Raw genomic sequence first — 49,682 nt, 5'->3', positions numbered from 1 at the left:
GCCGCTGCCGATGTTGCCGCTGCCGGTGTTGGTATCACCCTGGTTGCCGCTGCCGGAGTTTCCGGTCCCCTGGTTGCCCGAACCGGTATTGCTGCCCTGGTTGCCGGAGCCCGGTGTCAGCGTGCTGGCGAGGCTGTTCGCGGCCGTGCTGGCCGGCGCTGACCCGCCGGCGGGCGGCGCGGCGGTGAGGGCGCTGACCGCGCTGGCGTCCGGTGGCCCGCCGACGGCGAGCGTTGTGGCGGCGCCGCCGGTGGTTGTGGTGGAGGCGGTCGTGGACCCGGTGGTCGTGGTGGAGGCGGTCGTGGTCGTGGTGGAGGCGGTCGTGGTCGTGGTGCTCGTGCCGCCGGCGGCTGGGGCGGCCGCCAGCGGGGTGCCCGCGGCCAGGCTGCTCACCGCCGGAGTGATGCTGCCCGAGTTCGCCGTCGTCGCCGTCGTCACGGTGGTGGCCGCGCTGTTACTGACCAGGCTCGCCGCGCCCGCATTGGCGTTCGTCGCCGTCGTGGTCGTCGTCGTCGTGGTCGACGGAGACGTGGTGGTCGTCGAAGGCGTCGTGGTCGGCGTGGCCGTCGTGCCGGGGGTGCCGTCCGACACGCTCGCCGCCGCGGCGCTGCCACTCGTCCCGCCGCCACCGCCGACCAGCGCGCTGGTCACCCGACTGGTCAACCCCTGCAACGAGCTCTGCCACGGCGTCAACAACGACGCCACCGCAGACACCCCCACGTGATACCCCGACATCGCGGACACATCCTGCGCCCACATCGCCTCATACTCCGACTCAGCATCAAAAATCGCCGGCGTGTTCTGCCCAAACACATTGCACACCGCCAACGCCACCAACCGAGCCCGATTCGCCGCCAACACCACCGGATGCACCGTCGCCGACAACGCCGCCTCAAACGCCCCCGCCGCCACCCGCGCCTGCGACGCCACCCCCTCCGCCTTCACCGCCGCCGCACTCAACCACCCCACATACGGCACCGCCACCGCCGCCATCGCCACCGACGACGGACCCTCCCACCCCCCACCCACCAAACCCGACGCCACCGACCCAAACGACGACGCCGCCGCCCCCAACTCCTCCGCCAACCCATCCCACGCCGCCGCCGCCACCAACAACGGCCCCGACCCCGCACCAGCAAACAACCGCGCCGAATTCACCTCCGGCGGCAACACCGCAAAATTCACCACCCCGGCCACCCCCGGACCGGGGAATGTGCCTGGTGGCCGCAGTGGTCACGCGGGGCGGCATGTCGTCGGCGCCAACCAAGGCGGCCATGGGTCAACTCAGTGACCACACTCGACATGTATGCCTCCCAGCAACGACGACACGCGTAGCAACCCCTCGACCGGTCGTCGTTTACGCAGCCCGACAGCGTGGACGCTACCGATCTTTGTCCAAATACTTGGCGTTTTGCGGGAAAGTCATCGAAGCTGCACCAAACACCCGGGCAGCAAAGCGCGCGCGCACCGCCTTTCCACCGGTGCGCGGGTGCGTGCCCGCGGCCGGTCGGGCACGCCCCGGACCGGCGGGACTCGGCGATGCTTTTCGCGTTGTCCGCCAACGATATTTGGGGATTTGCGCCATCGGGTGGCAGCGCCGTCACGGCCGCCCGGTGCGGCGCCATCGGCGGGCCGTCGTCGCCGTGGCTTTCCGCCGCGCCGAGCAAATCCGCCGAGAACGAATTTCGCGGGCGAATTCGAGACCGTCGAGCGACGCGTTATGAATTGATAATGGCCCGGCGCCAGCGAGGGGAAATCGATGCGCCGGATGTGCGGCGGCGAGTTGCGGCAAATGCCATGCGCCGCTGAGCGCCCAGCGTGACCCGACGATCGCGGCCGCGGGTCGCTTGGGTGAACCGACTGCTGCGCAAGGGATTCGGGGCGCGGGGAGCCGCCGGCGCGACCCGGGGCTCCGGTCCGCCGGGCCTGCCGACGACGGCGACGGCGTCGACGTCCCCGCGTCGCACCGGCGGGGGTGGGCGCTGGACGCGGATGGGGCGTCGGCAGATGAATCCACATCGAAGCGTGGCCCCTGCCCCGCGAGCCCACCCCGGCGAGCAGACGCAAAAGCCCCCATTTTCGGCCGGAAATGGGGGCTTTTGCGACTGCTCGCGGGGAAAGGTTACGGCAAGGTGAGGATCTCGACACCCGTTTCGGTCACCAGCAGCGTGTGCTCGAACTGTGCGGTCCACTTGCGGTCTTTGGTGACCACCGTCCAGCCGTCGGGCCAGATCTCGTAGTCCAGGCTGCCGAGGTTGATCATCGGCTCGATGGTGAACGTCATCCCCGGCTGCATGATCGTGGCGACCGTGGGCTGGTCGTAGTGCAGGACCACCAGCCCGTTGTGGAAGGTGGTGCCGATGCCGTGGCCCGTGAAGTCACGAACCACGTTGTACCCGAACCGATTTGCATACGACTCGATGACACGGCCGACGACCGACAACGCCCGCCCGGGCTTGACGGCGTTGATCGCGCGCATCGTGGCCTCCCGGGTCCGCTCGACCAGCAGCCGGTGCTCTTCCGCGACGTCACCGGCCAGGAAGGTCGCGTTGGTGTCGCCGTGCACGCCGTCGATGTAGGCGGTGACATCGATGTTGACGATGTCCCCGTCGGCGATCACCGTCGAGTCGGGGATGCCGTGGCAGATGACCTCGTTCAGCGAGGTACAGCACGACTTCGGGAAGCCCTTGTAGCCCAGGGTTGAGGGGTAGGCGCCGTGGTCGACCATGTAGTCGTGCGCGATGCGGTCCAGCTCGTCGGTGGTGACGCCGGGCGCGACGGCCTTGCCCGCCTCCTGCAGCGCCCGGGCGGCGATACCGCCGGCGACGCGCATCTTCTCGATCACCTCGGGCGTCTGCACCCACGGCTCGGTGCCCTCCTGCGCCGTCCGCTTCCCGACATACTCCGGACGCTCGATCGACCTGGGCACCGGCAGTGTCGGAGACAGCTCGCCGGGAGAAAGCGCGGTGCGACTGGGCATCCCGCTAGCTTACGGGTTGCGACCTGCAGTGGGCGGCCGGTCAGGGTAGCTGGCGGCGCAGGATCGAGCGGCGCGGTCCCCGGATAATCACCGAACCGAACGTCACGCGGCCGGTCAGCACGACGTGCGGCGTGCCATCCGCCGGCGGATCCTTGCGGCGGTCGCTGGCGCTGCCCACATACACCTCGACGTTGTCGATCGAGGCGCTGGCGCCGTCCGGCAGCCGCAGGTCCAGCGAACCGAACTTCATGTCGAGCTCGATCACCACCACCGGCCCGGCGAAACGCGCCTTGGTCAGGTCCAGGTCGATCGAGCCGACGCGGCGCACCAGCGCCAAATGCGTAGGCACGGTCCATTCGCCCTGGCGCTTGAGCGAGCCGACCCAACCGCGCAACTCCATGCGGTCGGCGGCGGACGTGACGATGGTGCCGGGGCCGGGCAGGTCGTCGACCAGCCCATCCAGCTCGTTTCGGGTGCGGGCGTAGGAGACCCGCGAGGAGCGTTGTTCGAACTCGTCGATATCGATCAGCCCGAGCGCAACCGCGTTGTGCAGCCGCCGCATCGTGCCGTTGCGGTCCGCGTCGGAGACCCGCAGCGACGTCGGAGACACCATGTCCCCACCGCTGTCCGTCATGACCGCAAATTTACCCGCTGATGTGCGCCGGGCCCGCGCCGAACCGAATCAGGCCAGGTAGCCCGGCGGCAGCGACTCGAACATCACCTTCGTCAGCCGCACGGCGTATTCCGAACTGCCACCCCCGACGATCAGCGCCGCGAACGCCAGGTCGCCACGGTACCCGGCGAACCAGGAATGCGAGCCGCCCGCGAACTCGGCTTCCCCGGTCTTGCCGTAGACCTCGCCGCAGCAGTTCGCGATCTCCTTGGCGGTGCCGTTGGTCACCACCAGCCGCATCATCGGGCGCAGCGCTTCGACCATCTTCGGCGAGATCGGCGTGTTCTCGCCGTCGACGGTCGTCGGGTGACCGGCAATCAGTTGCGGTACCGGGGTCTTCCCGGCCGCCACCGTGGCCGCCACGAGGGCCATGCCGAACGGGCTGGCCAGCACCCTGCCCTGGCCGAAGCCGTCCTCGGTGAGCTCGGCCAGGTCCACCGTCGGCGGCACCGAACCGGTCACCGTGGTGAGGCCGTCCACCTGGTAGTCGAGGCCGATCCCGTAGCTGCGTGCCGCCTGCGACAGGCCGCGGGGCGGCAGCTTGCTGCTCAGTTCGGCGAACGTGGTGTTGCACGAGCTCGCGAACGCCCGGGCCAGCGGGACCACGCCCAGGTCGAAACCGCCGTAGTTGGGGATGGTGCGGTGTCCGATGTCGATCTTGCCGGGGCAACCCAGCATCGTGTTGGGCGTGGCCATGTCGCGCTCGACGGCGGCGCCGGCCGTGACCATCTTGAACGTCGACCCCGGTGGGTACAGGCCCATGGTGGCGGGCAGGCCCTGGGTGTTGGCCCCCGCGTTCTGGGCGATCGCGAGGATCTCCCCGGTCGACGGCTTGATCACGACGAGCATCGCCTTGCCGCCGCGGGTGTCCACCGCGTGCTGGGCGGCGTTCTGCACGATCCGGTCCAGGGTGATCGAGACCGACGGCGCCGGGGATCCTTCGACCTCGTTGAGCACCTCGACGTCGACGCCGTTCTGGTTGACGCTGACCACCCGCCAGCCCGCCTGGCCGTCGAGGTGGTCGATCACGGACTTCTTGACCTCCGCCATGACCGCGGGCGCGAAATTCGGGTCGGTGGGCAGCATGTCCGCCTGGGGCGTGACGACGACGCCGGGCAGGTGTCCGATCGCCGGCGCCACCCGGTCATTGTCGTTGGGATGCAGCGTGACGCCCAGGTCCAGCGGCTCGGTCGCCGAGCTTGCCCGCTCGGCCAGCAGCTGCGGGTCGTTGAGCACGTCCAGGGCCGGGTTGAAGGGGCGCAGCACGTCCACCACCGCGTGCGCGGTGGCGCTCAGCGCGGGCCCGGCCTTGGTGGCGTCCAGCGTGTAGTGATACAGGTAGCCCGGCGCCAGCACGTCGCTGCCGCCGAGCTCGTTGACCGAGGCGCGCCGCGGCTGGTCGGCGCGCAGCGCGAACGTCTGGTGCTCGCCGAGCTTGGGGTGCACGTTGGTTGCGGTCCAGCGCACCTGCCAACGCCCCTCGTCGCGGGCCATCTTCAGCCGGCCGTCATAGCTCCAGGTCCGGTTCTTGGGCAGGTGCCAGGTGAACCGGTAGTTGACCGTCCCGGTGTCCTCGGCGTACTTCGAGCTGAGCAACTGCGTGTCCAGGTGGGTCGTCTGCAGGCCCGCCCACGCGGCGTTGAGCGCCTGGCGGGCTTCGTTGGGATTGTCGCTGAGCTCGGCGGCGGTGACGGTGTCGCCGACGGACAGCGCGCGGAAGAACTTCTCGGCGGTCGGGCCCGGGCCCTCTGGCCGCTGGGTGCACCCCGACACGGCCAGGCCTGCGACGAGCAGGACCGAAACAGCTGAGGCCAGAGTTATTCGAGTTGCCATCGGTACAGATGTTAAGAAATCCGACCGGGACACCGGCGCAGACACACCGAGACCGAACCGTGATATGAAACGCCCGTTGCTCGGGCGACCAGACGCAAAGGCTCCCAAAAACCGGCGTTATAGGGGGCTTCTGCGTCTGCTCGCGCTCAGTCCAGCAGGACCGTGGCGAAGGTGCCGACTTCCTCGAAGCCGATGCGGGCGTAGGCGGCGCGGGCCACCGTGTTGAAGTCGTTCACGTAGAGGCTGGCCGTGCGCCCGCCGGCGACGATCACCGCGGCCAGCATGGCGGTGCCGCGGGTGCCCAGGCCCAGGCCGCGCCACTGGGGATGCACCCAGACGCCCTGGATCTGCCCGACGGCCGGCGACTGCGACCCGACCTCGGCCTTGAAGATCACCTCGCCGTGCTCGAAACGGGCCCAGGCACGCCCGGCGGCGATCAGGCTGGCGACCCGGCGCCGGTAACCCCGCCCGCCGTCACCGATCCGCGGGTCCACGCCCACCTCGCCGATGAACATGTCGACCGCCGCCACCAGGTAGGCGTCCAACTCGTCGGGCCGCACCTGGCGCACCTCGGGGTCGATCTCGCAGCTGGGATGGGTGCTCAGCGCCATCAACGGCTGGTTGTCGCGCACGTCGCGCGCGGGACCCCAGCCCGACTGCAGGCGCTCCCACATCGGCAGCACCAGGTCGGCCCGGCCGACCAGCGAGGAGCAGCGGCGCGCCCCGGAAAGCGCCTCGTCGGCGAACGCGTTCAGGTCGGCCGGCGCGCCGCGCAGCGGGATCAGGTTGGCGCCGGCGAAGCACAGCGACTCGTCCGCGCCGCGGCGCGTCCACAGTTCTCCGCCAATCGAATTGGGGTCAACGCCGTGGTCGGCGACCCGGGCCGCGACCATGCACGACCCGACCGGGTCGTCGTCGAGCACCCGCCAGACCGCGGCGGCGTCACGCACCACGACCACCCGTCGCTCGCCGACCAGGCGGAAGAGGGGCGGAGCCGACATTGGTGTCTCTCTGGGGTGTGGGGGCTAACGCTCAGCTTACGGTGACAATCGGCGAACCGCTTGCTGTCGTGTCAGGTCCATCGGCGGCCAGCCGCATGGCCTCCTCGATCAGCGTCTCGACGATCTGGGCCTCCGGCACGGTCTTGATGACTTCGCCCTTTACGAAGATCTGGCCCTTGCCGTTTCCGGACGCCACGCCCAGGTCAGCCTCGCGGGCCTCCCCCGGTCCGTTGACCACACAGCCCATCACCGCCACCCGCAGCGGTACCTCGAGGCCGTCCAGCCCGGCGCTGACCTCGTTGGCCAGCGTGTAGACGTCGACCTGGGCGCGACCGCAGGACGGGCAGGACACGATCTCCAGGCCGCGGGGGCGCAGGTTCAGCGACTCGAGGATCTGGTTGCCCACCTTGACTTCCTCGACCGGCGGCGCCGACAGGGACACCCGGATGGTGTCGCCGATTCCGCGGCTCAACAGCGCGCCGAACGCGACGGCGGACTTGATGGTGCCCTGAAACGCCGGACCCGCCTCGGTGACGCCGAGGTGCAGCGGGTAGTCGCACTGGGCGGCCAGCTGCTCGTAGGCGGCGACCATCACCACCGGATCGTTGTGCTTGACGCTGATCTTGATGTCGCCGAAGCCGTGCTCCTCGAACAGCGAGGCCTCCCACAGCGCCGACTCGACCAGCGCCTCGGGTGTGGCCTTGCCGTACTTCTCCATGAACCGCTTGTCCAGCGAGCCGGCGTTGACGCCGATGCGGATCGGGATGCCGGCGGCACCGGCGGCCTTGGCGACCTCGGCGACCCGGCCGTCGAATTCCTTGATGTTGCCGGGGTTCACCCGCACCGCGGCACACCCGGCGTCGATGGCGGCGAAGATGTACTTCGGCTGGAAGTGGATGTCGGCGATGACGGGGATCCCGCTGTGCCGGGCGATCTCGGCAAGCGCGTCGGCGTCCTCCTGACGCGGGCAGGCCACCCGCACGATGTCACAACCGGCGGCGGTCAGTTCCGCGATCTGCTGCAACGTCGAGTTCACGTCGTGGGTCTTGGTGGTGCACATGGACTGCACCGCGATCGGGTGGTCGCTGCCGACGCCGACGTCGCGAACCATCAGCTGGCGGGTCTTGCGGCGCGGCGCCAGCGTGGGCGGCGGCGCCGCGGGCATGCCCAGACCGACATTCGTCATCGGCGCCACTCCTCCCCATCGCTGCGCTGTGCATCGTCGACGGCGCGGGTCACTGGAACAGCCTGATCGGGTTGACCAGATCGGCGGTCACGGTCAACAGCATGTAGCCGACGACGAAGACCAGCACCACGTACGTCGCCGGCATGAGTTTGAGGTAGTTCACCGGCGCCGCGGCGACCATGCCGCGCGCGCGGCGGATGGTGTTGCGGATCTTCTCGAACACCGCGATGGCGATGTGGCCGCCGTCGAAGGGCAGCAGCGGCGCCAGGTTGATCGCGCCGAGAATCAGGTTCAGCTGGGCCAGGAAGAACCAGAAAGCCACCCACAGCCCGTGGTCGACGGTGTCGCCGCCGATGATGCTGGCGCCGACGACGCTCATCGGGGTCTGCGGGTCTCGCTCGCCGCCGCCGATGGCGTGCAGCAACGCACCGACCTTCGACGGGATCGCGACCAGCGCCTTGCCCACCTGAGCGGTCAGATCAGCGCCGAACGCCAGGGTGGCCGGAGCGGCGGACAGCGGGTTGTAGTGCGTGAACCCGGCGCGGGTGGCGCCGACGCCGATGGCGCCCACGGTCTCGGGGACGAGGCGGTCGTCCTGCTTCTTGCCGAGGTAACGCTCGGTGGGCGTGACCTTGACCTGGTAGGTGATCGTGTTGCCGCCGCGCTGGACGACGACCGGGACGACGCCGTGCATCTTGCGTACCGCGGCGGCCATTTCGTCGAACGTGGACACCGGGGTGTCGCCGACTTTGACGACGACGTCGCCGGCGCGGATGCCGGCGTCCGCCGCCGGACCGGCGCCGTCACACTTGCCCATTTCCTTGGGGCTGGTTTGCGGCGCCACACAGGCGGTTTCGCCGATCACCGCGCGGGTGTCCGGATGCAGATTGGGCAGTCCCCAGATCAGCGCGATGACGTAGACGAGCACCAGGCAGATGACGAAGTTCATGCCGGGGCCGGCGAACAGCACCGCGACCCGCTTCCAGGGCGCCTGCTTGTACATCGCGCGGTCGCGCTCGTCGGGCTCGAGTTCCTCGACCGAGGTCATGCCGGCGATGTCGCAGAATCCGCCCAGCGGAATCGCCTTGACGCCGTACTCGGTTTCGCCGCGCCGGGTGGACCACAGCGTGGGGCCGAAGCCGACGAAGTAGCGCCGCACCTTCATGCCGGTGGCCCGCGCCGCCCACATGTGGCCGCACTCGTGCAGCGCCACCGAGATCAGGATGGCGAGGGCGAACAGCACAATGCCGATAACGAACATCATCTCCGCTGTCAGGACCTTTCTAAAACCATATTGGCGGCTGTTGGCGAATCCGAGGCCGAGGTGGCTGCCGCGATCGCCCGCTGAGCTTGCTCTCGAGCCCAGCGCTGCGCGTCGAGTACGTCATCCACGGTAGCGGGTTCGGCGGCCCATCGGTCGGCGATCTGCAACACGTCGGCGATGGTGGCGACGATGGCGGGGAAACTGATGCGGCCCTCGAGGAACGCCGCCGCCGCCTCCTCGTTGACCGCGTTGTAGACGGCAGTCATGCAGCCGCCCACCTCACCGGCGTGTCGGGCCAGTTCCACCGCGGGGAAGACCGCGGCGTCCAGCGGCTCGAACTCCCAGCTCGACGCGGTGCTGAAATCGCAGGCGGGGGCCGCGCCGGGCACCCGTCGCGGCCAGCCCAGCGCCAGCGAGATGGGCAGTTTCATGTCCGGCGGGCTGGCCTGTGCGATCGTCGAGCCGTCGACGAACGTGACCATCGAATGAACGATCGACTGCGGATGCACGACGACCTCGATGCGGTCATAGGGGATGCCGAAGAGCAGGTGGGTCTCGATGAGCTCCAGGCCCTTGTTGACCAGCGACGCCGAGTTCAGCGTGTTCATCGGGCCCATCGACCACGTCGGGTGGGCACCGGCCTGCTCGGGCGTGACGCCTTCCAGGTCGGCGGCCGACCAGCCGCGGAACGGTCCGCCGGAGGCGGTCAGCACCAGCCTGGCGACTTCGCCGGGGGTGCCGCCGCGCAGACACTGGGCCAGCGCGGAGTGCTCGGAGTCGACGGGCACGATCTGACCGGGCTGCGCCGCCTCCAGCACCAGCGGACCGCCGGCGATCAGCGACTCCTTATTGGCCAGGGCCAGCCGGGCGCCGGACCGCAGCGCGGCCAGCGTCGGCCGCAGGCCGAGCGCGCCGACCAGGGCGTTGAGCACGACGTCGGCCTCGGTCTCTTCGACCAGTCGGGTCGCCGCGTTGGGTCCGTGGAATCGGACGTCGCCGGCTTGGCGGGCGGCCTGCTCGTCGGCGATCGCGATGTTGGTCACCCCGATCTCGGCGCGCTGGGCCAGCAATGTGTCCAGGTGCCCTCCCCCGGCGGCCAGCCCGACCACCTCGAAACGGTCCGGGTTGGCGGCGATGACCTCCAGCGCCTGAGTGCCGATCGAGCCGGTGCTGCCCAGCACCAGCACCCGCAGGCGGCCGGGGTGGCCGGGTTCGTTCATCAGCGCACCCTTCGTCACCCACCCATTGTGCCGTGCCGGGCCCCAAGTCCCCAGTAATGCCAATCCGCGCCGGCCTCGGCCGCGAATACCGGTCATGTTGGCGCTCGCGCTCATCGGCCTGCTCGGCGGCCTGATCACCGGCATCTCCCCCTGCATCCTGCCGGTGCTACCGGTGCTGTTCTTCTCGGGCGCACGCAGCGGCAGGCGAACCGCCGATCCGGCCGCGCCGACGGACGCCGGGCGCCCCTACCTGGTGATCGCCGGGCTGGTGCTGAGTTTCAGCGTGGTGACCCTGCTGGGATCGGCCTTGCTGTCGCTGCTGCATCTGCGGCAGGACGCAATGCGCTGGCTGGCGCTGGTCGCGCTGGTGGCGATCGGCGTCGGGCTGATCGTTCCCCGCTTCGAACGGCTGCTGCAGCGGCCGTTCTCCCGCATACCGCAGCGGCAGATCGGCACCGGCGGAAACGGATTCGGCCTGGGCCTGGCGTTGGGCGTCCTCTACGTCCCGTGCGCGGGGCCGGTGCTCGCGGCGATCGTGGTGGCCGGGGCCACCGCGAGGATCGGCGTCGACACCGTCGTGCTGACGGCCGCGTTCGCCGTCGGAGCCGCCCTGCCGTTGCTGGCCTTCGCGCTGGCCGGCCGGCGGGTGGCCGAGCGCGTGGGCGCGTTCCGGCGGCGTCAGCGCGAGATCCGCATCGCGGCCGGGGTGGTGACGATCCTGCTGGCGGTGGCGCTGGTGTTCGACCTGCCCGCGGCGCTGCAGCGGGCCATTCCCGACTACACCGGCGCGCTGCAGCGCAAGGCCGGCGGAAACAACATCAACCTCGGTGGCATCGTCAACGAGCAGAACGCCCAGCTGTCCAACTGCACCGATGGGGCCGATGTGCTGCAAAACTGCGGCCCCGCACCGGATCTCAAAGGCATCTCCGCGTGGCTGAACACCCCCGGCGGCAAGCCGCTCGACCTGCGCTCGCTGCGCGGCAAGGTGGTGCTCGTCGACTTCTGGGCGTACTCCTGCATCAACTGCCAGCGCGCCGTCCCACACGTCGTCGGCTGGTATCAGGCCTACCGGGACGCCGGCTTCGAGGTGATCGGCGTGCACACCCCGGAGTACGCGTTCGAGCGAGTCCCCGACAACGTGGCGGCCGGGGCCGACGCGCTGGGCATCCACTATCCGGTGGCGCTGGACAACGGCTACGCGACCTGGACGAACTACCGCAACCGGTACTGGCCGGCCGAGTACCTGATCGACGCCACGGGCACGGTGCGGCACCTCAAGTTCGGCGAGGGCGGCTACGACGGCACCGAGCGGCTGATCCGCCGGCTGCTGCACGACGCCAACCCGGGCGCGCAGCTGCCGCCGGCGGCGGGAACGCCCGACCGCACGCCCACCGGCGGCCTGACGCCGGAGACGTATCTCGGCGTGGGCCGGGCGGCGGGCTTCGCCGGCGGCGGGGTGTACGACAGCGGCTCGGCGCGGTTCTCCTACCCACCCGCGCAACCCGTCGACACGTTCGCGCTCAGCGGCCCGTGGACGCTGGATCGCCAGTCCGCCACGGCCGGCGACGACTCCGCCATCAGGCTCAACTACCGCGCCAAGAGCGTGTACCTCGTCGTCGGCGGCACCGGAACCCTCGCGGTGACGCGCGGGGGAAAGTCGACGACGATGCCGATCGACGGCCCACCCATGGCGCGCCAGATCGCGGCGGGCGACCGGCTGGAGCTCGACACGCTCGAGGTGCGTCCCAGCGCCGGGCTGCAGGTGTATTCGTTCACCTACGGCTAGACCAATCCAGATTTGCTGCGGCTCCGAATCATTGGAGTAAGCAAACACTTCCTACTTCAGGAGCACGCAATGAGGACACCGAAGAAGACTTGTGCAGCAACCGGCTTCGCGGCGGCCGCGGCGGTAGGCCTGGCGGTGGTCGCGGCGCCGACGGCCGCGGCCGCCCCCGCCTCCAACCTGGTGGGCTCCGGCTGCGCCGCGTACGCACAGCAGGTGCCTTCCGGCCCGGGATCGGTGGCCGGCATGGCGGGCGACCCGGTGGCGGTGGCGGCGTCCAACAACCCGATGCTGACCACGCTGACCTCGGCGCTGTCCGGCAAGCTGAACCCGCAGGTGAACCTGGTGGACACCCTCAACAACGGGCAATACACCGTCTTCGCCCCCACCGACCAGGCGTTCAGCAAGCTCGACCCGGCGACCCTGGAGTCGCTGAAAACCGATGCGCCGCTGCTGAATAAGATCCTCACCTACCACGTGGTGCAGGGCCAGCTGAGTCCCGCGCAGGTCGGCGGCACGCACAACACGCTGCAGGGTGCGCCGGTGACGGTGACCGGTGCGGGCAATGGCCTGAAGGTGAACAACGCGGCGCTGGTGTGCGGTGGAGTGCAGACCTTGAACGCGCAGGTCTACATGATCGACACCGTGCTGATGCCGCCTATGTAGGCACTTCGCAAGTCCCCGTAGCTGCGGGCGGCCGGTATGCCAGAATGTTGGCGAACATCTCCCAGGATCCGACCGGAGGAGGAATCGCCGTGGCCAGTACCGAGGTGGATCTCTACAACGGCGTCGATGTCGCCGAGGTGCCGTCCGCAGCGTGGGGATGGAGCCGGATCAACTACCGCACCTGGTACATCACCGGGGCGGTCATCGCCGGCCTGCTGCTGGCGATGTTGCACGGCAACCACGTCGGCCATGTCGAGGACATCTTCGTGGTGGTGTTCGCCACGCTGGTAGTGATCGTGCTGGTCCGCGACATCTGGGGCCGGCGCCGCGGCTGGATCAGGTAGCCGCCGTTTCGTGAACCGGTTCGGCCGCCTCGGCTGCCCGATGGATCCGGACGTCGCCGGAGCCGCTGCGCACCTGTACGGCCAGGGTTTCGTCGCCCTGCTCGGGGCCGTCCGCCGACCGTAGCGTGCTGCTGACGTCGCCGGAGCCGGTGACGATGTCCAGCCGGGCGGCGGTGCCGTGCGCGACGCCGATCACGACGTCACCGCTGCTGGTGTGCGCGGACACCGCGCCCAATGCCGCCGCGCCGACGTCCACCGACCCCGACGCCGTCCGCGCCTTCACACTGCCTTGCAGCCGCTCGACGGACAGTGAGCCGCTGGCGGTCTTGAGCCGCAGGCTGCCATCGAGGTCCCCGATCGTCACGTTGCCCGACGCGGTGGCCACCGAGGCGTTGCCGGCCACGGCGCGCACGCCGACCGAGCCAGATCCGCTGCTGGCCTTCAGCTTTCCCGCGACGGTGCCGATCTCGACCTCGCCGCTGGCACCGGTGAAGCGCACGTCGGCGAATTCGCCCTCGGCGCGCATGCTGGCCGACGCCACCGACGCGTGCAGCCGCGACCCGGTCGGCAGGGCGATCTCGATGTCGGTGTCCCCGCCGCGCAGCAGTGGCATGCCGCGTTTGGGGCCGGTGATCGAGAGCCTGCCGTCGCGGAAGTCGACGCGGGTGTGCTCGGCCGCCCACGCGTCGGAACCGCGCGATTCGTCGCACGGCCGCACGGCGACGACGGTGTCGGCGCGGTCGGTCGCGACGAGGCGCACCGAACCACCGCCGGTCTCTATCCGCACGTCGATGGGGCCGGGGGTCTCAAATGTCGGCATCGTTGCTCTCCTCGATGTTCTGGATGTTCTGGGGGCGGCCTAGCGAACCCAGCCGGTGACGCGTCGCCCGCCGCCGCGGCTGTAGTGGCCGGACCCGGGTGGGCCGGCCGCCTGGCCGGCCGCTTGGCTGGCCAGCGCGGCGGCACGGACCAGCCAGGCGTTGATCGAGGCGCCCTCGCTGCGCGCGGCGCCCTCGACCACGGTCCGCAACCCCTCGGGCAGCCGCAGCGTGACGCGCCAGGTGCCGCCGTCGTCCTCGTACTTGGCGCCGAACAGCGGGTTGGCACCGTCGGCAGCGTCGGCTTCGCCGCTCGGCTCGTCGTCCGGCGGGCCGGTCACGATGAACTGGGGGTCACGGCCACGCAGCCGGACCTCCACGGAGCGCGGTGCCAGCTCGCCGGTGATCTCCTCGGCGGCGGCCGACAACGCTTCCAGCAGCGCCAGCCGGACCGCCGAGTCCAATGGGGCACTCAGCCTGTCGGCCAGCTCCCGCGCGGCGTCACCTCCGGCGGTCGCGGCCACACTCAGCTCGTGGCGGACCGCGTCGACATAGGGTTGCAGTTCCATGGTGTCATGGTGACATCATTTTGATGTCATTTCAAGTGTCGCGATGGTGCGCCCGTCGGTACCAGGCGCCGGCGCCGATGCCCGCCACGAACACGAGCAGCGCCACCGCCCACGGCCACGCGCCGTGCTGGTGAACCCAGGCGGCCAGGGTGCCCTGCAGGCGTCCCGCGGCGGTGATCACCGCATCCTGCGGATCGGCGTGGGCTTTCGGGTCGAACAGGCGCAGCTCGTAGAGGCCGTAATAGCCGACATAAAGTCCGACCAGCACCGGCAGCAACCCGCTGATCCGGTTGACGAACGGCAGGAGGGCGCGCAGGCGGTCCGCCAGCGCCGAACTCGCGGTCGCGGCGGCCACGGCGAGGACGCCGACAACCAGGGTCAGGCCGCCGATGTAGGCGAGGTAGATCAGCACGCCGCCCAGCACCGACCCTCCCCGCAGGCCGGCCGCGGTGACCGCCACGAACGGCCCGACGGTGCACGACAGCGATGCAATGGCGTAGCTGACGCCGTACCCGTACATGGAACCCAGCCTGACGGTCGGCGCCCAGCGCGGGCCGACCGGTCGCAGCGCCGCCAGTTCTCGGCCCGCCAGCAGCCAGATGCCGAGGATCACCAGCAGCGCACCGATCGCCAGCGTGCCGTAGGGCAGGTACCGCTGCACCGTCGTCGCCGCGGAGATGGTCAGCGCCCCGAACAACCCGAACACCGTCAGAAAGCCCAGCGCCATCCCCACGGTGGCCGCCAGCGCCCGGCCCAGCGCCGCGGCCGGGTGATCCGGCCGTTCGCCGGCGCGCTGCCCGCGCACCACCAGCAGCAGGTACGCGGGCAGCATGGCAAACCCACACGGGTTCAGCGCGGCGACCAGGCCGGCGGCGAACGCCAGGCCGACGAGGCCCTGGTTCACTTCAGCGCGGCAACGCGTCCGGACAGCTCCTGCTGTGACATCGCGGAGGTGGGGTTGTTGACGAAGGTCGAGCTGCCGTCGGCCCGGTAGAACACGTACGCCGGCTGCCACGGCACTCCGTAGCGGGCCCAGATCGCGGCGTCGGCGTCGTTGAGGTTGGTGAAGTTCAGGTTGTACTTGGCGACGAAGGCCTGCATCGCAGCGACGTCCGAGTGCGCCGCGATACCGACGAACGTGACGCCCGGGTTGGCGGCGGCCACCTGGCTGACGCTGGGCGCCTCGGAGTTGCAGAAGGGGCACCACGGGGTCCAAAACCACAGCACCGCCGGCTTGCCCTGCAGGACGGCGCCGTTGAACGGCGCGCCGCTCAGGGTGGTGCCGGTGAACTGCAGACGGTCGTCGGCCGCGGCCGCGCGCGGACCGCTGGCCAGCCCGCCGAAGATCAGGCCCAGCGCGAACACCCCCGCAGCCAGCAGTTTGAGCGGCGAGATCAAGCGGAAAGTCATGACATACCTCGTTTGTGCTCGGTCGTATGTCCTAGCTGACGTACCCGCTGGCCGTCTGGTTCACCCGTTCTCGAAGGCCAGCTGTCCGCAGGCGGCGCTGATTTCGCGGCCGCGGGTGTCGCGCACCGTGCAGGACACCCCCTTGGCCCGGACCCGACGGACGAATTCCCGCTCCGCCGCCTTGGGGCTCGCGTCCCAGTCACTGCCCGGGGTCGGGTTGAGCGGGATCAGGTTCACGTGCACCAGCGGGCCCAGCACGCGATGCAGCAGCTTGCCCAGCAGGTCGGCCCGCCAGGGTTGGTCGTTGACGTCGCGGATCAGCGCGTATTCCACGGAGACCCGTCGGCCGGTCACGTCGGCGTAGTAGCGGGCGGCGTCCAGTGCCTCGCTGACCTTCCACCGGTTGTTCACCGGAACCAACGTGTCGCGCAGCTCGTCGTCGGGCGCGTGCAGCGACAACGCCAGCGTCACCCCCAGCCGCTCGTCGGCCAGCTTGCGGATCGCGGGGGCCAGGCCCACCGTCGACACCGTCACCGCCCGCGCCGAGATCCCGAAGCCCGTCGGCTCGGTGATGCGCCGGACCGCGGCCAGCACCCGGGCGTAGTTCGCCAGAGGCTCCCCCATGCCCATGAACACAACATTCGACAGCCGGTCGGAGAACTCGTCGCGCACCGCCGCGGCGGCGGCCCGCACCTGCTCGAGGATCTCCGCGGTGGACAGGTTGCGGGTCAGCCCGCCCTGCCCGGTCGCGCAGAACGGGCAGGCCATCCCGCAGCCCGCCTGCGAGGAGATGCACACCGTGTTGCGCTGCGGGTAGCGCATCAACACCGATTCGAAGGTGGTGCCGTCCAGCGCCCGCCACAGCGTCTTGCGGGTCTGCCCCGCGTCGCAGGTGATCTCGGTGACCGCGGTGAGCAGCGTCGGGAACATCGTCTCGGCGACGCGGTCGCGGACCCCGGCGGGCAGGTCGGTCATCTGATGCGGGTCGGCGGTGAGCCGGCCGTAGTAGTGGTGCGCGAGCTGCTTGGCCCGAAACGCCGGCAGGCCCAGCTCCGCGACGGCGGACGCGCGGCCCTGCTCGTCGAGGTCGGCGAGATGCCGCGGCGGCTTACCCCGGCGCGGCGCGTCGAACACCAATTCTGGAACCATGATCTGTCCAGTATCGGTCAAGGAAGCAGCGTGAACACCGTCCAGGCCGCCACCGCGGACGGCAGCACCCCGTCCAGGCGATCCATCAGACCGCCGTGGCCAGGTAGCAGCCGGCCCATGTCCTTGATCCCAAGATCGCGTTTGACCTGCGACTCCACCAGGTCGCCGAGCGTGCAGGTGAGCACCAGCAACAGGCCCAGCAGCGCACCCACCCACCAGGGCCGGTGAGCGAGGAACGTCACGGTCAGGATCGTCGCAGTGATGCCGCAGACCAGCGAACCGGCGAAGCCCTCCCAGGACTTCTTCGGGCTGATCGCCGGAACCATCGGGTGCTTGCCGGCCAGCACCCCGACGGCGTAGCCGCCGACGTCGGAGCACACCACCGCGATCATCATGCAGAACACCGGCGCGGGATTGAACTTCGGATAGATGAGCATCGCGGCGAACGAGCCGAACAGCGGCACCCAGGCGGCCAGGAAGACGGTCGCCGACGCGTCACGCAGGTAGCTCGGCTGCGGCGGCGAGCCGTCGGGCCCGGGCTTGTTGGCCTCGGGCATGAACAGCCGCCAGAACAGGCAGACCACCACCATCCCGCCGAAGCCCGCCAGCGCGCCGGCCCCGTGGAACCACCAGGTCAGCCAGACGGTGGCCTGGCCGCCGACGAGCAACGGGATGACCGGGATGACCAGGCCGCCTTCCCGGAACCGCCGGACCACCTCGTGAGTGGCGACCAGGACGGCGCCGGAGCATAGCCCCACCCAGCCGCGCGGAAACAGCAGCAGCGTCGCGATGACGAGCCCACCGGCGCCCACGCCGACGGCGATCGCGGCGGGCAGGTTGCGACCCGCGCGGGACGTCTTCTTGGCCGGCTCGGGCGCGGTAGCCGCTGGCTCGTCGGGGGGGCTGCCGTGACCGGCATCGGTGGTTGCCACGGGCGGAGTGGACTGCTGGGCGGCCGCTAGACCTCCAGCAGCTCGCCTTCTTTGTGCTTGACCAACTCGTCGATCTGGTTGACGTAGTTGTGGGTGGTCTTGTCCAGGTCCTTCTCCGCGCGGGTGACGTCGTCCTCGCCCGCGTCGCCGTCCTTTTTGATGCGATGCAGTTCCTCCATCGCCTTGCGGCGGATGTTGCGCACCGAGACCCGCGCCTCCTCGCCCTTGTGTTTGGCCTGTTTGACCAGCTCCCGGCGCCGTTCCTCGGTCAACTGAGGCACCGCCACCCGGATCAGGGTGCCGTCGTTGGTGGGGTTCACCCCCAGGTCGGAGTTGCGGATCGCGGTCTCGATGGCGTGCAGCTGGCTGGCCTCGTAGGGCTTGATCACAACCAGCCGCGCCTCGGGGACGTTGATGCTGGCCAGCTGGGTGATTGGGGTGTTGGTGCCGTAGTAGTCGATGACGATCCGCGAAAACATGCCTGGATTGGCGCGACCGGTCCGGATCGTGGACAGGTCGTCGCGGGCCACCGAAACGGCCTTCTCCATCTTCTCCTCGGCATCGAAGAGAGCCTCGTCAATCATGTGCGCCACTCCTCCTCAGGTGGTGACCAGCGTTCCGATCTTCTCACCGGCGACCGCACGGGCGATATTCCCATTGGTCAGCAGGTTGAACACCAGAATCGGCATGCCATTGTCCATACAAAGACTGAATGCGGTGGCGTCGGCCACCCGCAGGCCGCGGTCGATGACCTCGCGGTGGCTGATCGCGGTCAGTAACTCCGCGTGCGGGTTCTCCCGCGGGTCCTCGTCGAATACGCCGTCGACCGCCTTGGCCATCAGCACGACGTCCGCGCCGATCTCCAAGGCGCGCTGCGCCGCCGTCGTATCCGTCGAGAAGTACGGCAGACCCATGCCGGCACCGAAAATCACCACGCGCCCCTTCTCCAGGTGGCGGACGGCCCGCAACGGCAGGTACGGCTCGGCCACCTGACCCATGGTGATGGCCGTTTGGACCCGGGTGGCGATGCCTTCCTTCTCCAGGAAGTCCTGCAGCGCGAGGCTGTTCATGACGGTGCCGAGCATTCCCATGTAGTCCGACCGGGTGCGTTCCATTCCACGTTGCTGAAGCTGCGCGCCGCGGAAGAAGTTACCGCCGCCGATCACGACCGCGACCTGCACGCCGTCGCGGACGACCTCGGCGATCTGGCGGGCGACCTGCGCCACCACGTCGGGATCCAACCCCACCTGGCCGCCGCCGAACATCTCGCCACCAAGCTTGAGCAACACACGCGCGTACTTGGAACGCACGCCGTTGGGGCTCGTCGGCTGGGCCTCGGTCATCAGACTCCTCGCATGAGAGTGCCATCCCGGCCACCCACCCGGACGGCACCTGACATCCTGCCTCATCGCCACGCCGCGGCACGTGCCGGGTGCGCGATCCGCACCGCTGACCGGCGGATTGTCGCCGGAACCGGCGTCGGGCCGGCGCAGCAAACATCGATGTTTGGGCGCCCGGCGACTTGGGAACTAAGACCAACGCGGGGGAAATCCACAGTCTTGAGAATCCAGGGCTTGTCGGCACCGCAATTATCGGACCCGATCGCTTGTCGATCGGTGTTGGGCGCGAGCCGCCCGAAACCACACGCCAACGAAGGGAAATCCAATGGCGGACGAGAACTCGGGACCAGCCGAAGCGGTGAAGGGCATCGTCGAGGACGTCAAGGGCAAGGCGAAGGAATTCGTCGGCACCGTCACCGGTAGTGGTGACCTCATCAGCGAGGGTGAGGCCCAGCAGGACAAGGCCGAGGCTCAACGCGACGCGGCCAAGCGGGAGGCCGAAGCGGAGGCCGCCCGCGCCAGCGCGAAAGCGGCTGAAGAGCGCGAAAAGTCCCACCAATAGCTTGTTTCAGGATGGATCCGGCCCGGAAAACCGGGCCGGATCCGTCGACTTTCCAGCTCATGGCGCCCATTTCGGGCGGCCACCGCGGTGCGCAACGCGACGGTTGCATATTTCTGCCGCTACCCGGGTAATCACAGCGCTGCGCTGGCAGACATCTCCGCAACGAGGTGGCTACGCACGGGGGCAGCGCACCGCCATGAGGTCTGGAGATGTCTTTTGGATGTTCTACTTCTCACCGACGCGGACGATTTCGAGTCGGCACTGCCCACGCTGAACTCGTTGGCGCAGAGCACGCGACGCGCGCCGCTCAGTGACCAGCTTGACGGAGAACACCGCGGCGCCGATGTGGCTATCGTCGACGCGCGCAACGATCCGGCCGCGGCCCGCCGGGTATGTCGGCGGCTGACGGCCCACGCTCCGGCGGTCGCGGTAGTGGGAGTGGTGGCGCCCGCGGAACTCGTGGCGGTGGACGTGGATTGGCATTTCGACGACGTGCTGCTGCCGGGGGCCGGCGCGGTCGAGTTGCAGGCGCGGTTGCGACTGGCGGTCACCCGTCGCCGCAACGCCTTGGAGGGCACGCTGAAGTTCGGCGAGCTCGTCCTGCATCCCGCCAGCTACACCGCGACGCTGGCCGGCACGGACCTGGGCCTGACACTCACCGAGTTCAAGTTGCTGAATTTCCTTGTGCAGCATGCCGGCCGGGCGTTCACCCGGACGCGGCTCATGCACGAGGTGTGGGGCTATGACTGCAACGGCCGGGTGCGCACCGTCGACGTGCACGTGCGACGGCTGCGGGCCAAACTGGGGGCCGAGCACGAATCCATGGTCGACACCGTCCGCGGCGTGGGCTACATGGCGGTGACACCGCCGCAGCCGGAATGGGTCGTCGGCGAGCGGCTGGTCAGCCGGGCCTGGTCCGCGCCGTCGGATTCCATCGCCCAGTAGCGGCGGATTCCCTCACGCGAACAACGGCAGCGCGCGCTTGCGCGCCAACGCGTCCATCCCCTGCTGGATGCTGTCCTGCACCTCGCGGTACTTGCGGTCGACGTAGTCGTCGTCCTCGGCGCGAGCCGGGTCGTGGTCCACCTCGACGGGGGGCATGAAGCGGGTCCTGATCTTGGCCGGCAGCGGCAGCTGTGGCAGCGCCGCCGGGGCGATACCCCAGGGCAGCGAGATGGCCAGCGGGAACACCTTCAGCCGGGCCACGCGGTCGAGCTGCAGGATTCGCGACAGCCGGTCGCCGCGGATCAGCACCGGCATGGCGTCGGCGCCGCCGACGGTCGCGATCGGCACAATCGGCACCCCCGCCTTGATCGCCATCTTCACGAATCCCTTGCGCCCCGCCAGGTTCGCGCGATCACGCTCGGACCACGGCCGCAGCGAATCCACCTCTCCCCCGGGCCACAGCGCCACGTCGTGCCCCTCCGCCAGCGCCGTGGCGATCGCGTCCGGGGCGGCCGGCAACACGCCCATGGATCGGAAGTAGCGCCCGATCAGCGGGATCGCCATCAGCGCGTCGTGCGCGGTGCCGTGTAACGGGCGGTCCTGGCCGAACCGGCGCCACCACTGCAGGCCCACGGTCCACGCGTCCCAGACGAACGGCGCGCCGGAATGGATGCCCACCAGCAGGGCCGGCGGCGTGGCCACGTTCTCCCAGCCGTCGATCTCCATCCGGAACCAGTAGTCGACCAGCACGTTCCAGAAGAACTTCTGTCGCTGCAGGGTGGTCTCGTCCTGGCCGCTGAGATCCCACTCGCCGGCCCGCCCGGCTACCCAGCCGCTGACTCCGCCGTCCTGCCCGCTGCGGCGCTCGCGCATGGCCGCCCGCGCATCCTCGGCGTGTTCCTGTGCTTGCTGACGTACTTCCGCGGAGCGATGGTCCTCCGCCTGATCGATGTCGGTCATTTCCGTGGGGTACCCAATTGCGACGCATCCGACAGGCCGATAACGCAGACTCCCCGCGCCACCGTCAAGTGGCGCGGGGAGTCCCGTTAGCGACGAACCAGAGACGAACTAGGACTGCATCGTCGGCACGTTGGGGGCCGCGTTAGGGGCCGGGCTCGGGGACATGCCCGGAGGCACGCCCGGTCCGGGAACGCCGTTCGGCGCCTGGCCCGGTACGGCGTTGGGCGCCTGGCCCGGTACGGCGTTGGGCGCCTGGCCGGGTGCGGCGTTGGGGGCCGCGCTGCTCGTCCACACCAGGACATCCTGGACGCCGTCGTTGTAGACGACGTTGGTCGGCGGCGCGCCCGTCACGTCGAAGTAGATCTTGCCGGCGGACTGGCCGCCCTGGTTGATCGGAGCGGGGCTCAACGCATCCGGCGTCGGCGACGTGCTGATCACGCGGTAGGTCGCGTTGTCACCGGTGCGCGCGTTGAAGTTGGACACCACGGGGGTGACGATCCCGCTGGTCGCCCGCACGTTGACGTCGGCCTGCCAGAGCTGACCGCTCGGCGTGTAGCCGGGGATCGTCACGGTCGCCGGCTGCAGGTTGCTGACGGTGTAGGCCGTCACGAGCGGGCCGTCGACCAGCGTCGCGCTGGTGCCCAGCCCCTGAACAATGGGACTTGCCGACGCAGTCGCCGCGGTGAAAGTGGCCACAGCAGCAATCCCAGCCGCTGCAAGCAGCGATCTCATCCCGGTTGAAGTGAACTTCATCGGTAATACCTCTCAGTCGAATCGTTCGAATTCCTTGCACACGGCGATTCCCCCCAAAAGCATGAAGTGATCGCCGCACCCCAAGTCGCATAACCATCGGCTATATTCCTCAAACATCGAGGCTCCTGATCTGCGATAACACGTCCACAATTAGGAAACTCGAACATATTTCGCACCGCTGCAGATTCGCCGTAATTAAACACGTTGCGCCACAACGCCCTCGCGAGTCGGCATTGACCTCAATAGCCAAATCGCGCCTCACACGTCTCAGTTGTACAAACATTCGCGTCAATTCGCCTGATATATGTCAATATGGTTGACATGAGTCAGACCGAGGACGCACCGCTGGGCTATCTGCTCTACCGGGTGGGTGCCGCGCTGCGGCCGGAGGTCTCGTCGGCGCTGCGCCCGCTCGGCCTCACGCTGCCCGAATTCGTTTGCCTGCGCATCCTTTCGATGACTCCCGGTCGGTCCAGCGCCGAGTTGGCCCGGCACGCCAATGTCACCCCGCAGGCGATGAACACGGTGCTGCGCAAGCTGGAAAGCGTTGGCGCAGTGGCACGTCCGGAATCGGTGTCGTCCGGGCGCTCGCTGCCCGCGTCGCTCACCGGCCCGGGCCGCACGCTGCTCAAGCGCGCGGAAGCCGTCGTCTCGCTCGCCGACGCCCGCATCCTGGCAAAGCTGACCGCGGGTCAGCAGCGCGAGTTCAAGCGCATGCTGGGCAAGCTGGGAGCGGACTGACCCGGCGTCAGGCCTGAATCCGCGCCCAGGGGCGGGCTTCCTCGAGTTCGTAGGCCAGTTCGAGCAGCCGCGCCTCGCAGCCGATGTCGGCCGTCAGCATCATGCCGATCGGCAGCCCGTCCGCGGATTGCGCCAACGGTAGCGAAATCGCCGGCTCGCCGGTGACATTCTGCAGCGGCGTGAAGCTGACCCACTCGAGGATGCGGTCCAGCAGTTGCCGGTAGTCGGTGGGCGCGAGGTAGCCGACGCGCGGCGGCGCGTCGGCGAGCGTCGGCGTGAGCAGCGCGTCATAGGTGCCGAAGAACTGAGCGCTGCGCCGTCGCACGCGGCGCAGCCGCGCGATGGCCGCCGGGAGCCGGGCAGCGTTGCGGCCGGTGTGGCCGCGCAGGCCCAGGGTGAAGGCGTCCAGCCGGTCGCGGTCGAAGCTCTTGCCGAAGGCGCGGCGGCCCATCCCCACCTGCGCCAGCGCCAGAAATCCCCAGTAAAGGATGAAGTCGTCGACGAAACTGAGCGGCACCCAGGTGTCGTCGACGTATTCGACGCGATGGCCGAGTTCCTCGAGCAGCCCGGCTGTCTTCAGCGTCAGCTCGCGCGTTTCGGGGGTGCAGTCGCGCTCGGCCACCAGCCGGGTCATCACGGCGATCCGCAGCCGCTGCTTCCCGGGCCGCATGACGTCGCCGACCGACGGCAGCTTGGGGTTGGGCCACAGGCGCTCGGCTTCCCGGTAGAAGGCCGCGGTGTCGCGCACCGATCGGGTGACCACGCCGTTGGCGACGATGCCCACCGGCATCCGGCGATACTGCGGATCCAGCGGCAGTCGGCCCCGCGAAGGCTTGAGCCCCACCAGCCCGTTGCAGGAGGCCGGAATACGGATCGAGCCGCCGCCGTCGTTGGCGTGCGCGATCGGCACCACCCCGGCGGCGACGAACGCGCCCGACCCCGACGACGAGGCGCCGGCGCTGTGGTCGGGGTTCCATGGGTTGCGGACCGGCCCGAGTCGCAGATGTTCCGCGGCCGGGCTGAACCCGAACTCCGACAGCTGCGTCTTGCCCAGGCAGATCGGTCCGGTGGCCAGGAACAGCTGGGTAAACACGCTGTCCGCGCCCGCGTCGTGGGGTGTCCACGCGTCGGTGCCATACCTGGTGGGCAGGCCGGCGACGTCTAGGTTGTCCTTGATGAACGTCGGGACGCCGTGAAAAAACCCGTGAGAAGAGCCGGCTTTGGGGCTGGACGCCTGGGCCCGGGCACGCTCGAACGCCGCGTGCGCCAGGCCGTTGAGGGCGGGGTTGACGGCTTCGGCGCGCGCGATAGCCGCCTCGACCGCGTCGGCCGGGCGGACCCACTCGGCCCGGATGGCGTCGGCGAGGCCGACGGCGTCCAGGTCGCCCAGCGCGTCGTCGCCGAAAGCGTGCACGCGTGGCATGCCGGCGAACCCGCTCAGGCCTGGCCCACCTCGAACCGGACGAACCGGGTCACGGTCACGCCGGCCTCGTCGAGCAGCGCCTTCACGGTCTTCTTGTTGTCGGACACCGACGGCTGCTCGAGCAGCACGGTGTCCTTGAAGAAGCCGTTGACGCGGCCCTCGACGATCTTGGGCAGCGCCTGCTCCGGCTTGCCCTCGGCCTTGGCGGTCTCCTCGGCGATGCGGCGCTCGCTGGCCACGACGTCCTCGGGCACGTCATCGCGGGACAGATAGCGCGCCTTGAGCGCGGCGATCTGCAGGGCGACGGCGTGGGCGGCGTCTGCGCCGTCGCCTTCGTACTCGACCAGTACCCCGACCGCGGGCGGCAGGTCGGCCGACCGCTTGTGCAGGTAGGTCTCGACGGTGCCGTCGAACGCCGCTACGCGGCGCAGTTCCAGCTTTTCGCCGATCTTGGCCGACAGGGCCGCGATGGCCTCCTCGACCGTCTTGTCCCCCGCTTTGGCCGACTTGAGCGAGTCGACGTCGGCGGCCTTCGATTGCGCTGCCGCGGAGACGATTTCGTTGGCCAGCTGCTGGAACTCCGCGTTCTTGGCGACGAAGTCCGTCTCGCAGTTCAGCTCGATGAGCACGCCGTCCTTCGCGGCGACCAGACCCTCCGCCGTCGCGCGCTCAGCGCGCTTGCCGACGTCCTTGGCGCCCTTGATGCGCAGCGCCTCGACGGCCTTGTCGAAGTCACCGTCGGTCTCCACCAACGCGTTCTTGCAGTCGAGCATGCCGGCACCGGTCAGCTCCCGAAGTCGTTTGACGTCGGCAGCGGTGTAGTTCGCCAATGCTCAGCCTTTCCTAGGTTGCATCTGTGGTCGGTTCGGGTGTGGCGGCGGCCGCGGCAGCCTCCGCCGGGGCGCCCGTGGTGGCCGAAGCCAGCAGCTCCTGCTCCCATTCGGCCAGCGGCTCGGCGGCGTCAGCCTCAGGCTTGCCGTCGCCGCGGCCCGCTCCCGCGCGGGCCTGCAGGCCTTCGGCGACCGCCTTGGCGATCACCGTGGTCAGCAGCTCGGCCGAGCGAATCGCGTCGTCGTTGCCCGGGATCGGGTAGTCGACCTCGTCCGGGTCGCAGTTGGTGTCCAGGATCGCGATGACCGGGATACCCAGCTTGCGGGCCTCGCCGACGGCGATGTGCTCCTTGTTGGTGTCGACGACCCAGACCGCCGAGGGCACCTTGGCCATGTCCCTGATCCCGCCTAGGGACCGCTCCAATTTGTTCTTCTCGCGGGTCAGCATCAGGATTTCCTTCTTGGTGCGACCCTCGAAGCCACCGGTCTGCTCCATCGCCTCGAGTTCCTTGAGGCGCTGCAGCCGCTTGTGCACGGTGGAGAAGTTGGTCAGCATCCCGCCCAGCCAGCGCTGGTTCACGTACGGCATGCCGACGCGCGTCGCCTCCCGGGCGACCGAGTCCTGCGCCTGCTTCTTGGTGCCGACGAACAGCACCGTTCCACCGTGGGCGACGGTTTCCTTGACGAACTCGTACGCCTGGTCGATGAAGGTGAGGGTCTGCTGCAGATCGATGATGTAGATGCCGTTGCGGTCGGTGAAGATGAACCGCTTCATCTTGGGGTTCCAGCGCCGGGTCTGATGCCCGAAATGAGCGCCGCTGTCGAGCAACTGCTTCATGGTTACTACGGCCATGCGTGTGCCTTACATGTGTCGGCGGCGGTGACCGCAAGCGCGGCCCGGTTAGTTGGGGCCGGGCGCAGCGGGTCACCACCATTCGGTTGTCGCCCGGCTTCGGGTGAAGCCGGGCCCTGGTGTCTGCTGCGATGCCGAACCCAGCCGGAAAACCCGGGTGGGACCGCCTGGCATGCGATGCGAACTCCTAGTGGAACGGGAGACGCGGTACAGACACGCGAAGTCAGCCCGCTTGCACGAGCTGCGTCGAGTAGTTTACACACCTTTGCTGCACAGCATCCGCGGGCGGTGACTGGCCCGGTCGTCACCGACGCGCTGCACTGACCGGGTGCGATGGGTGGCGGTGGTGCTGTCGTCGATTCTGGTCGCTGCCCCGGCGGGTGCGGACGGGGTACGGCTCGAGTGGCCGCTGCGACCGCCTCCGGGCGTCGCGCGGGGCTTCGACGCGCCGTCGCCGGACTGGAATCGCGGCCACCGCGGCGTGGATCTGGCCGGCCGGCCGGGTCAGGCCGTGTACGCGGCGGGCGCGGCGGTGGTGGTGTTCGCGGGCCCGCTGGCCGGGCGGCCCGTGGTGTCGCTGGCGCATCCGGGCGGCCTGCACACCAGCTACGAGCCGATCCGGGCGGCAGTGCGGGTGGGTCAGCGGGTGACGGCGGGCACGGTGATCGGCGACCTGGTCGCCGGGCATCCGGGGTGCCGGGCCGCGGCGTGTCTGCACTGGGGCGCGATGTGGGGCCCGGCGGCCGGGGCGGACTATGTCGATCCGCTGGGCCTCTTGAGGTCGACGCCGATCCGGCTCAAGCCGCTGTTGCCGCGGGCTTAGGCGCGCGGGTGGGCCTGGTCGTGCACCGCCCGCAGCCGCGACACCGCGACGTGGGTGTACAGCTGCGTGGTGGCCAGGCTCGAATGGCCGAGCAACTCCTGGACGACGCGCAGGTCGGCGCCGCCCTCGAGCAGATGCGTTGCGGCGCTGTGCCGCAGCCCGTGCGGCCCGATGTCGGGCGCGCCGTCGACGGCGGCGACTGTCTGGTGCACGACCGTGCGCGCCTGGCGCACGTCGAGCCGCTTCCCCCGGCTGCCCAGCAGCAGCGCGGGCCCGGACTCCGCGGTGGCTAGCACGGGACGCCCGTCGGCCAGCCATGCCCGCAGCGCCTCCGCGGCCGGCCCGCCGAAGGGCACCGTGCGCTGCTTGTTGCCCTTGCCGAGCACCCGCACCAGCCGGTGCCCGGTGTCGATGTCGTCGACGTCCAGGCCGCACAGTTCGCTCACGCGGATCCCGGTGGCATACAACAGCTCGACGATCAGCCGGTCCCGCAGCGCCAGCGGATCGCCCTGCTCGGCACCGGATTTCGCCGCCGTCATGGCCGCGACGGCCTGGTCCTGGCGCAGCACCGACGGCAGCGTGCGGTGCGCCTTGGGCACCTGCAGCCGGGCGGCCGGGTCGGCCGCCAGCAGCCCGCGCCGGGTGGCCCAGGCGGTGAACGCCTTGATCGACGACGTGCGCCGCGCCAGCGTGGTGCGGGCGGCGCCGGCGCCGGCCGCCGCGGACAGCCACGACCGCAGCACCGGCAGGCTCAGCGCGGCCAGCGAAGATCCGCGCGCGTCCAGGAAGGCCAGCAGCGAGCGCACGTCACTCAGGTAGGCGCGGCGCGTGTGCGCCGAGCGGCCGCACTGCAGGTCCAGGTACTCGCCGAACTCGTCGAGGATCTCCTGCACGCCCCTACCGTGACAGGCCCGGCGACCCGGGCCTCAGTCGACGCGCCGCAGCGTGTCCGGGGTGAGATCTTTGAGTGTCGGATAGCCGTCGACGGCCATGATCAGGTCAGCCTCGGCGAGCAGCATCCGCAGCACGTGCACGACGCCGTCGACCCCGCCGAGCGCGAGGCCGTACGCATACGGTCGGCCGACACCGACGGCCGTCGCCCCCATCGCCAGCGCCTTGACGATGTCGGCGCCGTTGCGGATGCCTGAGTCGAACAGCACCGGCAGCCCGTCGGCCGCCTCGACGACACCCGGCAGGCAGTCCAGCGCGGGCAGGCCGCCGTTGGCCTGCCGGCCGCCGTGGGTGGAGCAGTAGAGGCCGTCGACGCCGCCGTCCTTGGCGCGCCGGGCGTCGTCGGGATGGCAGATGCCCTTGACGATCAGCGGCAGGTCGGTGAGCGACCGCAGCCAGGGCAGATCAGCCCAGGTCAGCGGATTTCCGAAAAGCTGAGCCCAGCGCAGGGTCGCGCCCTGTGGGTCCTCCTGCGGCGGCCGCGCCAGGCCGGCCAGGAACACCGGGTCGCTGGTGTAGTTGCTCAGACACAGCCCGCGCAGCTGGGGGAAGTTCGCGGTACTCAGGTCGCGCGGACGCCAGCCGGGGATCCAGGTGTCCAGGGTGACGATGATGCCTTTGTAGCCCGCCGCTTCGGCGCGCTGCACCAGGCTGGCGGCCAGGTCGCGATCCTTCGGCGTATAGAGCTGAAAGAACCCCGGGGTGTCGCCGAACTCGGCGGCCACGTCTTCCAGCGGGTCCTCGGTGAGCGTCGAGACCACCATCGGCACCCCGGTGGCCGCGGCCGCCCGCGCGGTGGCCAGGTCACCGTGGCCGTCCTGGGCGCACAGCCCGATCACCCCGATCGGCGCCATGAACACCGGCGACGGCAGGGTCAGGCCGAAGACCTGGACCGACAGATCGCGCTCGGCGGCACCCACGAACATCCGCGGCATCAGGCCCCAGCGGTCGAACGCCTCCCGGTTGGCCCGCTGGGTGCGCTCGTCGCCGGCTCCCCCGACGACGTAGGACCACACCGACGGCGGCAGCGCCATTTCGGCTCTGGCCTCCAGCTCGGCGAACGCCATCGGCAGCGACGGCACGGTCCCCGACAGACCCCGGAAGTAGATCTCGTACTGGTAATCGCCGAATGCCATGGGATGAGAATGCCAGGCCCGACTCAGCCCCCGGCCTCGGCCTCGGCCAGCTCTTTCTTCCATTGCCGGAACGACTCTTCGGTGCGCCCGCGCCGCCAGTACCCCGAGATCGACGACGCCCATTTCGCGTCCACTTCGCGCTTGTTGCGGATGTAGGGCCGCAGGTTGTGCATGACGGCCTGGGCCTCGCCGTGGATGAAGACATGCACCTGGCCGGGCAGCCACGGGGCGGTGGTGACCGCCTCGATCAGCGGCGCGTTGTCGCCGGCGCGGTCTTCGGGGACGAGGTCGGCCCGGCCGCCGCGGTAGATCCAGCTCACGTCGACGGCCTCGGGTGCTGTCAGCGGTATCTCGTCATCGGGGCCGGCGACCTCGATGAACGCCTTGCCAACCGCTTCCGGCGGCAGCGCTTCCAGCGCGGCGGCGATGGCGGGCAGGGCGGATTCGTCGCCGGCCAGCAAGTGCCAGTCGGCGGCCGGGTCGGGGGTGTAGGCGCCGCCGGGCCCCATCAGATAGATCCGCTGGCCCGGTTCCGCCGCGACCGCCCACGGCCCGGCTATCCCGTGTTCGCCGTGCACCGTGATGTCGATCGTGATCTCGCGGGCCGCCTCGTCGACGCGGCGGACGGTCATGGTCCGCACCAACGGCCGCTTCTCGGGAGGCAGGCCGGCGAAGCTGTCCAGGGTCAACGGCTGGGGCAGCGCGGCCATGTCGTTGTCGTCCAAGTCGTCGTCGACGAAGACCAGCTTGACGTAGGAGTCGGTGAACTTGCTCGGCACAAACGTGTCGAACTCCTCGCTGCCCAGCACCACGCGAACCACGTGCGGCGTCAGCTGTTCGGTACCGACGACTTTGAACCTCTGCAGAGGTCGACCCGCCAACTTGTCCTCCTGTCCTGACCCGGCCCCCGTCGACTATACGAGCCGCGGCGTGGTGCCGGCCTGACCAGCGGCGGCGCGGACGATGCGCCACCGGCCCTCGCGCCGCTCGACCAGCCCGGACAGCTCGAGGATCGCCAGCGGCCCCAGTACCTGCTCGGGCACCACGCCGGCCGCGACCGCAACCTCGTCCGCCGTGGCCCCGCCGCGACCCGGCAACGCCTCGTAGACCCGGCGCTCGGTCTCGCTGAGTGCGTCCAACGGGGTGCTGGGCCGGGCCTCGTCGGGCGCCAGCTCACCGATTCGGCCGACGAACTCGACGATGTCGTCGGCGCGGGTGACCAGCTCCGCGCCGTCGCGCAGCAGCGCGTGACAACCCGCCGATACCGAGGACGTCACGGGCCCGGGCACCGCGGCCACCACCCGGCCCAGCGCCCGCGCCCAGGCGGCCGTGCTGGCCGCGCCGCTGCGCAGCCCCGCCTCGACCACCACCGCCGCGCCGGAGACGGCGGCCACCAACCGGTTGCGGGTGAGGAAACGATGCCGGGCGGGCCGGATCCCGGGCGGATATTCGGTGAACACCAGCCCGTGCTGGCCGATGCGATGCAGCAGCGCCGAATGCCCGGCCGGGTAGGGCACATCGATCCCGCCGGCGAGCACGGCGACGGTGACCCCGTCGGCGGCCAGCGCCGCGCGGTGAGCCGCGCCGTCGATGCCGTAGGCGCCGCCGGACACCACCGCGACGTCGCGCTCGGCCAGCCCGGTCGCCAGGTCGGCCGCGACGGTTTCGCCGTAGGCCGTCGACGCGCGGGTGCCGACGACGGCGGCGGCGCGCTGGGCGACCTCGTCCAGGCGGGCCGGGCCCAGCGCCCACAACAGCAGCGGGGGCGAACCGCCGGGCCTGGACCGGGCGCCGTCGAACGCGGTAAACGCGAGCACCGGCCATTCGTCGTCGCCGGGCGTGATCAGCCTGCCGCCGCGGCGGGCCAGCAGCTCGAGATCCTCAGCGGCTCGGTCGATTTCGCGCCTGGGTTCGGTGCGGCGGGCCAGGTCGTCGTCGACGAGGCCACGCCGCACCCGCTCGGCGGCCTCCACCGGCCCGGCGCGACACACCAGGTCGGCGAGTTCCGGGCACGGCGGTTCGGCAACCCGCGAGAGGTAGGCCCATGCCCGCGGGACGGGATCCGGTGCGGTCATCGCGGCGCCCCCAAGAATTCGCCAAGGATCCGCGCAGGACCGTTGGCGAACGTGGCCGGTGAAGAAAGGAGCGTGCAGGCATGCACACCGACCACGCGGTCACGGGCCGCCCGACGAACATGTGGGCGATCTCGGCCTTCATCCTCAGCCTGTTCGCCTGGCAGGGCGTCGTCACCGCCTGCCTCGGCGTCGCGCTCGCACACGGCGCCCTGGCTCAGATCCGGCTGCGCGCAGAGGGCGGCCGCCACCTGGCGGAATTCGCCCGCGCCTCTTCCGCAGTGGTGCTGATCGTGATGATGTTCTGCGGCGACGACTATCACGCGTGGCTCGGCTACGCGAGCCACTATCCGCTCTGGCCGCGGTAGGCCGGCGCTCATCGCTGGGCTCCCGGTTGCCGGAAGCTCAGGGCGGTGGACACCTCGTCGAGGCCGGGCGAGGTGCGGCCGCCCAGATCGGCCAGGCTCCACGCGACCCGCAGCGTGCGGTCCAGGCCGCGAATGCTGATCAGCCCGCGGTCCAGCGCCATGCGCAACGGATGCATCGCGGCGGTGCCGAGCCGGAACTTGCGGCGCAACAGCGGCCCGCTGACTTCGGCGTTGGTGCGAAACCCGTACGGCCGCCAGCGCGCCGACGCCGCATCCCTCGCTCGCGCCACCCGGTCACGAACCCGCGCCGTCGGCTCGCCGTCCGACGACGTCAACGCCCCGGTGCGAACCGGATTCATCTGCACCCGCAGGTCCACCCGATCCAGCAGGGACCCGGACAGTTTGCCCAGGTAGCGCCGCTTGACCACCGCGGCGCAGATGCAGTCCCGCGGATCCGCCGGCGCGCACGGACACGGGTTGGCCGCCAGCACCAGCTGGAACCGGGCCGGGTAGCAGGCGACGCCGTCGCGGCGGGCCAGCCGGATCTCCCCGTCCTCCAACGGCGTTCGCAACGCCTCCAGGGCGCTGACGCTGATCTCCGCACACTCGTCGAGGAACAACACCCCGCGATGAGCCCGGCTGACCGCACCCGGCCGGGCCAACCCCGAACCCCCGCCGACCAGCGCCGCGACACTGGAGCTGTGGTGCGGCGCCACGAACGGCGGCCTGGTGATCAGCGGCGTGTCACCGGACAGCAGCCCGGCGACCGAGTGAATCGCGGTGACCTCCAGCGCCTCACCTTCCGACAGCGGCGGCAGGATCCCCGGAAGCCGTTGCGCCAGCATCGTCTTACCCACCCCCGGCGGCCCCGTCAACATCAGGTGGTGGGCACCAGCCGCGGCCAGCTCGACCGCGAACCGCGCCTGTGACTGGCCCACCACGTCGACCAGATCCGCCGACGGATCCATCGGCGTAGCCGCCGGGGTGACCCGCTCTTCCAGCTGGGCGGACCCGGCCAGCCAGCTCTTCAGCTGCGCCAGCGTGCGGACACCCAGGACCTCGATGCCGTCGACCAGGCTGGCCTCCGACAGGTTGTCCGCCGGCACGACGACGGTCTGCCAGCCGTCGCGCTTGGCGGCCAGCACCGCGGGCAGCACGCCGCGCACCGACCGGACCCGCCCGTCCAGCGACAGCTCGCCGAGCAGCACCGTCTTCTCCAGCCGGTGCCAGGCCTTGTTCAGCTGCGCCGACAGCACGGCTGAAGCCAGCGCGATGTCGTAGACGGAGCCCATCTTCGGCAGCGTCGCCGGCGACAGCGCGAGGGTGAGCCGGGCCTGCGGCCAGTCGTTGCCGCAGTTGGTGACCGCCGCGCGCACCCGGTCGCGGGACTCCTGCAATGCGGCGTCCGGCAGTCCCACCAGGTGCACCCCCGGCAATCCCGAGGTGATGTGGGCCTCGATCTCCACGATCTGCCCGTCCAGCGCGCGCACCGCCACCGAGTATGCCCGCCCGAGCGCCATCAGCCGACGCCCTGCAGGTGCGCGATCTCCGGCGTGCGCCGACGCCCGATCCGCACGCCGATCACGTCGATGCGGACCGCCGCCCAGCCGCCGTCCTGACCGGCCAGCCACAACCCGGCCAGGCGGCGCAGCCGTCCGACCTTGCGCGGCGTCACCGCGTACGCCAGGCCGCCGTACCCGTCCCCGGTACGCGTCTTGACCTCGACGAACACCACGGTGCCCGTCGCCGGGTCCGACGCGATCACGTCGAGCTCGCCATAGCGGCAGCGCCAGTTGCGGGCCAGGATCCGCAGGCCCATCTTGGTCAGGTGGTCCACCGCGAGCGCCTCACCCATCGCGCCCAGCTGGATCCGGGTCAGTGTCTTTGTGGTCGTCATACCGGCCAACCTGCACGACGGCGCCGACATCGCGTCCCGCCCACCGCGCCGCGACCCGGCGGAATCGGCCGGTTATCCCCAGTCGGCGATTTGTCCACAGGCGCTACGGAACAGGCGCTACGGGACGATGCGGTCCGCCCGGGTGTAGACGTTCATCGAGTCCTCGCGCAGGAACGCCACCAACGTGATCCCGAACTCTTCGGCCAGCGACACCGCCAGCGACGACGGCGCCGACACCGCGGCCAGCACGGGAATCCCGGCGAGCAGGGCCTTCTGCGTCAGCTCGAACGATGCCCGCCCGCTGACCAGCAGCACCGTCGCGGCCAGCGGCACCCGGTCGTGTTCCAGCGCCCAGCCGATGACCTTGTCGACGGCGTTGTGCCGCCCGATGTCCTCCCGCACCACATGCATGGCGCCGTCCACCCCGAACAGGGCCGCCGCGTGCAGGCCGCCGGTGCTGGCGAACACCTTCTGGGCGCCGCGAAGCTGGTCCGGCATCGCTTCGAGCGTGGCGGCGGCGAAAGTGGCCGGATCGTCGTCGGGTGCGAATCGGCTGATCCGCCGCACTGCATCCAGCGACGCCCTGCCGCAGATGCCGCACGACGAGGTGGTGTAGAAGTTGCGGGTGACGTCGAGATCGGGCGGCGCGACGCCGGGCGCCAGGGTCACGTCGAGGACGTTGTAGGTGTTCACGCCGTCACCATCCCGCCCGCCGCAGTAGCGGATGGACTGCACGTCTTCGCGCCCCGCGGTGACCCCTTCGGTCAGCAGAAAACCTTGCGCCAGCTCGATATCTGAACCGGGCGTGCGCATCGTCACGGTGACCGGGGCGCCGTTGACGCGGATCTCCAGCGGTTCCTCGACGGCCAGCGTTTCCGGCCGGGTGACCGCTTGCCCCGCGCTCAGATGCCGCACCTGCCGACGCGCCGTGACATGCCCCACCGCTCAAGCCTATTTCCGGCCGCGAGTCGCTGAGCGTTCGAGCCGGAAAGTCGCGTCGTACATTGGTTACCGACCGGGCGCCGGACAGAACCGCTACGGTGGGATGCGCCCCCGCCCAAACCGCCCCTGGCCGGTGGCGGACACTTCAGCAACTGGGGTCAGCGGGGAAAGCGGCCTACCTGGGCAGTGAGACGAGCGACCGAAGGGAGGGACAGTGGACGAGGCGAACGCGGGTTCCGGTGAGCCGTCACCCACCCAGGTGGCAGTCGAGCCCGCGAAAGTGTTTGCCGCGCTCGCCGAGATCATCTACCAGGGCACCGACTCCTCCGAGGTGTACGCCGCCATCTGCGTGGCCGCAACGCTGGTCGTCGCCGGCTGCGACCACGCCAGCCTGCTGGTCCGCCGTGACGGCCGCTACGTCACCGTCGGCGCCAGCGACCGCATCGCGCAGCGCATCGACGACATGGAACGCAGTGCCGGCGACGGCCCGTGCGTCGACGCCATCGAGGACGAGACCCCCCAGATCGACACTGACCTGACCACCCCGTCGTTGTGGCCGAAGCTGGCCGCGCGGGTGGTCGCCGAGACGCCGGTCCGCGGGGCGATGGGCTTCCGGCTGCTGGTGGATCGCCAGATCACCGGCGCACTCAACCTGTTCAGCGACACCCCGAAGGCGTTTGATGCGGAATCCGCCGGTCAGGCCATCGTGCTGGCGTCGTTCGCCAGCGTGGCCATCAACGCGATCGGTCAGGGCGAGGACGCGGCCACCCTGCGCAAGGGACTGCTCAGCAACCGGGAGATCGGCAAGGCCGTCGGCATGCTGATGCTGCTCAACGGCATAACGGAAGAAGACGCCTTCAACGTGCTGCGGCGCTACTCGCAGGACCTGAACATCAAGCTCGCCGACGTGGCGCGCTCGGTCATCGCCAATCGCGGGCGGCTGAACCCCGGAGCCGACGAGCAGGCCCCCTGAGGCTCACTCCGGCAGCCGCAGCTCCGGCTTCTCGACCTCTTCGATGTTGACGTCCTTGAAGGTCACCACCCGCACCTGCTTGACGAACCGGGCGGGGCGGTACATGTCCCACACCCACGCGTCGGCGAGGCGCAGCTCGAAGTACACCTCGCCGTCGGCGTTGCGCGGCAGCATCTCCACGCTGTTGGCCAGGTAGAAGCGCCGCTCGGTCTCCACGACGTAGCTGAACTGACCGACGATGTCCTTGTATTCGCGGTACAGCGAGAGCTCCATCTCGGTTTCGTACTTTTCGAGATCCTCTGCGCTCATCGACCACTCATCTGTTCAGACGTCCTTCTCCCCGACAGGTTGGGCAGGCTGCAAACCCGGATGCCATCTTTCCTCACCGCTGTTCGCCGTGCTCGACGGGAGGGTCCGCTCGGCACTGCGCGACCAGCTTCTCCCCCCGGCCGTTCGAACGCGTCGCCACCCGCCGCACGTTGATGAACGAGTAGCGGTGCTCGGGGCACGGGCCGAGCAGGGACAACGCCCGGCTGTGCGCGGGCGTGCTGTATCCCTTGTGCTCGGCGAAGCCGTAGCCCGGGTGCTCGGCGTCCATCGCCACCATCAGCCGGTCCCGGCTGACCTTGGCCAGCACGCTGGCGGCGGCGATGCAGGCGGCGGCCGCGTCTCCGGAGACGACGGGCAACGACGGCACCGACAGCCCCGGCACCCGAAAGCCGTCGCTGAGCACGTAGCCGGGCCGCACCGGTAGGCCGGCCACGGCGCGTCGCATGCCCTCGATGTTCGCGATGTGCACGCCGCGGCGATCCACCTCGACCGACGGGATGAACACCACGTGGTAAGCCAGCGCGTAGCGGCGGATCAGCGGGAACAGCCGCTCCCGCTCCTTCTCGGCAAGCTTCTTCGAATCATCAAGCGCGGCAAGGCTTTCCAGACGTCCGGGTGGAAGCACGCACGCGGCCACCACCAGCGGCCCGGCGCAGGCGCCGCGACCCACCTCGTCAACCCCGGCGACCGGGCCCAGGCCGTTGCGGTGCAGCGCGGATTCCAGGGTGCGCAAGCCGCCGGCCTTGCGGATCACCGTGCGCGGCGGCCACGTCGTCGTCATGGCTACTGCCCCTGCTGGGGGTTCACCGAACCCACACCACCCCATCGTGACGGCGGCCAGACGATGAACCTGGTCTTGCCAATGACGTTGCTCACCGGAACGGTGCCTTCCATCGGGTCGCCGGTGCAGATCACGCCGCGGTCCCGCTCGGGCGGGGCGCTGAAGCAGTGGGCGCGGGAGTCCGCGGAATGGGTGCGGTTGTCGCCCATCACCCACAGCCGCCCCTCCGGCACCTTCACCGGACCGAATTGGACGTTGGTGCCCCCGATGCCCGGGCAGGGCGGCAGCGGCAGGTGCGCGGGGTTGATGGTGGCCGGGTCCACATACGGCTCGACGAGCCGCTTGCCGTCGACCGTCAAACCCGTCTCGTTGCGGCACTGCACGGTCTGTCCGCCGACCGCGATGACGCGCTTGACCAGGTCGTTCTCGTCGGGAGGGACGAAACCAACGAACGACAGGGCGTTCTGCAGGTACCGCACCGCGGTGTTCTCCGACCGGATCGAGTGGTAGTTCACGTTCCACGACGGCGGGCCCTTGAACACGACGACGTCACCCGGGCGCGGCGAACCGAACCGGTAGGTGAGCTTGTCGACCATGATCCGGTCGCCGACGCAGCCCGGGCAGCCGTGCAGCGTGGGTTCCATGGACTCCGACGGAATCAGGTACGGCCGCGCCACGAACGTCAACACGACGTAGTAGAGCGTCAGCGCGATCACCGCGAGGATCGCGAATTCCCGCAGCGCCGACGGCTTGCGCTCGTCCTCGTCGTCGTCGTCGATGTCGTCCTCGGTGTCGCTAACGGGGTCGCTATCGGCTTCGTTAGCGAGGTCGGCCGAGTCGACGGGGGCAGCCTCCGGCTCCGAGGGCGGATCAGCGTCGGGTTGATGCTCGGCTGACGAGTCCGTGGTTTCCGTCACGAGATCAGGGTAGCCAGCACAGTTGGTGCCCGTTCAACGCCGAGCGGCCTCAGCGCTTTTCCTTGATCTTGGCCTTCTTGCCCCGAAGCTCGCGCAGGTAGTACAGCTTGGCGCGACGGACATCGCCACGGGTCACCAGCTCGATGTGGTCGATGTTCGGTGAGTGCACCGGGAAGGTCCGCTCGACGCCGACGCCGTAGCTCTCCTTGCGCACCGTGAAGGTCTCCCGAATGCCGCCGCCCTGGCGACGGATCACGACGCCCTTGAACACCTGGATACGCTCCTTGGCGCCCTCGATGACCTTGACGTGCACGTTGATGGTGTCGCCCGGGCTGAAGGCCGGGATGTCGTCGCGTAGCGACGCCTGGTCGACGAAGTCCAGCCTGTTCATCTGAAGGCACTTCCTTGCGGTCGCGGCTTGCGGCGGCCCGCCTGCGTGCGGCGGTGACCGAGCCGATGGGTTTCGGGCATCTGGTTGCGTCTCGCAGCAGGCGGCCTGGCCCATCTGGTCCGAGCCGTGGGCCTGACAGGCCTACTACCGCCGGAGACAACCGGTCAATTGTGCCAGACGGTCCGCGTGCAGTGAAAATCACAGGAAATCCGGGCGGTTCGTGACCGGCGGAACCCGCTGGTGAGTGGTACATATGACTGGGGCCACACCGTGCAGTTTTGCCTGTGCAGGACGTCGAAGGAGTGAGGATGCGAGCCCGGCCGCTGACGCTACTCACCGCCGCTGCCGCGGTGGCGATGGTGGTCGTCGCGGGATGCGAGGCGAAAGTACAGGCCAAGACGTCCAGCCCGCCCGAACTCAGCGCGCCCGCCCGCAGCCAACCGCCGTCGCCCCAGTTGGCCGAGTTGCTACTGCAGGTCATCACCCGCCCCCTGCCGGCCGGGACGCTGCCGAGCGCCGGGATCGGCGGCCTGCAGGCCCGCGTCCAGCAGGCGACCGACGAAGCCGCCGGCGCGGGCGCCACCCTGGCGATCGCCGTCCTGGACCGCGCGACCCACCAGCTGGTCACCAACGGCAACCCCCAGATCGTCGGGACCGCGTCGGTCGCGAAGCTGTTCATCGCCGACCAACTGCTGCTGCAGGAGGCCGAGGGCAAGACCACCCTGACCCCGGAGGACCGTGCGGCGCTGGACGTCATGTTGCGGTCCTCCGACGACGACGCCGCCCAGCGGTTCTGGGACCAGGCGGGCGGCGACGCGATCATCACCCAGGTCGCGGCCCGCTACGGGCTGACGGCGACCACGCCTCCCCCGGACGGCCGCTGGTGGAACACGCTCAGCTCGGCGACCGACCTGATCCACTACTACGACATGCTGCTCGACGGCTCCGGCGGGTTGCCGCCGGAGCGGGCCGCGATCATCCTCAACGACCTGGCGCAGTTCACCCCGACCGGGGTCGACGGCTACCCGCAGCGGTTCGGCATCCCCGACGGTCTGGCCGCCGAGCCGGTGGCCGTCAAGCAGGGCTGGATGTGCTGCATCGGGGCCGACTGGATGCACCTGTCGACCGGGGTGATCGGCACCGACAGGCGCTACATCATGGTGATCGAGTCGCTGCAGCCGTCCGATGACGCCGCAGCGCGCGAGACGATCACCCAGGCCGTCAAGACGATGTTCCCCACCGGCCGGATCTGAGCACTACTCCAGCAGCTCGGGGCGGCGTTCGCGGGTGCGCTGCAGCGAGACCTCACGCCGCCAGGCGGCGATGCGCGCATGGTCACCCGAGAGCAACACGTCCGGAACGTCGAGCCCGCGCCAGCTGGGCGGCCGGGTATAGCTCGGCCCCTCCAACAGCCGGTCCAGGTCCGGCGAGTGGGAATCGTGCCGGTGCGACGCGGGATTGCCCAACACGCCGGCCAGCAGGCGCAGCATCGCCTCGATCATCACCACCGCCGCCGATTCGCCGCCGGGCAGCACGTAGTCGCCGATCGAGATCTCCTCGACCCGCATCCGCCGGGCTGCGTCCTCGATCACCCGCTGGTCGATGCCCTCGTAGCGGCCGCAGGCGAACACCAGGTGCGCCTCGGCGCTGAAGCGCTGGGCGGCGGCCTGGGTGAACAGCGATCCCGCGGGCGTCGGCACGACCAGCAGCGTCTCGGAAGAACAGACGTCGTCCAGCGCCGCTCCCCACACCGGCGCCTTCATCACCATCCCCGGGCCGCCGCCGTAGGGCGCGTCGTCCACCGAGTGATGCACGTCGTGGGTCCACCGGCGCAGGTCGTGCACCCGCAGGTCGACCAGCCCGGTCTCGATCGCCTTGCCCGGCAACGACAGTCGCAGCGGGTCCAGGAACGCCGGGAAGATCGTGACGACGTCGATCCTCACGAGCCGCTGCCGAGATCCAGCAGCCCGTCGGGCGGATCGATCTCGACGGTGCCCTCACTGAGGGACACCGATGTGACGATCGCGCCGACGAACGGCACCAGCAGTTCACCGGATTCGCCCTTGACGGAGAGCAATTCGCCACCCGCCGTGTGCAGCACTTCGGCGACGACACCGATCTGCCGGCCGGAGGTCGTCAGCACCCGCAGACCCTCCAACTGGTGGTCGTAGTAGGTGTCGTCCTCGTCGATCGGCGGTAGGTCATCGGAGTCGATGACGAACAGGCTGCCGCGCAGCGCGTCGGCGGCGTCGCGGTCGCCGACGCCTTCCAGGCGCACCAGCAACCGGGCGCCGTGCGGACGGGCGGTTTCGACGACGTAGCTGCGTGCCGGGCCGCCGTCGCGCGGCTTTCTGGCCTGCAATTGCGCCCCGGGAGCGAAGCGGGTGTCGGGGTCGTCGGTGCGGACCTCGACCACCAGCTCGCCGGTGATGCCGTGGGCTTTCGCCACGCGCCCGACTACCAGCTCCACGAGAGCTACTGGTCGGTGTCCACCACGTCGACGCGGATGCCACGGCCGCCGATGCCGGCGACCAGCGTGCGCAGTGCGGTCGCCGTGCGTCCGCCGCGGCCGATCACCTTGCCCAGGTCGTCGGGGTGAACGTGCACCTCGACGGTGCGGCCGCGCCGGCTGGTCACCATGTCCACCCGGACGTCGTTGGGGTTGTCGACGATTCCCCGGACCAGGTGCTCGACGGCGTCGACGACGACGGTACTCATTGCGCCGGTCAGCTTTCGGTGCTCGGGGCGGCCTCAGCCTGGGCTTCGGCGGGCGCCTCGGCCGTCTCGGCCTCCGTCGCCTCGTCGGCCTTGGCGGCCTTCTTGGCCGGGGCTTTCTTCTTCGGCTTCGCGGCCTCGGTGGTGGGGCCACCGTCGGCGGCGGCCAGCGCCGCGTTGAACAGCTCGAGCTTGCTGGGCTTGGGCGGCTTGACCTTCAGGGTGCCCTCGGCGCCGGGCAGACCCTTGAACTTCTGCCAGTCGCCGGTGATCTTCAGCAGCTTGAGGACGGGTTCGGTGGGCTGAGCTCCCACGGAGAGCCAGTACTGGGCGCGCTCCGAGTTGATCTCGATGAGGCTGGGCTCTTCCTTGGGGTGGTAGCGACCGATGACCTCGATGGATCGACCGTCGCGGCGGGTGCGCGCGTCGGCGACGGCGATGCGGTACTGGGGATTACGGATCTTGCCAAGCCGGGTGAGCTTGATCTTGACAGCCATGGTTAAGCGAATTCTCCTGTGTGTGTCACGCTGCAATTCAGCGACCCGGGCCGACTGCCCGATTCCGGTTTTGCCTCGCGTGTGTGACCACCGCGCAGCCTTGGTCGCGCGACGGACAGCCGCCAATTGTGCCAGAACGGGATCGTCGGGCAGAAATCCAGGCGACCGCAACCCCTACAGCACCTTCTGGAACGTCTTGGTCTCCACCCGGCGGGTCATCCGCCAGCCCTGCGGGGTGCGGACGAACTCGTCGTCGTACCAGAGGCCGCAGAACAGGATCTTTTCCTTGTCGCCGCCCAGGACCATCGGGTTGAAGCAGATCACCCGCGACGATGCGGTGTCCCCCTCGATGCGGACCGAGAAGTTGCCCAGCATGTGGGCGTAGACCGGGAAGTTCGGCAGCACCTCCGACAGCCACTTCTTGACCTCGGGATAGCGGCCCTCGATGCCGCCCAGCGCCGTGTAGTCGATGTAGGCGTCCGGGGTGAACACGTTGTCCAGGTCGTCGAATCGACGCTGGTCGATGGCGGTGGAGTAGTCCACCAGCAGCTGCTGGATCTCCAGGCGGTCAGAGATCTCCTCCAGGCTCAACATGCGTCGATTCAACACCGTGGGAAAACGCGAAAACAGGCGACCCGCAGCACCGGAAGTTAAACTCAGCGCCCATGCGAAAGCTCATCGCCATCGCCGCCGCGCTGGTCAGCGTCAGCGCCGTCGGCACGGCTACGGCCTGGGCCGACACCGCGGTCCAGCCGGCCGGCTCGATGCCGATCCCCGACGGCCCCGCCCAGACTTGGATCGTGGCCGATCTGGACAGCGGTCAGGTGCTCGCCGACCGCGACCAGAACGTCGCCCACCCGCCGGCCAGCACCATCAAAGTGCTGCTGTCGCTGGTGGTGCTCGACGAGCTGAACCTGAACTCGACCGTCGTCGCCGACGCCGCGGACACCGAGGTCGAATGCAACTGCGCCGGCATCAAGCCCGGCCGCACCTACACCGCGCGCCAGCTGCTCGACGGCCTGCTGCTGGTGTCGGGCAACGATGCCGCCAACACGCTGGCGCACATGCTGGGTGGCCAGGACGCGGCCGTGGCCAAGATGAATTCCAAGGCCGCGGCGCTTGGAGCGGTGACCACGCACGCGGCGTCCCCGTCCGGCCTGGACGGTCCCGACGGCGCCGGCTGGTCGACGGCGCACGACCTGGCCGTCATCTTCCGGGCCGCGATGGCCAATCCGACGTTCGCGCACATCACGGCGGAGCCGTCGGCGATGTTCCCCAGCGATCATGGCGACCAGCTGATCGAGAACCAGGACGAGCTGCTGCAGCGCTACCCCGGCGCCATCGGCGGCAAGACCGGGTACACCAACGCCGCCCGCAAGACGTTCGTCGGCGCGGCCTCCCGCGGCGGGCGCCGGCTGGTCATCGCGATGATGTACGGGCTGGTCCAGGCCGGCGGGCCGACGTACTGGGACCAGGCCGCGAACCTGTTCAATTGGGGCTTCGCGCTGCCGCCGCAGGCCAGCGTCGGCTCGCTTTAGCCGCCGCGGCCTCTACGTCTGCTCGCGCTGGATGGCCCCGGTCAGCAGCCACAGCAGCATCGGGATGCGCTGCTCGTCCAGCTCCGGCACCGGCACCACCCCCTGCACCACCGCGGCGCCGTCGAACACGTTGGTCAGCAAACCGAGGACCACCGGCAACTTGTCCGCCGGAAAAAGGTCGGCGACCGCCAGTGACCGCGCGGTGTCGACGATCTTGTCGGCGTAGTCCGCCAGCTCGTGCTGCAACGTGGCCTTGAGCTTCTCGTCGGTGCGCGCCGCGACCAGCAGCTCGTAGAGCACCGCATTTCGGGGGCTGCTCGTGACATCGCGGATGATCACCATCACGGCCTCCAGCGCCCGGTCGTCGGGCGTGATCTCGGCGACCTGCTTGGTGACCGTCTCCAGCTGACGCCGCAGCACCTCGGATGCCGTCGCCGCCATGAAATCGCCCATCGTCTCGAAGTGGCGGAACAGCGCTCCCACCGACACCCCGGCGCGCTTGGTGATCACCGCGGCGGATGCCCGGGCGTAGCCGATCTCCATGATGGTGTCGATGCAGGCGTCGAGCAGGCGTGCGACGGTTTCCTCGCGGCGTTGCTGCTGGGTCCGGGCCATCTCAGGCGCTGACGCTCGCCAGGTCGCGCGGCTCCTGACGCACCTCCCGCTCGCCTGCCCGCAGGTAGCGTCCCGACTTCACGGTCTGACCATAGCCGTCGCGGAAGTCACCGCCGCGGAACACCACCGCGCCGCCCACTCCCGTCGCGACGACGGTGGCGTCGTTGCGGTTGACCATGCGCCGCAGGCCGCCGTAGAAGGGCACCGCCTCCTCGTGGTAGCCGTTGACCGACTCGTCCAGGTGGGCCGGGTCGATCACGACGAAGTCCGCGCGGTCGCCCTGCCGCAGGGTGCCGGCGTCGATGCCGAACCACTCGGCGAGCTCGCCGGTCAGCCGGTGCACCGCGCGTTCGAGCGTCAGGAACGGCGCTCCGGCCCGCTCGGCGTCCAGCGTGCGCTTCAGCAGCCGCAGACCGAAGTTGTAGAAGGCCATGTTGCGCAGGTGCGCGCCGGCGTCGGAGAAGCCCATGTGCACGCTCGGGTCGGCGGCGAGCTTGTTCAGCTGCTTGGGCCGGTGGTTGGCGACGGTGGTGGTCCACCGCACGTTGCGCTCGCCGTTCTCGACGAGCACGTCCAAAAACGCGTCGAGCGGGTGCAGGCCGCGCTCGTCGGCGATACGGCCAAAGCTCTTGCCGATCAACGTCTTATCCGGGCACTCGACGATCACCGCGTCGTGGAAGTCGCGGTGCCACAGCGACGGCCCGAGCTTGATGCGGTCGAACTCGCGCCGGAACCGGCGGCGGTAGGACTCGTCGGCGAACAGCTCGTTGCGCTCGAACTGCTCGCGCAGGTGCAGGGCCGCCGTGCCCGCGCCGAACTCCTCGAAGACCGGCAGGTCGATGCCGTCGGAGTACAGCTCGAACGGGACCGGCAGGTGCTGGAACCGCACGGCCGAGCCCAGCAGCTTGTTCAGGATCCGGGTGCCCAGACCCATGACGTACACCATGAACGGCATCGACTTGGAGTCGGCGGACACCAGCATGCTCATCCGAACTCCCTTGCCGCGGTTCAGCAATCGGCTGCCGGTCAGGAAGAACATCAGCGTGGTGTGCGGGTTCTCGGTGTCCGGCGCGCTCTGCAGCATCCGGCCGCGCTTGCGCAGCACCTTGATCAGCCGGCGCCGTTCCCGCCACGTCGCGAAGGTCGACGGCAGCGCGCGCGACCGGAACCGATCGCCGTCGAGCTTGTCGATCGGTGCGTCCATCCCGGACATGCCCAGCAGGCCGGCGTCGAGCGCCTCGTCGAGCAACTCGGCCATCTTCTCCAGTTCGGCGTCGGTGGGACGGACGCTGGCGTCGGTGGCCCGGTCGAGCCCCAGCACCGCGGTCCGCAGATCCGAATGCCCAAGCAGCGAGCTGACATTCGGCCCCAGCGGCAGGGCCTCGACGGCGTCGATGTACTCGGCCGGCGTCGTCCAAGTCCGCTCGGCTTCCAGCGCGTCGTAGACGTACTGCCGCGGCACCGCCTCCACCCGGCTGAACAGGTCGGCGGCGTCCTCGGAGTTGGCATACACCGTCGACAGCGAGCAGTTGCCCAGCAGGACGGTGGTGACCCCGTGGCGCACGGACTCGCGCAGGCCGGGATCCAGCAGGATTTCGGCGTCGTAGTGGGTGTGCACGTCGATGAGGCCCGGCAGGACCCACTTGCCCGCCGCATCGATCACCTCGCGGCAGCCGGTCTCGTCCAGCGGCCCGCGCGAGACGGTCTCCACCACGCCGTCGCGGATGCCCAGCGTGCGGATTTGGGGGGCGCTGCCGGTTCCGTCGAACCACAGGCCGTCGCGAATGATCACGTCGTACGTCACTGTCTTTTCCTCCAGGGGGGTGGGGGTATGCCACCAACCGTAACATAGATAGTGATCGCTCGCATTCATTTTGTTAGACACAAGTATATAACGATAAAAACGCAGTTCAGAGTAGGCGGCTGGGCTCAGCGACCGGGGCCCGACGGGGCCGGCGCGGGCATCGCCGACGGGGTGGCGGGGGCTCCGGGGGCGTTTTCGTTGCCCGGGACGAGGATCCCCGGCGGCACCGTCGCGCTCCGGCTGGCCACCGCGGGAATCCGGATCACCGCCCCGCGCTGGCCACACTCGGCGGTCTGCACGGTGACGGTCATTTCGCCGACGAAAATCCCCTGCGGCAGCGGTCGCAGCGCCAGCACCTGCGTCGTGGTCTGGGTGTGTTCCGCCCCGTTCCCGCCGACGCAGGCGAACTGCGACGTCTCCGGCTCGGACAGCCACTGGCCCTCGCTGAAACGCATGTCCAGACGACTGTGATTCGGCTTCACCCGCGTGTGGTCGCCGTCGTCGAGCAGCGTTCCGACGGCGGAGCAGGCCGTCGGGGTGCACGGCGACGAGCGAAACGCCCACCAGGTGGTCACGTCCGGCGGCTGCGGGTCCGGGATGTAGTTGAACGTCTGCTTCGAGCGCTGGATCTCGACCCGGTACGTGCCGTCCAGCGGCACCGGCGCCGACGGCGTGACGGGCCCACTGACCGTGGGCGCGACGACCGGCGCGCTGGTCGCGCCCACGCTCGGCGCCGGACCGGCCTGCGCGGACTTCGGCTGCGTGCCGCGCCCGATCACGATGCCGACCGCGACCAGCCCCACCGCCACCACTGCCGCCGCGCAGCTCAGCGCGATCGTCCGCACCGGGCGCCGGCGTGACGCGCCGGGGGGATCCGGTGGTCCCGCCGCCGTCGCCACGTTGCCGCCGGCGGAGACATCGTTAAGCCGCCGCACCAACGCCCCGGCGGCGGAATGCAGTGCCGCGCGCTGCTTGAGCGTCGCGCCCTTGGTGGCGGCGGCCGAGTCGGTGCGGGCGGCGTCGTCCGCCTCGAGCCAGGCGTAGGCGGGATAGTCGAAGATCTCGCCGGCCAGGAAGGCCTCGGGGCTGCGGTCGCCGATCGAGACACCGGCCGCCTCGTTCGCGGCGTCGGCGAACTCGTGGCAGCTGGCGAACCGCTCCGCCGGATCGCCGGCGAGGGCCTTGGCGAACACGTCGTCGAGTCGGGCCAGCTCCGGACGCTGGTCGCTGAGCCGGGGCCGCGCTTCGGGCGGGGCCGGCGGCGCCCCGGTGAGCAGTTGAAACGCAGTGGCCGCCAGCGCGTACTGATCGGCGCTGTTGTCGATCTGGTCGCCGCTGAGCTGTTCCGGAGGGGCGTAGCCGGGCGTGCCGGCGTCGGCTACCCCGAAGTCGGACACCAGAATCCGCTGCTCGCCCTCGCCCCGACCGGTAAGCAGGATGTTGGCGGGTTTGACGTCGCGGTGCAGCAGCCCGCGGTCATGCGCGTGGTCGAGGGCTTCGGCCACGGCGGCGACGACCGCGAGCACCTCACCGGCCGGCCACACCGCCGGGAACCGCTCGGTCATCAGCTGCGCGGCGTTGACGCCCTCGACGTAATCCATGGCCAGCCACAGCTGCCCGTCGAACTCGCCGCGGTCGTGCACCTCCGCGATGTGGGGGTGATAGAGGCCCCGCGCGATCGCCGTCTCGGCGTGGAACCGGCGACGGAATTCGGGGCCCGTCTGCAGCGCCGGCGAAAGCACCTTCAGCGCCACCCAGCGCGCGGACCGCGGATCCTGGGCAAGATAAACCTCACCCGTCACACCCGTACCCAGCCTTCGCGCGACCGTGTAACCGGCAAATGTCGCGCCGCTGGCCAACGCCATCTCGGAATCCTACCTACGATCGCGATGCAGTGCCCGTCTACCGGCGATTGTTAGCGAGGCCGAAACGTCTTGCCGCGCAGGATCACCAGATCGGGGTGGTTCAGCACGCCGGGTCCCCCGCGCGGATCCGCCGAGTAGCACACCAGGTCGGCCGGCGCCCCGTGCTCCAGCCCCTGGCGGCCCAGCCACTGACGCGCGTTCCAGCACGCCGCGCCCAGCGCCTGATCGGGGCTCATCCCGACCGCCTTGAGCGCCTCGACCTCGTCGGCGATCCGCCCGTGGGCGATCATGCTGCCGGCGTCGGTGCCCGCGTACACCGGGATTCCGGCCTCGTGCGCCGCGGCGATCCGCTGGTAGCCGCGGGCGTACAGGTCGCGCATGTGGGCCGCGTAGACCGGATAGCGCCCCGCGGCGTCGGCGATGCCCGGGAAGTTCTCCAGGTTGATCAGCGTGGGGACCAGCGCGGTGCCGTGCTCGAGCATCAGGGCGATGGTCTCGTCGGTGAGACCGGTACCGTGCTCGATGCAGTCGATGCCGGCCTTCACCAGGCCGGGCAGCGCGTCCTCGCCGAAGACGTGCGCGGTGACGCGGGCGCCGTTGGCGTGCGCGGCGTCGATCGCCGACTTGAGCACGTCGTCGGACCACAGCGGGGCGAGATCGCCGGTCTCGCGGTCGATCCAGTCGCCGACCAGCTTGACCCAGCCGTCGCCGCAGCGCGCCTCGACGGCGATGGCCCCGGGCAGCTGCGATTCGTGTTCCAGCTCGATCGAGTAGCCGGCGATGTAGCGCTTCGGCCGGGCCAGGTGCTTGCCCGCGCGGATGATGCGGGGCAGGTCGTCGTGGTCGTCGAGGCTGCGGGTGTCGATCGGCACGCCGCAGTCCCGCAGCAGTAGCGCGCCGACGTCGCGTTCGCTCTCGGCCTGCGCGATCGCCTCGTCGAGTTCGACGCCGCCGCCCTTGCCGAGCCCGACGTGGCAATGCGCGTCCACCAGGCCGGGCAGGATCCAGCCTTGGGAGGACGCACCGAAGACGGTGTCGGCGTCGGCGACCGGCTCGCGGCTGATGTGGCCGTCGACGATCCACAGATCGGTCTGCACCTCGTCGGGCAGGGCCAGGCCTCGCACGTGCAGGCGCACGCTGCGGCTACTTCTTGCCTGGGTTGCCCGGGAACTTCAGCTTGGACAGGTCGAAGTCGGCCAGCCCGGGCGGCAGCTCGTTGAGGCCTTCCGGCATCTGGGACAGATCGGGGAACCCTGGTGGCATCCCCGCCATGCCCGGCATTCCGGCGCCGAAGGGGCTCCTCACCTTCGGTGGCGTCGGGCCGCGGGCTCCCTTCTTACCTTTCTTGCCCTTGGCGGACTTGCGCGTCGCGGACTTGCGGCCCATGCCGGGGATGCCCATGCCGCCGAGCATCGACGACATCATCTTGCGGGCCTCGAAGAAGCGGTCCACCAGCTGGTTGACTTCCGACACGCTCACCCCGGAGCCGTTGGCGATGCGCAGCCGCCGCGACGCGTTGATGATTTTCGGATCGGCCCGCTCCTGCGGCGTCATGCCGCGGATGATGGCCTGCACCCGGTCGAGCTGGCTGTCGTCGACCTCGGCCAGCGCGTCCTTCATCTGGCCGGCGCCGGGCAGCATGCCCAGCAGATTGCCGATCGGCCCCATCTTGCGCACGGCGAGCATCTGCTCGAGGAAATCCTCCAGGGTCAGCTCGCCGGAGCCGATCTTGAGGGCGGCCTCCTCGGCCTTCTGCGCGTCGAAGACCTGCTCGGCCTGTTCGATCAGGCTCAGCACGTCGCCCATGCCCAGGATGCGGCTGGCCATCCGGTCCGGGTGGAAGACGTCGAAGTCTTCCAGCTTCTCGCCGGTGGAGGCGAAAAGGATTGGCACGCCGGTCACTTCGCGGACCGACAGGGCGGCGCCACCGCGGGCGTCGCCGTCGAGCTTGGTCAACACCACGCCGGTGAAGCCGACGCCCTCGCCGAACGCACGGGCGGTGGCGACGGCGTCCTGGCCGACCATGGCGTCGAGGACGAACAGCACCTCGTCGGGGTCGGTGGCCGCCCGGATGTCGGCGGCCTGGGCCATCAGCTCCTCGTCGATGCCCAGCCGTCCCGCGGTGTCGACGATGACGACGTCGAAGTGCTTGGCGCGCGCCTCGGCGAGCCCGGCGGCCGCGACGGCGACCGGGTCCCCGGGCCCGGATTCCGGCGAGGCGCCGGGATGCGGCGCGAACACCGGCACTCCGGCGCGCTGCCCGACGACCTGCAGCTGGTTGACCGCCGCCGGGCGCTGCAGGTCGCAGGCCACCAGCAGCGGCGTGTGGCCCTGGTTCTTGAGGCGGAAGGCCAGCTTGCCGGCCAGCGTCGTCTTACCGGAACCTTGCAGGCCGGCCAGCATGATCACCGTCGGCGGCGTCTTGGCGTACGCGAGTTCGCGGGTCTGGCCGCCGAGGATGCCGATCAGTTCCTCGTTGACGATCTTGACGACCTGCTGCGCCGGGTTGAGGGCCCCCGACACCTCGGCACCGCGGGCGCGTTCCTTGATCCGGTGGACGAACGCGCGGACCACGGGCAGCGAAACGTCGGCTTCCAGCAGCGCCAGCCGGATTTCGCGGCTGGTGGCATCGATATCGGCGTCGGTCAGACGCCCCTTGCCGCGCAGCCCTTGCAGGGCACTGGTCAACCGGTCGGACAGCGATTCAAACACGACCGCCAGCCTAGTGTGGCCGCGGCGATGGCGTGGCGTCGGCGCGGCGGCGGCGCCGCGGCGACGGCGCGGCGGCGTTGGCGCGGCGGCGTTGGCGTTGACTCTGCGCCTACTGCGCAG

Annotated in this window: 51 protein-coding genes and 3 pseudogenes; 12 read left to right on the top strand and 42 right to left on the bottom strand. The window is 69.9% G+C overall.

Going from position 1 to position 49,682, the window contains the following annotated elements:
* On the top strand, positions 1-724 hold a 724-nt coding region (locus AC5Y5V_RS27300), incomplete at its 5' end, for a hypothetical protein (protein WP_499941413.1).
* Here AC5Y5V_RS27300 and AC5Y5V_RS27295 read toward each other — a convergent pair.
* The 8 genes and pseudogenes from AC5Y5V_RS27295 to dxr form a co-directional block, all read right to left on the bottom strand.
* Positions 628-1,188, bottom strand: a pseudogene (locus AC5Y5V_RS27295) (PPE family protein); the annotation flags it as partial. The gene AC5Y5V_RS27300 and the pseudogene AC5Y5V_RS27295 sit on opposite strands and share 97 nt — an antisense overlap.
* A 934-nt stretch (positions 1,189-2,122) precedes the next feature.
* Positions 2,123-2,980, bottom strand: a complete 858-nt coding sequence (gene map, locus AC5Y5V_RS27290; protein ID WP_499941407.1) for a type I methionyl aminopeptidase — start codon at positions 2,978-2,980, stop codon at positions 2,123-2,125.
* 40 nt (positions 2,981-3,020) lie between these two features.
* A complete protein-coding gene (locus tag AC5Y5V_RS27285; protein WP_499941405.1) occupies positions 3,021-3,614 on the bottom strand; it encodes a DUF1707 SHOCT-like domain-containing protein in 594 nt (197 codons plus the stop codon).
* Positions 3,615-3,662: 48 nt separating this feature from the next.
* Positions 3,663-5,486 carry a penicillin-binding transpeptidase domain-containing protein gene (locus AC5Y5V_RS27280; RefSeq protein ID WP_499941403.1) on the bottom strand — a complete coding sequence of 608 codons (1,824 nt, stop codon included), beginning with the start codon at positions 5,484-5,486 and terminating at the stop codon, positions 3,663-3,665.
* Between the two features lie 146 nt (positions 5,487-5,632).
* Positions 5,633-6,487, bottom strand: coding sequence for a GNAT family N-acetyltransferase (locus tag AC5Y5V_RS27275; protein WP_499941400.1), 855 nt, complete (start codon positions 6,485-6,487; stop codon positions 5,633-5,635).
* 31 nt (positions 6,488-6,518) lie between these two features.
* The gene (gene ispG, locus AC5Y5V_RS27270; protein ID WP_499941398.1) at positions 6,519-7,673 is read right to left on the bottom strand and encodes a flavodoxin-dependent (E)-4-hydroxy-3-methylbut-2-enyl-diphosphate synthase; all 1,155 of its coding nucleotides are present in this window, start codon (positions 7,671-7,673) and stop codon (positions 6,519-6,521) included.
* A gap of 49 nt (positions 7,674-7,722) precedes the next feature.
* On the bottom strand, positions 7,723-8,937 hold the full coding sequence (locus AC5Y5V_RS27265) for a M50 family metallopeptidase (protein ID WP_499941396.1): 1,215 nt from the start codon (positions 8,935-8,937) through the stop codon (positions 7,723-7,725).
* Between the two features lie 8 nt (positions 8,938-8,945).
* Positions 8,946-10,157: a 1-deoxy-D-xylulose-5-phosphate reductoisomerase gene (gene dxr, locus AC5Y5V_RS27260; protein WP_499941411.1), complete on the bottom strand. Its 1,212-nt coding sequence runs from the start codon at positions 10,155-10,157 to the stop codon at positions 8,946-8,948.
* Positions 10,158-10,251: 94 nt separating this feature from the next.
* On the opposite strand from dxr, the gene AC5Y5V_RS27255 reads away from it, so the two are divergent.
* The 3 genes from AC5Y5V_RS27255 (at position 10,252) to AC5Y5V_RS27245 (ending at position 12,950) form a co-directional block, all read left to right on the top strand.
* A complete protein-coding gene (locus tag AC5Y5V_RS27255) occupies positions 10,252-11,943 on the top strand; it encodes a cytochrome c biogenesis protein DipZ (protein WP_499941394.1) in 1,692 nt (563 codons plus the stop codon).
* A gap of 69 nt (positions 11,944-12,012) precedes the next feature.
* Positions 12,013-12,606: a fasciclin domain-containing protein gene (locus AC5Y5V_RS27250; RefSeq protein WP_499941392.1), complete on the top strand. Its 594-nt coding sequence runs from the start codon at positions 12,013-12,015 to the stop codon at positions 12,604-12,606.
* Positions 12,607-12,695: 89 nt separating this feature from the next.
* Positions 12,696-12,950, top strand: coding sequence for a DUF2631 domain-containing protein (locus AC5Y5V_RS27245; protein WP_499941390.1), 255 nt, complete (start codon positions 12,696-12,698; stop codon positions 12,948-12,950).
* Here AC5Y5V_RS27245 and AC5Y5V_RS27240 read toward each other — a convergent pair.
* From AC5Y5V_RS27240 to pyrH, 8 genes are read right to left on the bottom strand one after another with little or no spacing between them, the layout of a single operon-like run.
* Positions 12,943-13,770 (bottom strand): DUF4097 family beta strand repeat-containing protein, encoded by an 828-nt coding sequence (locus tag AC5Y5V_RS27240; protein ID WP_499941388.1) that lies wholly within the window; start codon positions 13,768-13,770, stop codon positions 12,943-12,945. The two genes, AC5Y5V_RS27245 and AC5Y5V_RS27240, sit on opposite strands and share 8 nt — an antisense overlap.
* A 39-nt stretch (positions 13,771-13,809) precedes the next feature.
* Positions 13,810-14,337 (bottom strand): histidine kinase, encoded by a 528-nt coding sequence (locus tag AC5Y5V_RS27235; RefSeq protein WP_499941386.1) that lies wholly within the window; start codon positions 14,335-14,337, stop codon positions 13,810-13,812.
* 31 nt (positions 14,338-14,368) lie between these two features.
* Positions 14,369-15,241, bottom strand: a complete 873-nt coding sequence (locus AC5Y5V_RS27230; RefSeq protein ID WP_499941384.1) for a cytochrome c biogenesis CcdA family protein — start codon at positions 15,239-15,241, stop codon at positions 14,369-14,371.
* The gene (gene dsbE / locus AC5Y5V_RS27225; protein ID WP_499941382.1) at positions 15,238-15,747 is read right to left on the bottom strand and encodes a disulfide bond-forming protein DsbE; all 510 of its coding nucleotides are present in this window, start codon (positions 15,745-15,747) and stop codon (positions 15,238-15,240) included. Before dsbE ends, AC5Y5V_RS27230 begins: the two co-directional genes overlap by 4 nt.
* Before the next feature lie 60 nt (positions 15,748-15,807).
* Positions 15,808-16,896: a dual-specificity RNA methyltransferase RlmN gene (rlmN, locus tag AC5Y5V_RS27220; protein ID WP_499941409.1), complete on the bottom strand. Its 1,089-nt coding sequence runs from the start codon at positions 16,894-16,896 to the stop codon at positions 15,808-15,810.
* A 17-nt stretch (positions 16,897-16,913) separates the two neighbouring features.
* Positions 16,914-17,828: a phosphatidate cytidylyltransferase gene (locus AC5Y5V_RS27215; protein WP_499941380.1), complete on the bottom strand. Its 915-nt coding sequence runs from the start codon at positions 17,826-17,828 to the stop codon at positions 16,914-16,916.
* A gap of 26 nt (positions 17,829-17,854) precedes the next feature.
* Positions 17,855-18,412 carry a ribosome recycling factor gene (gene frr, locus AC5Y5V_RS27210; RefSeq protein WP_499941378.1) on the bottom strand — a complete coding sequence of 186 codons (558 nt, stop codon included), beginning with the start codon at positions 18,410-18,412 and terminating at the stop codon, positions 17,855-17,857.
* 15 nt (positions 18,413-18,427) lie between these two features.
* A complete protein-coding gene (pyrH, locus tag AC5Y5V_RS27205) occupies positions 18,428-19,171 on the bottom strand; it encodes a UMP kinase (RefSeq protein WP_499941376.1) in 744 nt (247 codons plus the stop codon).
* Between the two features lie 322 nt (positions 19,172-19,493).
* On the opposite strand from pyrH, the gene mbp1 reads away from it, so the two are divergent.
* On the top strand, positions 19,494-19,730 hold the full coding sequence (gene mbp1, locus AC5Y5V_RS27200; RefSeq protein ID WP_499941374.1) for a microaggregate-binding protein 1: 237 nt from the start codon (positions 19,494-19,496) through the stop codon (positions 19,728-19,730).
* Between the two features lie 216 nt (positions 19,731-19,946).
* Positions 19,947-20,675: a winged helix-turn-helix domain-containing protein gene (locus AC5Y5V_RS27195; protein ID WP_499941371.1), complete on the top strand. Its 729-nt coding sequence runs from the start codon at positions 19,947-19,949 to the stop codon at positions 20,673-20,675.
* Positions 20,676-20,687: 12 nt separating this feature from the next.
* Here AC5Y5V_RS27195 and AC5Y5V_RS27190 read toward each other — a convergent pair whose 3' ends face one another.
* Both AC5Y5V_RS27190 and AC5Y5V_RS27185 read right to left on the bottom strand, forming a co-directional pair.
* Complete coding sequence (locus AC5Y5V_RS27190) at positions 20,688-21,635, bottom strand: lysophospholipid acyltransferase family protein (RefSeq protein WP_499941369.1); 948 nt, start codon at positions 21,633-21,635, stop codon at positions 20,688-20,690.
* Between the two features lie 108 nt (positions 21,636-21,743).
* On the bottom strand, positions 21,744-22,331 hold the full coding sequence (locus AC5Y5V_RS27185; RefSeq protein WP_499941367.1) for an MPT63 family protein: 588 nt from the start codon (positions 22,329-22,331) through the stop codon (positions 21,744-21,746).
* Positions 22,332-22,709: 378 nt separating this feature from the next.
* Between AC5Y5V_RS27185 and AC5Y5V_RS27180 the strand changes: the two genes are divergently transcribed.
* Positions 22,710-23,129, top strand: coding sequence for a MarR family winged helix-turn-helix transcriptional regulator (locus tag AC5Y5V_RS27180; RefSeq protein WP_499941365.1), 420 nt, complete (start codon positions 22,710-22,712; stop codon positions 23,127-23,129).
* Positions 23,130-23,136: 7 nt separating this feature from the next.
* Here AC5Y5V_RS27180 and AC5Y5V_RS27175 read toward each other — a convergent pair whose 3' ends face one another.
* From AC5Y5V_RS27175 to rpsB, 3 genes are read right to left on the bottom strand one after another with little or no spacing between them, the layout of a single operon-like run.
* Positions 23,137-24,552 (bottom strand): amidase, encoded by a 1,416-nt coding sequence (locus AC5Y5V_RS27175; RefSeq protein ID WP_499941363.1) that lies wholly within the window; start codon positions 24,550-24,552, stop codon positions 23,137-23,139.
* 14 nt (positions 24,553-24,566) lie between these two features.
* On the bottom strand, positions 24,567-25,382 hold the full coding sequence (tsf, locus tag AC5Y5V_RS27170) for a translation elongation factor Ts (RefSeq protein WP_499941361.1): 816 nt from the start codon (positions 25,380-25,382) through the stop codon (positions 24,567-24,569).
* A 13-nt stretch (positions 25,383-25,395) separates the two neighbouring features.
* Positions 25,396-26,235: a 30S ribosomal protein S2 gene (gene rpsB / locus AC5Y5V_RS27165; RefSeq protein ID WP_499941359.1), complete on the bottom strand. Its 840-nt coding sequence runs from the start codon at positions 26,233-26,235 to the stop codon at positions 25,396-25,398.
* Between the two features lie 292 nt (positions 26,236-26,527).
* On the opposite strand from rpsB, the pseudogene AC5Y5V_RS27160 reads away from it, so the two are divergent.
* Positions 26,528-27,043, top strand: a pseudogene (locus AC5Y5V_RS27160) (M23 family metallopeptidase); the annotation flags it as partial.
* Between the two features lie 11 nt (positions 27,044-27,054).
* On the opposite strand, the gene AC5Y5V_RS27155 reads toward AC5Y5V_RS27160, so the two are convergent.
* Genes AC5Y5V_RS27155 through dprA form a run of 4 tightly spaced genes read right to left on the bottom strand, consistent with a single transcriptional unit; the run spans position 27,055 to position 31,220 of the window.
* A complete protein-coding gene (locus AC5Y5V_RS27155) occupies positions 27,055-27,951 on the bottom strand; it encodes a tyrosine recombinase XerC (RefSeq protein ID WP_499941357.1) in 897 nt (298 codons plus the stop codon).
* 33 nt (positions 27,952-27,984) lie between these two features.
* The gene (locus tag AC5Y5V_RS27150) at positions 27,985-29,145 is read right to left on the bottom strand and encodes an alpha-hydroxy-acid oxidizing protein (RefSeq protein ID WP_499941355.1); all 1,161 of its coding nucleotides are present in this window, start codon (positions 29,143-29,145) and stop codon (positions 27,985-27,987) included.
* A gap of 23 nt (positions 29,146-29,168) precedes the next feature.
* A complete protein-coding gene (locus tag AC5Y5V_RS27145) occupies positions 29,169-30,026 on the bottom strand; it encodes a siderophore-interacting protein (protein WP_499941353.1) in 858 nt (285 codons plus the stop codon).
* 33 nt (positions 30,027-30,059) lie between these two features.
* Entirely contained in the window at positions 30,060-31,220 is a 1,161-nt protein-coding gene (gene dprA / locus AC5Y5V_RS27140) for a DNA-processing protein DprA (RefSeq protein WP_499941351.1), read from the bottom strand.
* 80 nt (positions 31,221-31,300) lie between these two features.
* On the opposite strand from dprA, the gene AC5Y5V_RS27135 reads away from it, so the two are divergent.
* Positions 31,301-31,585, top strand: coding sequence for a DUF4190 domain-containing protein (locus AC5Y5V_RS27135; RefSeq protein WP_499941349.1), 285 nt, complete (start codon positions 31,301-31,303; stop codon positions 31,583-31,585).
* 8 nt (positions 31,586-31,593) lie between these two features.
* Here the strand turns inward: AC5Y5V_RS27135 and AC5Y5V_RS27130 are convergent, their stop codons facing one another.
* The 3 genes from AC5Y5V_RS27130 to fdhD all read right to left on the bottom strand — a co-directional run bounded on the left by AC5Y5V_RS27130 (position 31,594) and on the right by fdhD (position 34,424).
* A complete protein-coding gene (locus AC5Y5V_RS27130; protein WP_499941346.1) occupies positions 31,594-33,105 on the bottom strand; it encodes a YifB family Mg chelatase-like AAA ATPase in 1,512 nt (503 codons plus the stop codon).
* Positions 33,105-33,482, bottom strand: coding sequence for a YraN family protein (locus tag AC5Y5V_RS27125; protein ID WP_499941344.1), 378 nt, complete (start codon positions 33,480-33,482; stop codon positions 33,105-33,107). The genes AC5Y5V_RS27130 and AC5Y5V_RS27125 overlap by 1 nt, the downstream gene beginning before the upstream one ends.
* 117 nt (positions 33,483-33,599) lie before the next feature.
* A complete protein-coding gene (fdhD, locus tag AC5Y5V_RS27120) occupies positions 33,600-34,424 on the bottom strand; it encodes a formate dehydrogenase accessory sulfurtransferase FdhD (protein ID WP_499941340.1) in 825 nt (274 codons plus the stop codon).
* A gap of 214 nt (positions 34,425-34,638) precedes the next feature.
* Between fdhD and AC5Y5V_RS27115 the strand changes: the two genes are divergently transcribed.
* Positions 34,639-35,397 (top strand): GAF and ANTAR domain-containing protein, encoded by a 759-nt coding sequence (locus AC5Y5V_RS27115; protein WP_499941336.1) that lies wholly within the window; start codon positions 34,639-34,641, stop codon positions 35,395-35,397.
* 3 nt (positions 35,398-35,400) lie between these two features.
* Here the strand turns inward: AC5Y5V_RS27115 and AC5Y5V_RS27110 are convergent, their stop codons facing one another.
* The 4 genes and pseudogenes from AC5Y5V_RS27110 to rplS all read right to left on the bottom strand — a co-directional run bounded on the left by AC5Y5V_RS27110 (position 35,401) and on the right by rplS (position 37,816).
* Positions 35,401-35,706 (bottom strand): DUF2469 domain-containing protein, encoded by a 306-nt coding sequence (locus AC5Y5V_RS27110; RefSeq protein WP_149652405.1) that lies wholly within the window; start codon positions 35,704-35,706, stop codon positions 35,401-35,403.
* Between the two features lie 15 nt (positions 35,707-35,721).
* Positions 35,722-36,508: pseudogene (locus AC5Y5V_RS27105) on the bottom strand (ribonuclease HII).
* Between the two features lie 2 nt (positions 36,509-36,510).
* A complete protein-coding gene (lepB, locus tag AC5Y5V_RS27100) occupies positions 36,511-37,425 on the bottom strand; it encodes a signal peptidase I (protein ID WP_499941334.1) in 915 nt (304 codons plus the stop codon).
* Between the two features lie 49 nt (positions 37,426-37,474).
* On the bottom strand, positions 37,475-37,816 hold the full coding sequence (rplS, locus tag AC5Y5V_RS27095; protein ID WP_424735775.1) for a 50S ribosomal protein L19: 342 nt from the start codon (positions 37,814-37,816) through the stop codon (positions 37,475-37,477).
* Positions 37,817-38,124: 308 nt separating this feature from the next.
* On the opposite strand from rplS, the gene AC5Y5V_RS27090 reads away from it, so the two are divergent.
* Entirely contained in the window at positions 38,125-39,069 is a 945-nt protein-coding gene (locus AC5Y5V_RS27090; protein WP_499941331.1) for a serine hydrolase, read from the top strand.
* A 3-nt stretch (positions 39,070-39,072) separates the two neighbouring features.
* Here AC5Y5V_RS27090 and trmD read toward each other — a convergent pair whose 3' ends face one another.
* From trmD to AC5Y5V_RS27065, 5 genes are all read right to left on the bottom strand, one after another.
* Complete coding sequence (gene trmD / locus AC5Y5V_RS27085) at positions 39,073-39,759, bottom strand: tRNA (guanosine(37)-N1)-methyltransferase TrmD (RefSeq protein WP_499941328.1); 687 nt, start codon at positions 39,757-39,759, stop codon at positions 39,073-39,075.
* Positions 39,756-40,286: a ribosome maturation factor RimM gene (gene rimM, locus AC5Y5V_RS27080; RefSeq protein WP_499941326.1), complete on the bottom strand. Its 531-nt coding sequence runs from the start codon at positions 40,284-40,286 to the stop codon at positions 39,756-39,758. Before rimM ends, trmD begins: the two co-directional genes overlap by 4 nt.
* A 5-nt stretch (positions 40,287-40,291) precedes the next feature.
* Positions 40,292-40,534: an RNA-binding protein gene (locus AC5Y5V_RS27075; RefSeq protein ID WP_067243044.1), complete on the bottom strand. Its 243-nt coding sequence runs from the start codon at positions 40,532-40,534 to the stop codon at positions 40,292-40,294.
* An 8-nt stretch (positions 40,535-40,542) separates the two neighbouring features.
* A complete protein-coding gene (rpsP, locus tag AC5Y5V_RS27070; protein WP_499941324.1) occupies positions 40,543-41,028 on the bottom strand; it encodes a 30S ribosomal protein S16 in 486 nt (161 codons plus the stop codon).
* A 174-nt stretch (positions 41,029-41,202) separates the two neighbouring features.
* On the bottom strand, positions 41,203-41,622 hold the full coding sequence (locus tag AC5Y5V_RS27065) for a nuclear transport factor 2 family protein (RefSeq protein WP_499941322.1): 420 nt from the start codon (positions 41,620-41,622) through the stop codon (positions 41,203-41,205).
* A 71-nt stretch (positions 41,623-41,693) separates the two neighbouring features.
* Between AC5Y5V_RS27065 and AC5Y5V_RS27060 the strand changes: the two genes are divergently transcribed.
* Positions 41,694-42,566 carry a D-alanyl-D-alanine carboxypeptidase family protein gene (locus AC5Y5V_RS27060; protein WP_499941318.1) on the top strand — a complete coding sequence of 291 codons (873 nt, stop codon included), beginning with the start codon at positions 41,694-41,696 and terminating at the stop codon, positions 42,564-42,566.
* A 12-nt stretch (positions 42,567-42,578) separates the two neighbouring features.
* On the opposite strand, the gene AC5Y5V_RS27055 is transcribed toward AC5Y5V_RS27060, so the two are convergent.
* Genes AC5Y5V_RS27055 through ffh form a run of 5 tightly spaced genes read right to left on the bottom strand, consistent with a single transcriptional unit; the run spans position 42,579 to position 49,562 of the window.
* A complete protein-coding gene (locus tag AC5Y5V_RS27055; RefSeq protein WP_499941316.1) occupies positions 42,579-43,181 on the bottom strand; it encodes a TetR/AcrR family transcriptional regulator in 603 nt (200 codons plus the stop codon).
* Position 43,182: 1 nt separating this feature from the next.
* Positions 43,183-45,054, bottom strand: coding sequence for an N-acyl-D-amino-acid deacylase family protein (locus tag AC5Y5V_RS27050; RefSeq protein WP_499941314.1), 1,872 nt, complete (start codon positions 45,052-45,054; stop codon positions 43,183-43,185).
* 56 nt (positions 45,055-45,110) lie between these two features.
* Entirely contained in the window at positions 45,111-46,850 is a 1,740-nt protein-coding gene (locus AC5Y5V_RS27045; RefSeq protein WP_499941312.1) for a serine/threonine-protein kinase, read from the bottom strand.
* A 50-nt stretch (positions 46,851-46,900) separates the two neighbouring features.
* Entirely contained in the window at positions 46,901-47,986 is a 1,086-nt protein-coding gene (locus tag AC5Y5V_RS27040; RefSeq protein ID WP_499941310.1) for a metal-dependent hydrolase family protein, read from the bottom strand.
* A gap of 7 nt (positions 47,987-47,993) precedes the next feature.
* Positions 47,994-49,562, bottom strand: a complete 1,569-nt coding sequence (gene ffh, locus AC5Y5V_RS27035) for a signal recognition particle protein (protein WP_499941307.1) — start codon at positions 49,560-49,562, stop codon at positions 47,994-47,996.
* Positions 49,563-49,682: the final 120 nt, after the last annotated feature.

It is taken from the genome of Mycobacterium sp. NGS68, from assembly GCF_059812195.1.
This window is presented reverse-complemented; position numbering and strand designations above follow the sequence as displayed.

Bases quoted from the DNA above. Each gene is read 5' to 3' on its own strand.
- AC5Y5V_RS27060 (WP_499941318.1), top strand. From the start codon at position 41,694: ATGCGAAAGCTCATCGCCATCGCCGCCGCGCTGGTCAGCGTCAGCGCC.
- pyrH (WP_499941376.1), bottom strand. From the start codon at position 19,171: ATGACCGAGGCCCAGCCGACGAGCCCCAACGGCGTGCGTTCCAAGTAC.
- rpsP (WP_499941324.1), bottom strand. From the start codon at position 41,028: ATGGCTGTCAAGATCAAGCTCACCCGGCTTGGCAAGATCCGTAATCCC.
- dsbE (WP_499941382.1), bottom strand. From the start codon at position 15,747: ATGACTTTCCGCTTGATCTCGCCGCTCAAACTGCTGGCTGCGGGGGTG.
- AC5Y5V_RS27240 (WP_499941388.1), bottom strand. From the start codon at position 13,770: ATGCCGACATTTGAGACCCCCGGCCCCATCGACGTGCGGATAGAGACC.
- AC5Y5V_RS27110 (WP_149652405.1), bottom strand. From the start codon at position 35,706: ATGAGCGCAGAGGATCTCGAAAAGTACGAAACCGAGATGGAGCTCTCG.
- AC5Y5V_RS27255 (WP_499941394.1), top strand. From the start codon at position 10,252: ATGTTGGCGCTCGCGCTCATCGGCCTGCTCGGCGGCCTGATCACCGGC.
- map (WP_499941407.1), bottom strand. From the start codon at position 2,980: ATGCCCAGTCGCACCGCGCTTTCTCCCGGCGAGCTGTCTCCGACACTG.
- frr (WP_499941378.1), bottom strand. From the start codon at position 18,412: ATGATTGACGAGGCTCTCTTCGATGCCGAGGAGAAGATGGAGAAGGCC.
- AC5Y5V_RS27265 (WP_499941396.1), bottom strand. From the start codon at position 8,937: ATGATGTTCGTTATCGGCATTGTGCTGTTCGCCCTCGCCATCCTGATC.
- AC5Y5V_RS27285 (WP_499941405.1), bottom strand. From the start codon at position 3,614: ATGACGGACAGCGGTGGGGACATGGTGTCTCCGACGTCGCTGCGGGTC.
- AC5Y5V_RS27175 (WP_499941363.1), bottom strand. From the start codon at position 24,552: ATGCCACGCGTGCACGCTTTCGGCGACGACGCGCTGGGCGACCTGGAC.
- AC5Y5V_RS27065 (WP_499941322.1), bottom strand. From the start codon at position 41,622: ATGTTGAGCCTGGAGGAGATCTCTGACCGCCTGGAGATCCAGCAGCTG.
- AC5Y5V_RS27075 (WP_067243044.1), bottom strand. From the start codon at position 40,534: ATGAGTACCGTCGTCGTCGACGCCGTCGAGCACCTGGTCCGGGGAATC.
- AC5Y5V_RS27135 (WP_499941349.1), top strand. From the start codon at position 31,301: ATGCACACCGACCACGCGGTCACGGGCCGCCCGACGAACATGTGGGCG.
- dprA (WP_499941351.1), bottom strand. From the start codon at position 31,220: ATGACCGCACCGGATCCCGTCCCGCGGGCATGGGCCTACCTCTCGCGG.
- AC5Y5V_RS27180 (WP_499941365.1), top strand. From the start codon at position 22,710: ATGAGTCAGACCGAGGACGCACCGCTGGGCTATCTGCTCTACCGGGTG.
- AC5Y5V_RS27150 (WP_499941355.1), bottom strand. From the start codon at position 29,145: ATGGCATTCGGCGATTACCAGTACGAGATCTACTTCCGGGGTCTGTCG.
- AC5Y5V_RS27045 (WP_499941312.1), bottom strand. From the start codon at position 46,850: ATGGCGTTGGCCAGCGGCGCGACATTTGCCGGTTACACGGTCGCGCGA.
- dxr (WP_499941411.1), bottom strand. From the start codon at position 10,157: ATGAACGAACCCGGCCACCCCGGCCGCCTGCGGGTGCTGGTGCTGGGC.
- AC5Y5V_RS27190 (WP_499941369.1), bottom strand. From the start codon at position 21,635: ATGACCGACATCGATCAGGCGGAGGACCATCGCTCCGCGGAAGTACGT.
- rplS (WP_424735775.1), bottom strand. From the start codon at position 37,816: ATGAACAGGCTGGACTTCGTCGACCAGGCGTCGCTACGCGACGACATC.
- rlmN (WP_499941409.1), bottom strand. From the start codon at position 16,896: ATGGTTCCAGAATTGGTGTTCGACGCGCCGCGCCGGGGTAAGCCGCCG.
- AC5Y5V_RS27275 (WP_499941400.1), bottom strand. From the start codon at position 6,487: ATGTCGGCTCCGCCCCTCTTCCGCCTGGTCGGCGAGCGACGGGTGGTC.
- AC5Y5V_RS27250 (WP_499941392.1), top strand. From the start codon at position 12,013: ATGAGGACACCGAAGAAGACTTGTGCAGCAACCGGCTTCGCGGCGGCC.
- rpsB (WP_499941359.1), bottom strand. From the start codon at position 26,235: ATGGCCGTAGTAACCATGAAGCAGTTGCTCGACAGCGGCGCTCATTTC.
- AC5Y5V_RS27055 (WP_499941316.1), bottom strand. From the start codon at position 43,181: ATGGCCCGGACCCAGCAGCAACGCCGCGAGGAAACCGTCGCACGCCTG.
- AC5Y5V_RS27130 (WP_499941346.1), bottom strand. From the start codon at position 33,105: ATGGCGCTCGGGCGGGCATACTCGGTGGCGGTGCGCGCGCTGGACGGG.
- AC5Y5V_RS27280 (WP_499941403.1), bottom strand. From the start codon at position 5,486: ATGGCAACTCGAATAACTCTGGCCTCAGCTGTTTCGGTCCTGCTCGTC.
- mbp1 (WP_499941374.1), top strand. From the start codon at position 19,494: ATGGCGGACGAGAACTCGGGACCAGCCGAAGCGGTGAAGGGCATCGTC.
- AC5Y5V_RS27050 (WP_499941314.1), bottom strand. From the start codon at position 45,054: ATGAATGCGAGCGATCACTATCTATGTTACGGTTGGTGGCATACCCCC.
- AC5Y5V_RS27125 (WP_499941344.1), bottom strand. From the start codon at position 33,482: ATGACGACCACAAAGACACTGACCCGGATCCAGCTGGGCGCGATGGGT.
- AC5Y5V_RS27235 (WP_499941386.1), bottom strand. From the start codon at position 14,337: ATGGAACTGCAACCCTATGTCGACGCGGTCCGCCACGAGCTGAGTGTG.
- ispG (WP_499941398.1), bottom strand. From the start codon at position 7,673: ATGACGAATGTCGGTCTGGGCATGCCCGCGGCGCCGCCGCCCACGCTG.
- AC5Y5V_RS27090 (WP_499941331.1), top strand. From the start codon at position 38,125: ATGCGAGCCCGGCCGCTGACGCTACTCACCGCCGCTGCCGCGGTGGCG.